This window comes from Nodosilinea sp. FACHB-131, assembly GCF_014695395.1.
GTDB lineage: Bacteria > Cyanobacteriota > Cyanobacteriia > Phormidesmidales > Phormidesmidaceae > Nodosilinea.
This window is the reverse complement of record NZ_JACJOF010000003.1, coordinates 1-57,671: the sequence shown is the minus strand read 5'-3', so window position 1 is coordinate 57,671 and position 57,671 is coordinate 1. Positions and strand designations below refer to the sequence as shown.

At 52.4% G+C, this 57,671-nt stretch carries 56 protein-coding genes, 1 pseudogene and 1 CRISPR repeat array (1 of these 58 running past the window's edge); of the genes and pseudogenes, 35 read left to right on the top strand and 22 right to left on the bottom strand.

Going from position 1 to position 57,671, the window contains the following annotated elements:
* The 14 genes from H6F75_RS00425 to H6F75_RS00355 all read right to left on the bottom strand — a co-directional run.
* On the bottom strand, positions 1–254 hold the 5' portion of the coding sequence (locus H6F75_RS00425) for an HNH endonuclease signature motif containing protein (protein ID WP_190748141.1). It extends 487 nt beyond the left edge of the window; 254 of the gene's 741 nt are visible here — the first part of the coding sequence; it begins with the start codon at positions 252–254; its stop codon lies beyond the left edge, outside the window.
* A gap of 91 nt (positions 255–345) precedes the next feature.
* A complete protein-coding gene (locus H6F75_RS00420; protein ID WP_190748139.1) occupies positions 346–1,155 on the bottom strand; it encodes a hypothetical protein in 810 nt (269 codons plus the stop codon).
* Positions 1,156–1,159: 4 nt separating this feature from the next.
* Entirely contained in the window at positions 1,160–1,360 is a 201-nt protein-coding gene (locus H6F75_RS00415) for a hypothetical protein (protein WP_190748137.1), read from the bottom strand.
* The gene (locus H6F75_RS00410) at positions 1,361–1,720 is read right to left on the bottom strand and encodes a hypothetical protein (protein ID WP_190748135.1); all 360 of its coding nucleotides are present in this window, start codon (positions 1,718–1,720) and stop codon (positions 1,361–1,363) included. It lies immediately after the preceding gene.
* A gap of 83 nt (positions 1,721–1,803) precedes the next feature.
* On the bottom strand, positions 1,804–2,337 hold the full coding sequence (locus H6F75_RS00405; RefSeq protein ID WP_190748133.1) for a hypothetical protein: 534 nt from the start codon (positions 2,335–2,337) through the stop codon (positions 1,804–1,806).
* Between the two features lie 29 nt (positions 2,338–2,366).
* Positions 2,367–3,047: a DUF4406 domain-containing protein gene (locus tag H6F75_RS00400; protein ID WP_190748131.1), complete on the bottom strand. Its 681-nt coding sequence runs from the start codon at positions 3,045–3,047 to the stop codon at positions 2,367–2,369.
* On the bottom strand, positions 3,041–3,778 hold the full coding sequence (locus tag H6F75_RS00395) for a hypothetical protein (protein WP_190748129.1): 738 nt from the start codon (positions 3,776–3,778) through the stop codon (positions 3,041–3,043). The genes H6F75_RS00400 and H6F75_RS00395 overlap by 7 nt, the downstream gene beginning before the upstream one ends.
* 93 nt (positions 3,779–3,871) lie before the next feature.
* Entirely contained in the window at positions 3,872–4,603 is a 732-nt protein-coding gene (thyX, locus tag H6F75_RS00390; protein ID WP_190748127.1) for an FAD-dependent thymidylate synthase, read from the bottom strand.
* Positions 4,603–5,871: a hypothetical protein gene (locus H6F75_RS00385; RefSeq protein WP_190748125.1), complete on the bottom strand. Its 1,269-nt coding sequence runs from the start codon at positions 5,869–5,871 to the stop codon at positions 4,603–4,605. The genes thyX and H6F75_RS00385 overlap by 1 nt, the downstream gene beginning before the upstream one ends.
* Positions 5,872–6,509: 638 nt before the next feature.
* Complete coding sequence (locus H6F75_RS00380) at positions 6,510–8,018, bottom strand: DNA-packaging protein (protein WP_190748123.1); 1,509 nt, start codon at positions 8,016–8,018, stop codon at positions 6,510–6,512.
* Positions 8,008–8,499 (bottom strand): hypothetical protein, encoded by a 492-nt coding sequence (locus H6F75_RS00375; RefSeq protein ID WP_190748121.1) that lies wholly within the window; start codon positions 8,497–8,499, stop codon positions 8,008–8,010. Before H6F75_RS00375 ends, H6F75_RS00380 begins: the two co-directional genes overlap by 11 nt.
* A gap of 7 nt (positions 8,500–8,506) precedes the next feature.
* Entirely contained in the window at positions 8,507–8,701 is a 195-nt protein-coding gene (locus H6F75_RS00370) for a hypothetical protein (protein ID WP_190748120.1), read from the bottom strand.
* Between the two features lie 350 nt (positions 8,702–9,051).
* Positions 9,052–10,281, bottom strand: a complete 1,230-nt coding sequence (locus tag H6F75_RS00365) for a radical SAM protein (RefSeq protein ID WP_190748118.1) — start codon at positions 10,279–10,281, stop codon at positions 9,052–9,054.
* 687 nt (positions 10,282–10,968) lie between these two features.
* Positions 10,969–11,613: a hypothetical protein gene (locus H6F75_RS00355; RefSeq protein WP_190748114.1), complete on the bottom strand. Its 645-nt coding sequence runs from the start codon at positions 11,611–11,613 to the stop codon at positions 10,969–10,971.
* 34 nt (positions 11,614–11,647) lie between these two features.
* On the opposite strand from H6F75_RS00355, the gene H6F75_RS00350 reads away from it, so the two are divergent.
* The gene (locus H6F75_RS00350; RefSeq protein WP_190748112.1) at positions 11,648–12,079 is read left to right on the top strand and encodes a hypothetical protein; all 432 of its coding nucleotides are present in this window, start codon (positions 11,648–11,650) and stop codon (positions 12,077–12,079) included.
* Between the two features lie 270 nt (positions 12,080–12,349).
* Here H6F75_RS00350 and H6F75_RS00345 read toward each other — a convergent pair whose 3' ends face one another.
* Positions 12,350–13,066, bottom strand: coding sequence for a hypothetical protein (locus H6F75_RS00345; RefSeq protein WP_190748110.1), 717 nt, complete (start codon positions 13,064–13,066; stop codon positions 12,350–12,352).
* A gap of 193 nt (positions 13,067–13,259) precedes the next feature.
* On the opposite strand from H6F75_RS00345, the gene H6F75_RS00340 reads away from it, so the two are divergent.
* From H6F75_RS00340 to H6F75_RS00260, 17 genes are all read left to right on the top strand, one after another.
* The gene (locus H6F75_RS00340) at positions 13,260–13,472 is read left to right on the top strand and encodes a hypothetical protein (RefSeq protein ID WP_190748108.1); all 213 of its coding nucleotides are present in this window, start codon (positions 13,260–13,262) and stop codon (positions 13,470–13,472) included.
* A gap of 93 nt (positions 13,473–13,565) precedes the next feature.
* Entirely contained in the window at positions 13,566–14,807 is a 1,242-nt protein-coding gene (locus tag H6F75_RS00335) for a DUF5895 domain-containing protein (RefSeq protein WP_190748106.1), read from the top strand.
* A gap of 180 nt (positions 14,808–14,987) precedes the next feature.
* Positions 14,988–16,757: an ATP-dependent RecD-like DNA helicase gene (locus H6F75_RS00330; RefSeq protein ID WP_190748104.1), complete on the top strand. Its 1,770-nt coding sequence runs from the start codon at positions 14,988–14,990 to the stop codon at positions 16,755–16,757.
* A 33-nt stretch (positions 16,758–16,790) separates the two neighbouring features.
* Positions 16,791–17,645, top strand: coding sequence for a hypothetical protein (locus tag H6F75_RS00325; protein WP_190748103.1), 855 nt, complete (start codon positions 16,791–16,793; stop codon positions 17,643–17,645).
* A gap of 2 nt (positions 17,646–17,647) precedes the next feature.
* Complete coding sequence (locus H6F75_RS00320; protein WP_190748101.1) at positions 17,648–19,852, top strand: hypothetical protein; 2,205 nt, start codon at positions 17,648–17,650, stop codon at positions 19,850–19,852.
* Between the two features lie 214 nt (positions 19,853–20,066).
* On the top strand, positions 20,067–20,570 hold the full coding sequence (locus tag H6F75_RS00315; protein WP_190748099.1) for a hypothetical protein: 504 nt from the start codon (positions 20,067–20,069) through the stop codon (positions 20,568–20,570).
* Positions 20,570–21,166 (top strand): hypothetical protein, encoded by a 597-nt coding sequence (locus tag H6F75_RS00310; RefSeq protein WP_190748097.1) that lies wholly within the window; start codon positions 20,570–20,572, stop codon positions 21,164–21,166. Before H6F75_RS00315 ends, H6F75_RS00310 begins: the two co-directional genes overlap by 1 nt.
* Positions 21,167–21,213: 47 nt before the next feature.
* A complete protein-coding gene (locus tag H6F75_RS00305; RefSeq protein WP_190748095.1) occupies positions 21,214–21,396 on the top strand; it encodes a hypothetical protein in 183 nt (60 codons plus the stop codon).
* Positions 21,397–21,398: 2 nt separating this feature from the next.
* Positions 21,399–21,755: a hypothetical protein gene (locus H6F75_RS00300; RefSeq protein ID WP_190748093.1), complete on the top strand. Its 357-nt coding sequence runs from the start codon at positions 21,399–21,401 to the stop codon at positions 21,753–21,755.
* Complete coding sequence (locus tag H6F75_RS00295; RefSeq protein ID WP_190748091.1) at positions 21,752–22,723, top strand: hypothetical protein; 972 nt, start codon at positions 21,752–21,754, stop codon at positions 22,721–22,723. The genes H6F75_RS00300 and H6F75_RS00295 overlap by 4 nt, the downstream gene beginning before the upstream one ends.
* Positions 22,724–22,734: 11 nt before the next feature.
* A complete protein-coding gene (locus tag H6F75_RS00290) occupies positions 22,735–23,091 on the top strand; it encodes a hypothetical protein (protein ID WP_190748089.1) in 357 nt (118 codons plus the stop codon).
* A gap of 41 nt (positions 23,092–23,132) precedes the next feature.
* Positions 23,133–23,399 (top strand): hypothetical protein, encoded by a 267-nt coding sequence (locus tag H6F75_RS00285; protein ID WP_190748087.1) that lies wholly within the window; start codon positions 23,133–23,135, stop codon positions 23,397–23,399.
* 5 nt (positions 23,400–23,404) lie between these two features.
* Positions 23,405–23,635, top strand: coding sequence for a hypothetical protein (locus H6F75_RS00280; protein ID WP_190748085.1), 231 nt, complete (start codon positions 23,405–23,407; stop codon positions 23,633–23,635).
* Positions 23,635–24,315 carry a hypothetical protein gene (locus H6F75_RS00275; protein ID WP_190748083.1) on the top strand — a complete coding sequence of 227 codons (681 nt, stop codon included), beginning with the start codon at positions 23,635–23,637 and terminating at the stop codon, positions 24,313–24,315. Before H6F75_RS00280 ends, H6F75_RS00275 begins: the two co-directional genes overlap by 1 nt.
* A complete protein-coding gene (locus H6F75_RS00270; RefSeq protein WP_190748081.1) occupies positions 24,312–24,605 on the top strand; it encodes a hypothetical protein in 294 nt (97 codons plus the stop codon). The genes H6F75_RS00275 and H6F75_RS00270 overlap by 4 nt, the downstream gene beginning before the upstream one ends.
* Complete coding sequence (locus tag H6F75_RS00265) at positions 24,602–25,810, top strand: phosphoadenosine phosphosulfate reductase family protein (RefSeq protein ID WP_190748079.1); 1,209 nt, start codon at positions 24,602–24,604, stop codon at positions 25,808–25,810. The genes H6F75_RS00270 and H6F75_RS00265 overlap by 4 nt, the downstream gene beginning before the upstream one ends.
* Positions 25,807–26,121: a hypothetical protein gene (locus tag H6F75_RS00260; protein ID WP_190748073.1), complete on the top strand. Its 315-nt coding sequence runs from the start codon at positions 25,807–25,809 to the stop codon at positions 26,119–26,121. The genes H6F75_RS00265 and H6F75_RS00260 overlap by 4 nt, the downstream gene beginning before the upstream one ends.
* A gap of 16 nt (positions 26,122–26,137) precedes the next feature.
* On the opposite strand, the gene H6F75_RS00255 is transcribed toward H6F75_RS00260, so the two are convergent.
* A complete protein-coding gene (locus H6F75_RS00255; RefSeq protein ID WP_190748071.1) occupies positions 26,138–26,350 on the bottom strand; it encodes a hypothetical protein in 213 nt (70 codons plus the stop codon).
* 64 nt (positions 26,351–26,414) lie between these two features.
* Here H6F75_RS00255 and H6F75_RS00250 point away from each other — a divergent pair, with 64 nt between their 5' ends.
* Complete coding sequence (locus H6F75_RS00250; protein WP_190748069.1) at positions 26,415–26,732, top strand: hypothetical protein; 318 nt, start codon at positions 26,415–26,417, stop codon at positions 26,730–26,732.
* Here H6F75_RS00250 and H6F75_RS00245 read toward each other — a convergent pair.
* From H6F75_RS00245 to H6F75_RS00230, 4 genes are all read right to left on the bottom strand, one after another.
* Positions 26,729–27,826, bottom strand: a complete 1,098-nt coding sequence (locus H6F75_RS00245; RefSeq protein WP_190748067.1) for a site-specific integrase — start codon at positions 27,824–27,826, stop codon at positions 26,729–26,731. The genes H6F75_RS00250 and H6F75_RS00245 overlap by 4 nt on opposite strands.
* A gap of 406 nt (positions 27,827–28,232) precedes the next feature.
* A CRISPR array of direct repeats spans positions 28,233–28,487; the repeat unit is 37 nt; unit sequence CTTTCAACCTCCCCTGTCTAGGGTGGTTGATTGTGAC.
* 527 nt (positions 28,488–29,014) lie between these two features.
* Positions 29,015–30,901: a type V CRISPR-associated protein Cas12k gene (gene cas12k / locus H6F75_RS00240; protein WP_190748065.1), complete on the bottom strand. Its 1,887-nt coding sequence runs from the start codon at positions 30,899–30,901 to the stop codon at positions 29,015–29,017.
* 121 nt (positions 30,902–31,022) lie between these two features.
* Positions 31,023–31,235: a helix-turn-helix transcriptional regulator gene (locus H6F75_RS00235; protein WP_190748064.1), complete on the bottom strand. Its 213-nt coding sequence runs from the start codon at positions 31,233–31,235 to the stop codon at positions 31,023–31,025.
* 38 nt (positions 31,236–31,273) lie between these two features.
* Positions 31,274–31,519 (bottom strand): hypothetical protein, encoded by a 246-nt coding sequence (locus H6F75_RS00230; protein WP_190748062.1) that lies wholly within the window; start codon positions 31,517–31,519, stop codon positions 31,274–31,276.
* Between the two features lie 116 nt (positions 31,520–31,635).
* Between H6F75_RS00230 and H6F75_RS00225 the strand changes: the two genes are divergently transcribed.
* From H6F75_RS00225 to H6F75_RS00190, 8 genes and pseudogenes are all read left to right on the top strand, one after another.
* Positions 31,636–31,869, top strand: coding sequence for a hypothetical protein (locus H6F75_RS00225; protein WP_190748060.1), 234 nt, complete (start codon positions 31,636–31,638; stop codon positions 31,867–31,869).
* A gap of 210 nt (positions 31,870–32,079) precedes the next feature.
* Positions 32,080–33,564: a restriction endonuclease gene (locus H6F75_RS00220; protein WP_199303687.1), complete on the top strand. Its 1,485-nt coding sequence runs from the start codon at positions 32,080–32,082 to the stop codon at positions 33,562–33,564.
* Positions 33,565–33,690: 126 nt separating this feature from the next.
* Positions 33,691–36,915, top strand: a complete 3,225-nt coding sequence (locus tag H6F75_RS00215) for a DUF499 domain-containing protein (RefSeq protein WP_190748058.1) — start codon at positions 33,691–33,693, stop codon at positions 36,913–36,915.
* Positions 36,916–36,954: 39 nt separating this feature from the next.
* On the top strand, positions 36,955–37,383 hold the full coding sequence (locus H6F75_RS00210; RefSeq protein ID WP_190748056.1) for a hypothetical protein: 429 nt from the start codon (positions 36,955–36,957) through the stop codon (positions 37,381–37,383).
* Positions 37,384–37,386: 3 nt separating this feature from the next.
* A pseudogene (locus tag H6F75_RS28690) lies at positions 37,387–37,770 on the top strand (hypothetical protein).
* An 8-nt stretch (positions 37,771–37,778) separates the two neighbouring features.
* The gene (locus tag H6F75_RS00200; protein ID WP_190748054.1) at positions 37,779–38,192 is read left to right on the top strand and encodes a hypothetical protein; all 414 of its coding nucleotides are present in this window, start codon (positions 37,779–37,781) and stop codon (positions 38,190–38,192) included.
* Positions 38,193–39,424: 1,232 nt separating this feature from the next.
* Positions 39,425–39,805, top strand: a complete 381-nt coding sequence (locus H6F75_RS28685; RefSeq protein WP_190748052.1) for a transposase — start codon at positions 39,425–39,427, stop codon at positions 39,803–39,805.
* 71 nt (positions 39,806–39,876) lie between these two features.
* On the top strand, positions 39,877–40,659 hold the full coding sequence (locus H6F75_RS00190; RefSeq protein ID WP_190748050.1) for a hypothetical protein: 783 nt from the start codon (positions 39,877–39,879) through the stop codon (positions 40,657–40,659).
* Positions 40,660–40,666: 7 nt separating this feature from the next.
* Here H6F75_RS00190 and H6F75_RS00185 read toward each other — a convergent pair whose 3' ends face one another.
* A complete protein-coding gene (locus tag H6F75_RS00185; RefSeq protein WP_190748048.1) occupies positions 40,667–40,936 on the bottom strand; it encodes a hypothetical protein in 270 nt (89 codons plus the stop codon).
* Positions 40,937–41,290: 354 nt separating this feature from the next.
* Between H6F75_RS00185 and H6F75_RS00180 the strand changes: the two genes are divergently transcribed.
* From H6F75_RS00180 to H6F75_RS00145, 8 genes are all read left to right on the top strand, one after another.
* Positions 41,291–44,131, top strand: a complete 2,841-nt coding sequence (locus tag H6F75_RS00180) for a DUF1156 domain-containing protein (RefSeq protein WP_190748046.1) — start codon at positions 41,291–41,293, stop codon at positions 44,129–44,131.
* A 102-nt stretch (positions 44,132–44,233) separates the two neighbouring features.
* Complete coding sequence (locus tag H6F75_RS00175; protein WP_190748044.1) at positions 44,234–45,937, top strand: NERD domain-containing protein/DEAD/DEAH box helicase; 1,704 nt, start codon at positions 44,234–44,236, stop codon at positions 45,935–45,937.
* Complete coding sequence (locus tag H6F75_RS00170) at positions 45,937–46,920, top strand: hypothetical protein (RefSeq protein WP_190748042.1); 984 nt, start codon at positions 45,937–45,939, stop codon at positions 46,918–46,920. Before H6F75_RS00175 ends, H6F75_RS00170 begins: the two co-directional genes overlap by 1 nt.
* The gene (locus H6F75_RS00165; RefSeq protein ID WP_190748040.1) at positions 46,920–48,581 is read left to right on the top strand and encodes a RecQ family ATP-dependent DNA helicase; all 1,662 of its coding nucleotides are present in this window, start codon (positions 46,920–46,922) and stop codon (positions 48,579–48,581) included. Before H6F75_RS00170 ends, H6F75_RS00165 begins: the two co-directional genes overlap by 1 nt.
* A gap of 30 nt (positions 48,582–48,611) precedes the next feature.
* Positions 48,612–51,770, top strand: a complete 3,159-nt coding sequence (locus H6F75_RS00160) for a helicase-related protein (protein ID WP_190748038.1) — start codon at positions 48,612–48,614, stop codon at positions 51,768–51,770.
* 240 nt (positions 51,771–52,010) lie between these two features.
* Positions 52,011–52,223, top strand: a complete 213-nt coding sequence (locus tag H6F75_RS00155) for a hypothetical protein (RefSeq protein ID WP_190748036.1) — start codon at positions 52,011–52,013, stop codon at positions 52,221–52,223.
* Positions 52,224–52,544: 321 nt separating this feature from the next.
* Positions 52,545–54,233, top strand: a complete 1,689-nt coding sequence (locus H6F75_RS00150) for a hypothetical protein (protein ID WP_190748034.1) — start codon at positions 52,545–52,547, stop codon at positions 54,231–54,233.
* Between the two features lie 169 nt (positions 54,234–54,402).
* Positions 54,403–57,429, top strand: a complete 3,027-nt coding sequence (locus H6F75_RS00145; protein ID WP_242019552.1) for an SNF2-related protein — start codon at positions 54,403–54,405, stop codon at positions 57,427–57,429.
* Positions 57,430–57,524: 95 nt separating this feature from the next.
* On the opposite strand, the gene H6F75_RS00140 is transcribed toward H6F75_RS00145, so the two are convergent.
* A partial coding sequence (locus tag H6F75_RS00140) for an IS1 family transposase (RefSeq protein WP_242019556.1) occupies positions 57,525–57,671 on the bottom strand: 147 nt, incomplete at its 5' end.

The window sequence follows — 57,671 nt, the reverse complement described above, 5'->3', positions numbered from 1 at the left end:
GCTTTGAGGCGATCGCGGTACCTCTGATTCCTGATCCGCCTGATTTCGCGATACTCTTCTGTATTTCTATCTGTATTTTTGTATTGAGCCCGAGCGCTTTCAATTGAGCAAAATAAGCAGCCTTTATCAGACGTTCTGCTGAGGGACTTCCCAGTGCCAGCCCATTCATGCCCTTGCTTGCACTGTTTTCTCATGTAGCGATACCTGCCCGACTCCAGGCCTTCGGCGATCGCTTCAGGTGTTAATCTATTCATATTGCTTCCTTCTTGCACAAGGGAGTAATTAAAAAGGGGAGGACTGCAATCCTCCCCTCTATTGTATCATTTCAAGCTCGATACACTGCGACTAACAGGCCCGTGCTTGACCTAACCAATAAATTTTGATGGGCTGGCACGTACTTCCGTCATATTGAATTCTCAGGTTGAGACTCAACTCTCCCGGCCCAATAGGCAAATTGCCTGACCCCCCAAAATCGATAGATGCTGACGGGATCTCCATTCGGAACAAGCGGAGATCCCGCATAATTCCAGTGAGATTAATCTCCAATTGATCAAGGCTATCCTCACCAATCTCCAACACCGACTGATTGGTCAATGGGAAGCTGTAGAAGACGTCACTACCGATCAAATCTTCGGTGAATTTGTAGGCCCCATCAGCACCCTGACTGAAGGACATCGTATCGGTTTCAGGGTTAATGGTCGCGTGGGCAACACGAGTCAGCGCCACAGGGATGCCGAGGCCATCAAGCGCCCACGCCTGCGACAGTGCTTGATCCGCCGTCATGCCGTTGCCTTCTTTACCCGACGCGGCCCCTACTTTAATATTGTTCGTCGCCGTGACTCGGATGCGCTTCTCTACCGCCACAGTCTTACCCACAGCCGTCTGTAACTTGCGGCCAAACCGCAACGCCGTAGCTGTAGGCGATCCACTGGGCAGCGTCATCGACAAGATGGGCCGCTGTGCCGAAATGAATGACGACTCGATCACTGTCTCGCCTAGCTCTGAAGTAGTTTCGTTCAACACTTCTTCGATGCCTAGGTCGAGCTCTGCGCCGGTCGGGGTTTCCAAGATGTAGGCCAGCTTGGGGCTCACGCTGGTATCGAACACCGCAATATTAGTAAGGCCTTTGAGCTTTCTATCTTGTAATGTAGCCATCTATTTATTCGGCCTCCTTAGTGGCGCGGCGGGATTTCTTCGTCTCACCCTCAAACTCGGACTGCACCAACTCCAGGTGCTTCGCATCGAGGTAAGGCTTTGCCGCAGAGGGCGCGATCGCAACCTCATCCCCCGGCGCAACCCGCATAGGGCCGATCGCAGACTCAATGGTCAAGGTGTCATCGCTCAAGTTTTTGTAAAGCATCTACGCTCCCGTGGTATCGCCATTGGCGGTATAGACAGCATTCATATCAATCCAAGGCGTACTCCCCAGGTCAACAATGCGATCGGCCTCAGCATCTGAAAACGGCGTGGTGACAGCAGCGGCGGTAAATGTGGCGATCGTGCTGCTAAAGTCGAGATATTGAATCGTGTCGCGCTGAAGGCTGCCGGAGGTTTCCCGAGTGATCTTGATGCGGCCCAATAGCGTCAGGTTACCGCTGATGGTGGCAGTGCGATCGCAGTAGGTGATATTGGGTGAAACTTCGTGGACGGCCACGGACTGCGAGCTGGCCTCAGTCGTGGTGCTGGTCACCACCCGTGCAATGTTGAAGGACTGCGCCATGCCGCTACCTGTAGGCTGTCATCCCTAGCGTATCGGCCACGGCGCGATCGGGCGGAACGATGGCCCAATTTGGGTACAGGAATTTATAGCCCCGCCTTCTCCCTGACATCCTGCGCCAGGTTCTTCGGCAGCTCCCCACCGGGCAACCCTTCCAAGATCGCGATCGCAGTCTCCGTCACTGCATCGGCCCCATCGCGATCGACCTTGCGCGCTAACACCTCCGCATCAGCCTCGCGGCCACACTCCCTCAGATAGCGCAGGGCCATGTCTAGGGGCGATTCGTCGTCGGGCACCTCGGTCAATACTGCCTCAAGCAAGGTCGCGCCCTCAGCGTCGCTCAGCTCATCCATGGGGGTGTGGGCCAGTTCGATCGCAGTAGGTGCATCCGTGTCGATGTACTCCCAATCTGGTGGATCGGTGACGGCGGGGACAGGTTGCAGCGAGTCTAGGGCGGCGCGGATGTCGGTGGCCCAGCGATCGCCGATGCCTTTGATCTCGTTGAGCTGTTCAACGGTGTACTCTTGCAGCTGCTCCAGCGTCTTGCCATGCTGCTGAAGAATGGCGTAGGCACGGGCATTGATGCGATCGAACAGAGGAGAGAGGTTGGGTTTGGTCATGGGTGGGTATAGGGTATAAAGTGCAGGGTTTAGCGGCCCCATTTGCCCATGCGGTACAGCAGGGCAATGACGGCATAATTTGCAGCGTCCATCAAAGTGTCATTGACGCTCTCATGCTTAGGGTCTTTGGGCGATGAATAGGTGCCGGGCTGTACCTGCAACTGAAACCCCATCAAGTTCATAAGCCGGGCGATTTTGTCCCACAGCCTCACGACGGTGCCGACCTCGCCAGTGCCCAAGATGTTGGCTGGCGAGTAGTCCATATTTTTGCTGAGGTGCAAACGATACATGCCCATCAACACCGACATAAACCCCTCAACCTGCTGCGGGCAATCACGCTCTACAGGGTGAGGGCATGGCATTAACGCAGGCAGCTGCCACCCAGAGATTTCATCGCCGTCGATACTGCCACCCATGAGGGTATAGCAAGCAATGCCCTGGGCCTCGCAGAATTCACGCTCGGCGATCGCCCCCTCCGATTGCTTCCAGTTCGGCAGAAATAGGCAAGCGTCACACCGCTGCAAAATCACCAAGTCGCCCTTGAGGTAGACCTCGTCAGCTAGGCCAGAATCTTCCTCAAAATTGGCGGTATTGAGGTGGGGGCAGATAGCGACATGTCCTGCTTGCCACACTGCAATTGCAGCTTTGCGAGCATTCTCAATGTTCTGCTTAACGTCGCCACGATATGGGCCAGCAATGTAGATCAGCATGTTTCAATCCTCTTTTCTGTTTTCTTCCTTCGCCCTTGGTGCCCTAGCAGTGCGCGATCGCGCCTAGGCATCGCAGGGGTAGTCATTGCAGATTGAAAATCCCAGCCATTAGCTACACGAATTTTGATTGTGTTTTTGCACACTACGGCACGACTATCTCGCCCCCACTCTTCCAGCACTTTTGACTCACCAAAGGCTTCGTATCTTTTGCTGGATCTTCTGTTGTGGGCCTGCTCTTTTGCGGTTGACCACTTGCAATTATCAGGGCTGTAGCCTTCGTCGTTGTTCTTTCTGTCTATGGAAAGTTCAGGGGAATAACCAGATGCGATCGCCCAAAAGTAGAAAGCATCAAAGCTGTGCAGCCACTCATCGCAAACGGTGATGCCCCTGCCGCCGTAGTCTTTGTAAAACAATTGTCGGGGGTCATAGCATCGAGCGATCATGCCCACCCGAATCTTCCAAAGTCTTCTGTAATCTGGGCCTGCTGGGGCTAGTGACTTGCTTGGCCTCAGCTTGCCAGTGCTTGCGATCGCTTCCTTGGATGCGCAACCACAACTATTGGTGCCGCCGCCGTGCCTTAAATTTACTCCCATGACGATGCTGGTATTGCCACAGTCACACTCGCAAAGCCAATAAGAGCGCCTGTTTTCAACTTTGACAAACTCTTTGACCAACAGCCGACCAAACTTCATGCCTCGTCGGTCTTTGACAAGAGGTGGTAAATTATTCATGTGACCTACCGAAACTAGGTTGCCATTCCGGGGGTGTTGCAAGCACTGCCCGGTACACCTATTTTACCATTCCGAGCCTGAAACAGCGGCATGCTACGGAGCCAATCTTGCCCGGCCATATCGATGTTCTTTGTACCACTGGCCAATTTGCGGTACGAACTCAATCACGCGTTCCATGGCCATGCCCGCCCACGACTGGATTTCTATTTGACTGTCATTTTTTGACCGTTGATCCAAGATATGGAACACTGATTGCAGATCGCCCGCGATCGCAAAGTTCTGGCGGAAGTTGTAGGGCAGTTGATCGCGGGCGTGTTCCTCGGCCCAGCCCTTCTCTAGTCGGTAGGCATAGCGCTCGCAGGCTTTGAGACAAGCGAATCGGTCATAGGCCAGTTCTTCGGCTGTGTATTCGTAGCGATGCCCCTGCCTGTCCTGGTAGGTTCCTAGGGGCCGGAAGTAAAACACTTGGTCTACGGGCAGTCCACCAAGGGCAACTCTCACAAACCGCTGCCCCGTGTACCGACCTGACTGCACCAGGTGCGCCGAGTCCTGATGCCGGGTCAGTTGGGCCATGACCGAGTGAGGGAACCCGCCACAGTGCAGCGCTAGGTAGCCATAACGCAGCACCGAAAAGTGAGGACTGTGCTCAGACTTGAGGGCATGGCGTAGGATCGCCCCCTCGGGATCTTTGGGCAGTGGGTCGTCAGGGCTAAACCCCTCAGTGACACAAGTGTGCTGCCCGTACCAAATACCCGCTGGGGCATTAGCGCTGCTGGCATTGCGATCGATCTCGACACGGAAGTGTGGGTCTTGAATCAGCTGCATTAATCCCAATACCTCACTGGTTTACTCATCGCCGTCACCAACTGCTCAGCCTTCGGAATCCCGGCCAGCTCGCGGTGCCGGTTCACAAAAGCCTCATCGCTCGCGCTATACATGCCCGACGCAAAGGACTGGGTCAGCGCGTTCATCAGCTCAATGCGATCGTGCGCTTCCTCGTCTGGCGGCATCCATTCGCCGTAGCTCTCCTGCTCCCCAAAGTTCCACTCGATCAGCGGGCGGATCACCTTCTCTAGCAGTTCCTCTTGGATCTGCTGCGCCATGCTATCCAGCATCATCACCATCACATCAACCTGAGTCTCGGCCAGGCCCGCATTGCCCAAACCCTGCACGCCATTCTCAAGGACGCTGTAGGGCACCATGAACGCCTGCATGAGGGTGCGATCGAGGTAGTCGAGCAGCTGCATGAAGAACGCGCCATCGGTTTGATGGTTCAGTGCCCTGATGTCACTGCCCAGGCCCGCCGTAATCACCCCGCCATTGGTGTTGAGCGCTTGCAATTCTCGCTTTAGTTTGTCAGGGGCTGGCACCGAGATAATTTGCTGCGTTGCCGAATCTCGCAATGGCACGCCGCGATCGTCGTACAAGGGCACCTGTGAGTTGTGATCAGCCAGGCCCACAATGATCGGCGTGGCCTGCCGCTGCCCTGCGATCAGTGCCTCATTAATGACAATCTTCCATGCCCTGTGCGCCGAGATCGCCAGACGGCAATCGGCCACGCCATAAAAAGGGCGATCGGTCAGGGCTGCCACATGCCTTCTGTTGACCACATGCACGATGCGATCGTACGGAATCGTGAACTCTGGCCCCGTGGTGGGGAAATATTTGGCCCCCTCAATTTTCCCCAGCCTCCCTTCAAATTTGTGATACTTCGGTGGAATCAGCATCAGCGACTCGATCCACCATTTGCCGTCTACGGGCTCTCGCAGTGCAAACTCACTGGCGCTCCACCCGATCGGCTTGGCGGTCGCCATCTCGGCGTATGAGATTTTCATGCCGCCATCCATCTGAGCAAACTGCTCTTGGATGTGATCATCGATCGCCTGGTCAGGGTGCTTATACTCACCCATTCGTTGCAGCAGGTTCAAGACGCTCACCTCGACGCCTGCCCCAGCCCTGGGGTTGGTCGTGATCATGTCCACAAAATCAGTGATCACGTTGCCGCGATCGTCGGGCGGCGCGACCTCCTGCAATAACTCTTGGGCGAATGCTTCAACGGCAGCCGCTAATTTCCCTGCAACTGGATCGGCCATGGGCTCTCGCGATCGTTCCGTCTATTGTATGACACTGCCTCATGCTTGGAATGGGTGCAGGGGGTGCAGGGGGTGCGACCCTCGAAACGCTAAAAAAAGTGAGTGTGTGCACTCCATTTTTTTCGACTGCGATCATACGAAAAAAATCAAGTTTTGACCCCTGCACCCCTCGCACCCCCTGCACCCTTGACGAAGGAATCAGCGGTTGAGCGATCGAGGGGTGCGATCGCGCTGTCTTGGTTAACAGGGCAAGCAAGTTAATTAAACCCGTCAACTAAACTCAATTTGTCAACTAAACCCCTGAGCCAGGTCGACGGCGAGTTAGATAGAGGCAAAGTGCGGCCACAGAACTTTGTCTCTAGGGTGCAGTGCGATCGCATCACCGGGTGCAGGGGGTGCGAGGGGTGCAGGGCAAAAAAGCTCAAAAAAAGTGTGTGATCGCATTCCATTTTTTGGAGTGCGATCACACGAAAAAAATCACATTTCGACCCCTGCACTCCCCGCACCCCCTGCACCCTTGCTCGGTTGGGCGGTGCGTGGGGGCGCAATAAAAAAGGCTCAAAGCCTTGGTGTAGAAAGCTTTAAGCCCTTTTTCTGTAACAGTTAAAGGTTAAATAGTATTGATATATAGGGAACCCCTAAAAAGTACTAGCGTAGGGGTGCGGCGTGGCGATCGGTGCCGTGGCGATCTGCTGAGGGGCATTGCCCATCAGGTAGATACAGACCCACACCAAGGCGTCCAAGCGGTTGGGCGAGGGCATCCCCGGCTGCCAGGTGCACATCTCGCGCTCTAGCTCAGGGAAGTGGCCCACATGGTGCACACGCCCTTCCTCGTAGGCCTGATGCACTGGCTCGGCGCGCACTAGCTTGCCCCGCGAGGCCGACACCTCCACGACGGCTACCCGCTGATCGGCATTGTGGAACAGCGTCTTGACCATATCGCCGCCATAGTTGCGCTCAGCGACGATCGCATTGGCCTGCATGCGGTGGTATCGGCTGATGCCTTGCTGCACCCATTGGTTCGTAGTGCCCGCCATCGAGTCGTCGGACATAATGTAGATGTGTCCTGCATCATCTCGGCCAGCGGTGACTAGCCCTGCCTCAGTGCCCAGGCTGCCGCTGGGGTCAACGCCGATCGCAATTAGCGTGAGGCGCGGTGGTGCAGATTCAACGCGGTAAGGGTCGATATCGCGATCGCGGTTCCAGAGTCCACCATCAGGCGCATCCTCGTGCTGCGACTCCGATAGGAATACCTGTAAGCCCCATTCATTGATCTGCTTCTCTGCGACCTCTAGGCTTTGCCCCTGGGGCCAGGTCGCAGTGCCGTCGATAATGCGATAGCGTGGGCCGTCGCCTGTTGTGATGCGCTCGACTTCGAGATCGCGCACGGCAGGTTCCTGAGTGACCGTAGCCCCTAGGAGAATCTCGGCACGACCGTCGGCGACCTGGGCGATCGCGCTGTCTTTGTGGATGCGGTTTTGGATAAATAGCACCGTAGCGTCGGCACTGCCAGCGGCGAACACGGCAGAAGTGACGGTCTTTAGCTTTTTGGTGACCGCCTGCGGGCTATCGTGGGTTTCGTCGATGTCGTCGAGGATGATTAAGTCAGGGCGGAACTCTCCCAGGCGCGCCCCCCGCACCCGGCTGTTGAGGCCTACGCCCACGACGCCGAACCCATTGATTGTTTGTAGCTTCTGGGCCGTCCAGTTCACCGACGCGCTGTAGGCATTGACCGCGCGAGGAATGCCCATCTGCTCCAGCAGAGCCGCGATCGCCTGTACGTGCAGGTCCGCCTGATCCTGCGTGCCACAGACATACAGCGCAAACCTGCGGGTGAGGGTGCAGGCGAGGTAGGCACAAGCCATCTCTGCGATCGTACTTTTGGCACCGCCCCGGCCCCATATCTCGACGCGAGGTTTGGCAGGTTGCCCTGGCTGTAGTGAGGCCAGCCATTCCCATACGGCATTGTGGCGATCGCCTGTGGGAATGAGGGAGGACTTTGGCAGCGATCGAGCGAGGAATGCGGCGGGGTGTTCCCCTGGCTCTGGGGTGAGGCAGTCAGGCAATGGGCGGCTGCGATCGGTGTTGCCCTGACGACGTCTGCGCTCTAGTTCTGCGGCGGCCCTGAGCCGTAGGCTATACGTCACCCTTGAGTATCCTTTCGAGTGCTTTATCGCTAAGGCCTGATAGGTCGATCTCTTGGTGCTGTGTGGCGAGGCCAGCGGCCATGCGGCGGGTGTCTAGGCCTATGCGCAACAGGGTAGCTATGTCGCGGGCGGGCATCTTTTTAATGAGTTCGGGGTTCTCTTCAAATTGCTTTAGCCACTTGCCTGCAACGCCTTCCAATGCTCGCCCGATTTTGTCGTGCTGAGTCACCATGGCGGCGATATCTACCAGCTGATTGACTTTTTCAGCAGCTGCGATCGCGGCAGGGTCACTAGATACCACAGTATGTTTGCGCAACCTAAACTCGTCGCGCTGCTTTGTCCACGACTCAAGCGCAGAACGCTTTTTAAGGGTTATTAGGGCTGGTGCATTAGGTATCCTAGACAACGCTTCATGCGTCACCGAGTCATCCCCTGTGACGTATTTATGCCGCCAGTAACTCCAGTCGATGCGAGCTGCCATCTATGCCCTAACTACCTAGCCCAATAAAGCGATTGCGACCGCCAAGCCTGCTGGCCTGCGATCCGGCTACTGCGATCCGGCGCTGGGCCAACTCTGCGCGATCGATCCGTCTTACTGGCGTCAAAGTTCTTTGCCTTGTCGGAGCATTTCCGCTGCCGCCGAATTTGCCGCCAGCCTTCGATCGCACCGCAGATGAAGCCATTTCATGAACCCTTAAAGATGCTGTTGACAGTTGAATAGGTGCCCAAAACGTTAACGTCTACGACGAGTTACATAGCCACCGCTAGCCGCCACTGCTGTCGCCGCTTTTGTTGGCCCAGAAGCCCCACGGTATGACCTGCTGCGTTCTGCAATCATCGTGGCATTACGGCTTAGATTCACAAAGCCGCCGCTAAGATCGCGACGATTATTGATACTTTCTCGAATCGCAGCCTTTCGACTATTTTTGTCAGCAGATGAAACACTGACCTTTCTTGTTCCTCCACCAGTCCCGCCGCCGCCACTGCCTCCAAACTTTCTCCCAACCTTCGATCGCACCGCAGATGAAGCCATTTATAAATCCTCTACAACAGTTGTCAGTTCCGTGGACGATTCGCCGCCCATCCATACAAGGATTGGTTGCCCGGCTTCATCGACCCACGTTTCACCTTGAGGTGTTACGGCATAACGAAAACCTAGGGTACTGCCGGGGCTGAACGGTATGCGGGTATCTCCAAATGATAATCCAAGCAAGTCGGCATAGGTCATTTTGTGATCCCATTTCCGCCCAGACTCCTGAGCCAGTGCCTTACACAGGCTATAGTTCTGGCTACAGATATAGTGCCCAAGTTGCATGATGCCTTCGGGTAGTTCGCCCTCCCAGAATGCTAAGTAATCCGAGAATGTAATGGTGTCACCTGTTTTAAGCTCGTCATGGCACCAATTTATAAACTCTTGCTGCGTGGGGAATGTCTTTTCGTAACAGGCGAAGAACACGTCCCAGTAGTTCGATCGCCGACACTGCCCGTCTACAAATGGCTCTAGGCCAATCTCCTGCGCCCATTCCGCCATCTGATCAGCGTAGTGATAATCGACTAGCTCGACTTTCTTTTTAGAACATCGCTTGATCAGCTCAGGCCCGATCGCATCCTTGCCTCGCGGTGGCATATTGCGCAGTTGGTTGGTGTTGAAGTGCAGCTCCTGGCACCACACGCCCCAGACGCCTGCATCGTAGAGCCGTTGCAGGAAGGCGCGATCGTCGTTGAACCACTCGGGCACGCAGGGGTTAATGCCGACGCAGACGAAGTGGCCACGGCTGATGAGTAGATCGATTAGCTCAAAGCGCTCGTCAATGCTGGGGGCACCAGGTGCGATCTGCTTGGCCAATTCGTTTTGATCAGTTTCGATCGTGATGTACCATACCGTGGGGGCTTTGAGTATGTCGAGCGTTTCGTTAATGCCTCGCCCCCCTTTGGTTTGGAACGATAACGGTAGGCCCAGCTCGCACATCATCTCAAGCACCGGCAGAGATTGACGGTAGTTAGATGCGGCGAATGGGTCTACCCGGTTGCTAACGAGGGTTGGGTAACCCTGCTGCAATAGTTTTGCCTCTAGAGTGCTGCGGCTGCGATAGTTTTGCAGCAGGTTGACCGTAGCCCCAATGTCAGACCGTCGGTTGGGCTTGGAGAGGTTCGCAAAACAATAGTGGCAGTTGTGGCTGCACCAGTTAAAACTCAACTCTAGCGGCACCGGAGACGCAAAAAAGCCGCCATAGAATGGCACAAACGTATCACCATTTTGCATCAAATCTCGCTCCACATAAGTTCCAAAGCGCGGTCATATCTCGCATCCACTAGTTATCTGGAATCCCCAAATCTTTCAGTCGTCGTTCAAGCGACCTCAACCGCGTTTGAGCCGCAGCGAAGCCCCTCGCAGTGCCCCCAGCGTCGGGGTGAGCTTTGGCTACAATCTGGCGGCGCGATCGATTAAATTCGGCTTTTGTCTTAGGTACTGCACCGACTCCAGCTACACGAGAGATGGATCTAGCCTCATGAAATATCTTGAGATGATCAGTGAGTAACGCATTTGTTCTCTTCCCTGCTTCCTCGTTGCGTTGCCGACTCCAAGAACGTTTTGGTTCTAGTGACTGAGCAGGGAAATCACTTTTCATGATTGACTTAAGGACAGCAGTGCGCGTTGCTTCTACGCCGTTCTTTGATGCATACGCCTTAACGAATCCGTCAACATCAGCATCCGAAGGCCTAATGCTAGCAAATCGATTTTCTGTAAAGGATGAATTATCTGCTGTGTTTTTGCCGTCCTTACCACTATTTTGGGCACTTCTAGTTGCGCCGCCTCCGCCTGCGCCAAACCTTGTTCCCAATTTTTGCCGCACCGCGCCAGAGGCCATTCGCTATACCTTACGGTTTGCTCAATTCTATCCAAGATATAGCGTTCCAAGCCCGGAATTCAATTGATGTATCTGCCAGCCTAGATCTCACCTCGCATAAGTTTCAAAAATGCTGTCTTATCCGACTGCGTGCCGGCGACTTCCTTCATCACCTGCCACTCTTTCAACTCCGACGAGGACAGCACGATCGCCAGAGGTGTGCCGCCCTCCCCAATCGACGGGGTCTCTTTGTCCGGGTCATCGGTGAAGCGGCTGGTAGTGGTGTCTAGCTCATCGATCAGATCGGCTAGCACTTCCTCAGCAAACCAATCGCCTAAATCAACATCCTGCGAGATGTCATCGAGGTTGACTGACTCCCAAGAAAGGTTCTTTTCGGCCACACGATTCGCTAAAATCCCTGCCTTTACTGCCCTAGGGTCTTGAGCGTTGGGAATATCCACCCGCCGTATGTAGATAGGCTTTGTGCCATCGGAGTCATATACCACCGCATCCTCGGGCAATACCTTAGACACCACCTCTTGGCGAGCGCTGCCGTCAAACACCTCACCATCAGCGGCAACACTGATCGCGCCAAACCAGCCAACCTCTTCGATCGATGACTCAAGCATCGCCATACCTTCATCGGTGTGCCCGTTGGCATTCCGGGCCTGGGTGCGAAAATCTTTGCTTTTGGCGGGCTTCATGTTGGCCATGGGGCGATCGCAACTACCCCGAAATGCTAACATTCCTAGAGTGATACGATACAACCGCCCCAATGTAATGTCTCGCAAAATTGCCGCACCGCCGACATGCCATCCTGATCGCCCCTACCATGCCAAAGGTCTGTGCAGCAAATGCTATAAATCGCAGTGGGGTAAGGGCAAACGGCGGGCACCTTCCCCTACCAATGCCACATGCCACCCCGATCGCCCTCACTATGCCAAAGGCTTGTGCAGCCAGTGCTACGACGCGCAATGGGCCAAGGCCAAGGGCAAAGCACCCAGAGACCGCTATCGAGCCAAGCTGCGGCTGCTCTGCCAGGTTGCCGGCACCAACCCCCGCCGCACGACCTTGGCTGATCTACTGAGTAATCAGGAACACTTGCGGCAATTAAACGTCGCGCATAAAGCAGGTGACCCTAAGATGGCGCAGGCGTGGCCAATGCTTAGCATTCCGCAGAAATCCGCGATAAACTACGGCAAAGTTTTATAAATCTGGTGAATCTGCCATCCAGCCTTATCCGTACTGAGTATGGTGAGCTATTAGTTTTTTTACGTGCGACCGTCACTATGCCCCCTCTTCACACTGATTTCAGCGATCACGTTTTAGAGCTGTGGTTGCAGGCTCAGCCCCCTGGCCTGCAACGTCACATCCAGATGGAATCAACGCCTACACTAAAAGGCCAGGTGTTGACCCTCAGTTTTGAGAATCAGCACCTGGCCAATGTAGTGCGCGATCGCGCTTTCGAAATAGTAAGTCCGCCTAGCCTGCCGGATTTACGGGTTGAACTGGCAGTAGTGCCGACTCAATGCACCCACCCCAGTCAACTAGGGTCTCAACCGTCATCCCCGTGAAGTCGGCGGCGGCCCGACATTCTTCGCAGTTCATTAAATGCCCTTCCAATATTGCAGCGGCGCGATCGGGCTCAACGCCTAGTTTGATCGCTAGCCCCTCCACGTCGAGCTTAGTCAGCTGCATTTTGCCCAGCAATAGCGACGTAACGGTGTTGGGCTCAGGCTGCGGTGCGGGCGGTTCTTCCGCGTCGTGCGATCGCTCCTGCTGCACCAACTCCCCCAGGCGGCCAACTGACCTCGCTGCGAGTTCTACCAATTCGTCTGCCTTGAGCAGCTCGTAAGGCACCGCATCAACGCCGTGCCATACGGGGTACTGAGCAGTGGGGATATCATCGCTTTTCTTTATATCGCCCTCAAGCCATTCACGGGCAAGCCGCCTTGCCTCGTCATGGTTGGCGCTGAAATTTTTTAGAAGTCCGATCCGCGTCAGGGTGCGATCGTCAACCGGCTCAAATATTTCTTCTCGCCGCCACCGCGAGATCATTCCAGATGCAATCCCTTTGAGGCCATGACGTTCCAGGCGAGTCGCAGTTTCACGGGCAAAGGCGTTTAACCCTTGACATCGATCAACGCCCTCGTCGGCCCACTGCTTCAACCTCGCTACATATTCCCGATCTACTGCCATACGACACCCAAGATGGAACCGAACCCTCCTAAAATATCAGGCTTTTTATCGTATCGCACGAATTTTAATGAGTATTCTTGCCGCAATCAGCCAAATTAAGGTCGATACACTATTGACTCGATCGCGGAATAGAGGCTAATATCTACGTATTGAAGATTTGCAGTGATTTTTGATTTACACAGGAGGTTGAGTTGTGGCAAGGGCGTATTCAGAGCACCGCCAAAAGGTCGAAAGCATTCTAGCTGAGGCTGATAAAGCTGGACTGCTGCGCTATATCTCCCCGGCCGAGCTGCTTCAGGATGTGAAAGCAATGCCTGGTGGCGAGTGCGTGGGGCATCACAACGTTTCTTACTGGACACGACAATTCAAAAAGCAGTGTATTTCTTCGCAGACTAGCGCGGCGTAATTTTGCGCCCATAGTGTTCCGCGATCGATATAGTGGGCAGACCTGGAACCCACTCAAAAAGCTAGGTAGTACACTTCGTTTGGAAATTCTCTAATGTTTAACTTCGGTTCTTTGGCAGTTCAAGACGACGATCTCTTTGACCAGTTTCAGGACGATCTAGAAGAGTCGGGTTCATTACCCTACGTTCAGATCATCAACGCTGGCGGCAAGAATGCCAAGCTACTAGACAAAAATCCTTTAGGGTTCGGGATTGCGATCAGCGCCGACAATGCCCAAGCGGTAGGCTTTCGTCCCGACGTTAACTGGACCGAGGGCGAGGACATCCCCATTCACCCTCAGTCAACTGCAACGATCGAGCATGGCTGGGTTGCCCAAAAGATCAACTTGGTTGTGCTGCACTCTAGCCAAATTGAGGTGCAAGAGAAGGTTAACGATCGCTGGCGTTTTCTCGGCGTGGCCTGGGAGAGCAATAGCCGTACCAAGTGGGGGCAGTTGTTTGAGGATAGTAAAGACGACAAAGACTGCCCCTATCGCCAAGTTAAGCGGTTTTTGCTGATGTTTCTGGGCGAAGATGGCCAACCTTTGCACGATCGCCCGTTGCAGCTGACGGCCAAGGGTGCGTTCCGGGTGTCGCTGAACAGTGAAGTGCAGGCGTTTCAAAAAGAGTTAGGGGCAGCTTACCGCGAAGCTTCACGGGTTGCTGGGAAGAAAGCCTCAGGCGCTGCATTCAGCAAAAGCGCTGCGGCGTACATCGCCATGCCAATGACCGTTGGTTATCACATCCCCAAGGATGCCGATAAATCAGCATTCACCTGTATTGTTGCCCGCCATCAGCCTGTGAATGGGGCCGACAAAACTGGCAAGACGGCCACGCTGGATCAGAACGATCGCAAGGTGCAGGTGACGGGTGGCCGCTGGTCAGATTACATGATCCCTAAGACCAGTGAACTAGGCCAAGTCATTCGCGACCTGTTCTTAGAGTTTGAGGCATTCCCTGCTCCTAACCGAGGCATGGGTGCTGCTGACTCTGACACGCTGCCCAATGGCGACGTGGCCTACAACGGCGCAGGCTTCATCGATGCTGCCACGCTGAACCTGAACACAGACGGCAGCGCGACGGCCCTGTTCATGACCGAGAAAGGCAGCGTTCCCCTGATTATCCCCGCCGAGCACATCGGCGCGATCGACCATACCAACCTGAAGGTGCAGGGCGTCATCCCCACTGATGGTGGCCCTGTGACGGTAACAGCATGGGAAGGCGAATCAGTAGCGCAGGCGGTGGCTGTTGAGCCCGTTGCTGAGCAACAGTCGCTAGTTGCTGCGGGCGACTGGTAATCAAAGGGTAAACACAAAAATGGGGCGGTGGATAAGTCCGCCCCATTTATTCAGTCAGGAATAGTCATCAGGCACAACGCTTACTCAGAAACTCAGGAAACGATGCCAAGCAAAATAATGCTTACAAAAGATTATACACATATCGCCCAAACAACGGTAGACGATCAGCACAACCGTATCGTGGTTGCATTGAACACCGCGATCACCCAGGGTTGGATCGACTGGCATCCGTGGGGCGAGGAACAAATCGGGCGGATTAATTCTAATGAAGAGATCCAGGCCATGATCGAGCTACACCCCCACCGCGCCAAGCTAAAGAAGCTGGGCATCACCTACCCCATCAAAGCCGAATACCAAGACCGGCTACAGGTGGAGGTGCAGGGGCGCGATCGCTGGACGGTGCGCAACCTGACGAAGCGCAGTGAGTACACCGTGACCCGCCACGGGCTGCGGCTGAATTGCGAATGCGACACCTTTGGCAATGGGTTCTGCAAGCACCGCGATCAGGTTGAGTCGTGGATTGATGCTAATGAGGTAGCACCTGTGACTGACGAGCCCAAGGAGTTTCCCAAGGAAACGATCGCGCTTTGGCACCACGTCAACCAGGTGCTACCAGTAGAGACAGGGTCGCTAGCCAGCCCCGGCATTGACCGCGGCTTTACATTCCCCGCCGATTTCACCCCCAGCGACGAGCAGCGCGCCGCCCTACAGGCCCTAGGCGATTGGTACTACAGCGAAGACCCATTATTCAGGCTCACCGGTTACGCTGGCACGGGCAAGACCACCACGATTCAAGCCTTTGTCCGCCACCTCAGGGCGATGCCCATTCCCCCAAAGCTTGCAGTTTCAGCGCCTTTCAACAAGGCAAAGAAGGTGCAGGAGCGCATGATGGCGAAGTGGGGTTTAACGGGCATCCCCGCTTTCACCTGCGCTCAGTTGTTCGGTGTACGTGGCAAGGAAGTTGCAGGCGAGGAGGTGTTCGAGCGCGACCTCGACGCCTACCAGCACTATCAGGACTATCGCATCATCATCATCGACGAGGTCAGCACGATCAGCGAGAACCTATGGGAGTTCCTGCTAGACGCGATCCACGATGGCGGGTTGTTCGGTTCTCGGTTCGTGTTGATGGGCGATGCCGCGCAGCTGCCCCCCGTAGGTGAAGCGGAGTCAATGGCATTCCGTCACCCCTGCCCCAGTGCCGAGCTTACCCAAGTGCAGCGGTACGACGGCCCGATCGCAGTGCTCGCTGACCAGGTGCGACAAACTCTAGACGCACCTGCCTACCCTGAGATCATCCACGAGGTGGGAGAGGGAAATAAGGGCATTTACGTCAGCACCGAAAAGGAGTGGATGGGCACGATCGCGGCGGCATTCACCTCGCAGGCGTACCTTGACGATCCAGACACCTGCCGCATTCTGGCCTACACCAACGCCAGAGTAAACATGCTCAACGTGGCGGTGCGCAATGCCCTGGGCTACCGCGAGCCATGGGTGGTGGGCGAGCGCATCATCGCCTTAGCGCCTTACATGCCGGGTGGCAGTGGTCAACCAATTATGAATACTTCGGATGAAGCCACCGTCACGGGTTTGTTTGAGGGTAGTGTATCGGGATGGGAATGCTACTACCTCAGGCTTGATACGGGTGAGACGGTGCCTGTGCCCAAGAACTCTGCCAAGTATCAGGCTGAACTGGCTGCCCGCCATAAGGCCAAAGACTGGAGCAAGTATTGGGCACTGAAGCGCCTCTTTGCCCAGATCGCCTACAGCTATGCCCTCACGGCCCACCGCAGCCAGGGCAGCACGTTTAAGTACGTGTTCGTTGATGTGCAGAACCTGAAGCGGTGCAAAGCCCGCAACCGACTGCACAACGGCGGCACCGTTTACGAACGAAACCAACTGTTCTACGTGGCGCTGACCCGTGCCTCTCACCGCCTTTTCATTTTTCAGTAAACAGTAAACCTTAGCGCTACAGGATTTTGACTCATGGTTGCTACGTTCACCGCAGTTGCATCCACAACCAAGCTCGCCGATGCCCATTACAACCATTTACTTGATGAAGGCTTTACGCCAGAGCAAATTGCCATCTGTGAGGGATGGGGCGTTAGATCCCTCTCTCCCTCCGAATCAAAGCTGATGAAGCTTGGCAATCACTCAGGGCTTTACTTTCCGTTCTCTCAAGGCTACGGCCAAATACGCCTCGACAAACCTGTAGACGAAAACGGCCAAACCAAAAAGTACCTCGGCCCATGGGGCACCGCCACCGCCGCATGGGTTCGCCCCAATGTCAGGCTGAGCGATTGTGAAGTCGGCACCGAGGGCTGGAAAGATGCGGCAATGCCGACACTGTTAGGAGTGACCACTGCGGCATTTGTCGGCGTTGATTCTATCCCTTACTCAGTGCCTCGCGACTGCAAAATGACAATCGTTTTTGACTCTGACGGGTGGAGGAAACACACTGTCATGACCGCATTGATCAGTGCCGCAATCTGGACTCAAGGATCGATCGCACTATTCCCTACGATGCCCGATTACCCAACGGGTGGGGCCTGTGAATTTTTCAAGATCCACGGCGATCGCACTGATGTTTCAAAGGTCGCTGCATACCGTCAGGTGTTGAAGAGTGCCATGAGCCCCAGCGAATTTTTAGAAGCATGGCTAGACAAGGTTAATGGGTTTGACCTCGCCGGAATGTTCGGCGGCAAAAGTCATGAACAGAACTATGCCGACTCAATCAAGGCCGCCTACGAGTCGGTGCACAAGCTCAACCAGGCCAATGCTTGGGTGAAGGTTATGCAGGCCAAGGTCGATGCTCACCGCAAACAATATGGGTTGGTTTAGCTATGCCAGAAGCAGCATTCACGTCAAACCGTTGGAAAGTCAGCGACGCAGGGCTTGAAGGGATTCTGGAATCCATCACTCGTAAAGCAAAGGGCTTGCCCAAACATAGGCTGGCCAAGATTGAGACGATGGCCAAGGTCAGCGTCGATCAAAAGATCGCCGAGTTTGAGAAAGACCAGCAACAGGAAGATATCGCCGCCAAAAGCTACGCATGCCAGGCAGGCAGCACAGCAGAAGTTGAGTTGTTTCGCCTGTGCTTTGAGCAAAAGCAGGTGCAGGTGCTGAAGTCGCACTTCAGGGAATACGACCCCAGCTTGGGCTATTGGAGACGGATTGACGATGACGAAATTAGGCATTCGATCATCCAAGAAGCTGAGAAAGCCTACTGGGTGGACGGCAAAGGCAAGCGCAAAGGCACCTTGGCCCATATCAAGAACGTCAATAACGCCATGGCATGGGCGGCGGGCAAGCTCTACAAAAAAACTGACACCACTTTTAACCGCGATCTGCTCGCATTCCAAAACGGCACCGTATCGACCAAGACCGGCAAGCTGAGCCCCCACGACCCCGGCAACCTGCTAACGGCCTCAGTGCCCCACAACTACATCGAAGGGGCCGAATGCCCTGAGCCGATGCGCCGCTACATCGAATCGAGTTTCGATGGCGACTATAACTACATCCGCGCCTGCATTGCGCTAATGCTAGACATGACCGCGCCCCACCGGTTTTTGCATTTGCAAGGGTCGAGCGGTTCAGGCAAAGGCTTATTTATTCGCTTGATTCAAAGCATTTTCAGCAGTGAGTCAACGCAAGCGGCCAACAGCTTTTCCATTTTCAAAGACCCCGACAAGGTGCGCCAATTCATTAGTGGTCGCCGGGTTGTTGCTATCTCAGACATTAACGAATTTATAGATAGTGGATTGGCCACATTCTACGACTCGGTTGAATGCAGCCCTGTAGCCGCCCGCAACCTGCACAGCAGTAAAGCCGACAACGAGGTGAACTACACCCGTTACATCGTGGCCAGCGCCAAAGGGCTGCTGATGGCTTCGAGTTCAAGCGGTGGATTCGAGCGCCGAGTGGTGCCAGTGCTTACGCAGCCAATCCCAAATGAGCAGCGATCGGAGCAATTCGAGAACGAACTCATGGAGTCGGTGCCCGATGTGGTGTCCTGGGCGCTGTCGATGGATAGGGAACTGCGCGACAAAATCCTGAAAAACCCCAAACGCTACAACGAACGTGCCGCTCAATATTTCAACGACATTGCCGCCAGCACCAGTAGCGTGTGGGCTTTTGCCAACGAATGCTTAGAACCCGCCGACATTCACGGGCCACGGCAGCCAGTGCAGGTGGGTTGGCTCTACAGCTGCTACAAGGCCTACTGCGCAGCGGCCAACGTCAGGGCTCATGCTCTGAACAATTGGAAAGCTGAGATGAAAAGCATATTGACCCAGAACATAGTCGATCGTCGCCACATCGGAGGTGAGATGGTGCCGATCGAATGGGTGTGGATCAATATCCGTCACGGGCTTTTTGAGAGCAATAGCGGCATTCCTGAGTGCATCGTTTCCAAGCTGGGCGAAGGTGGCGTTGAGTTGTTCAGGGCCTGGGCCACCCAGTATGGTCACCTATACCCCTACGACGCACGGACATTGCCAGAGCAATTGGCGCAACTTGAGGCGGCTGTCCAGGGCGTGCAGGACGTACAAGACCAAAAAGCCGAGGAATTTTCAAACAAAGAAAATGAAGGCGATCAACAAAAAGAAGAATTGAATCGTGACTATTTAGGTGCCGTACCTCCTGCACGCCCTGAATCAACGGCTGAAACCCTAACAAATGGGGGCCAAGAGTCCTTAGTAGCAGTCGATCGATCGCGCTCCGTGCAGGACCAAGGTGCTGAACCGGTACTGAACCGCCCTGCACCACCAGACCAGGGATGCCGCGATGCCACCGGCGCTGTGACCCATGCGTGGATTACCCCAGGGAAGCCCGATTGGTGGCAGGAGTTCGAGCAGCGATTGATCGAGGCGACCACCTTTGATCAGTTGCAGCATGCGAAGTCGAAGACCTCAGCGAGCAGGCGATCGCAGGTGATGAACGGCTGGGAGAGTGATGGCCGATATACCTGGCTCAAAGCCAAGGCAGAGCGATTGCAGCGTGAGGCGGCGGGGCAGACCCAAGGCGCGATCGGGGAGGTGACGGCGTGAGTATTCCTAAAGCCTCATCCACTCTTGCCATCTTGAACAGGATGCGCACCCTTAACGGACTGCCCTCGTATGAATCGCATGAAGACGCCATTGCCGACGCAGAGCGCAGACTTAAAGATCAACGCTGGGCCACCGACCCCTTAGGGCTAATGCCTTGGTTATTGCCAGACAAATATCGTTGGCAAATCGCAGATGCACTTGAAGCATTGGCGAAGTGGATAGCGCCGGGGAGTTGGTAATGTTCTTCCCCAACTCCCCCCACCTACCGACTCTGGGCGATCGCGTGTGCTACCGCGCCGACTTCCACCCTCGCCCGTACACCGTGACCTTTTCCACGCACGATCGCTACGGCAACCTATGGCTATCGCTAGAGGGCGTAGACGAACCGGCGCGGGTGGAGGAATTGGCATGGTATCCCCAAAAGGGCGATCGCGTTGAGTTGCGGTTCAGTACCTACGTCAACTGGCTCCAGGCGCGATTCACCGAGTGCATGGAGCAGGGCCAGCGCGATCGGTTGGAGGCGGTGAAGGCGGCGATGAAGAAGTCGCAGCACTACCGCACGGGCGATCTAGTGCAGGTAGACGGGCCGTGGGTAAAGATTCGGTTTGGCGCGGCGGGCGATGAGGTCGTGCCGATTAGCTGCATCGCGGTTACGGAAAGAAAACAAGTTGAAGCACAGCAAATAAGTATTTTTGACGCCATGAGAGAAGCAGCTTAATGACCCACCTAATTGGCCTCATTGACCCACCCACCACAAAGCTCAAGCCCTTCACCCGCGACGAACTGATCGCAGGGCAGCAGCACATCGACGAACTGAGCAAAGACTATGGTTTCAAACCCGGCGCGATCAAATGCCGCAGCACCCAGAGCTACACCCGCGCCCTCACGATCGCATGTATCCGCGCCCTGAACCGTCGCGCCAAGATTGAAACAGTGTTTCCCGCCAGTGAGACCTACAACGCCGCCACGGGCCGCAGCGGTGACATCCTAGGCATTGTCGATGCGATCGTGCTGGAGGTATCCCCGCCGCGCAACAGATGGGTGCAGGCCTGCGGCAAAGACTGGCAACCGCATATTCGCAAGATGTGCGACTACGATCACATCAACCGCTGCCGGCAGGTTCTCGCCAACCCTACCCACACCCTAGAGCTATGGGGCTGGGCTCAGTACGATCGCACCAAGGCAGACGGCAGCGCTAGTAAGCAAAAATTCTGGATGCCCCGCGTGCAGATCATCACCATGGATTTTTTGCTAGGTGCTGCCCCGCCTGCGATCGTCCCTTTTTTTGAAGCTTCTGTATCGAGGGCAGAATAACGCGGTACGTGCGTGATACGATACGGATAAGTTATTGAGGAATAGTTATGGATGATTTTGAAAGATTAGAGAACAAATACAACCCTGAGCACGATATCCCCGATGGCGTGGTAGTTTCATGGGCTGACTATGAGTTAGTTCAGATTTGCCGAGAGCAAGAGCTGCAAATTTCTCAGCTCAAGGTGCAAGTCAGTTTGTTGACATCCCGACTAGATGAAGCAGGGCTCTAGCCATGACCATCTACACACTACACATCACCAAGCCCGATCGCCCCGGCCGCGGCGTTACCGTATTCTTTGCCGCCGAGGCCGAGCACGATCGCACCGCACTGGCCAATGCCTTGATCGCAGTGAACCGACTGGCTCATGCCCTAGACGGCGTAGCCGACACCCTTGTGATGGGGCCGCAGCAGGTGAGCGACGACACGGTGCAGGTGATTGGGCAATTACATGCGGTCGAGGGTGCGATCGACCCGCTGATGGTGAGCGACACCGACTACCAAGATGCTTATCTGGAGAAGCGGATCGCGATCGTGGGGTTCGGTGGGCTGAGCGATGACGAGCAAGCACTACTAGAGGTTGCAGAATGACTAACCGCCCTCGCCTTCTATCGCCCTACCCTGGGGCCAAGAACCCCGATCGCTACCCGGTGCATGATGGCGGCGACTACGATGCCTGGATCGCACCTTTTGCTGGCAGCGGTGAGCAGGAGGCCTACGTCGCCCGCATCGATAATGCCCTCCCCGTGATCGCCGCTGATGCAGACCCATTGGTGCGATCGGTGTGGGAGTGCTGGGGTGATGCTGACCTTAGGCAAGAAACGAAGGAATTATTGTGGCAGTGGCGGCAGTGGATTCTGGCTGACCCTGAAACTAGCTTTGCAGATTTAGCCAAACTATCCGCTTGGTATGTAGCTACTCCCGATGTCAATCGCAGCATTGCCCACATTGCCGCCGTGTCGATCGTGCTGCGCCGCCTCACCTTTGGCGGTGTGATTCGGCTCAACGGCCAGGGCCAGCTCAACGTGGGGCTATCGCAAGACAAGCTGCGCAGCTTCCGCAAGGGGTGGCAATTCACATGGCCCCAATCCCCGGCAGCGCTGACGGTGTTCGACGACTACGCCAAGGCCTGCGACGTACCGCCGTGGGTGGAAAGCGCGATCGCGATCGTCGATCCGCCCTACTGCTCGGGCACCACAGACGCCTATGCCCACGCCGATGGGCACTTGTCGATCGCGCTGGATTGCGTTGAGCGATTGATGGCGAACCCCTGCGTAGCGAGGATCGTTTGCTTCAATTATTGGGGCGAATTTGCTGCGGGTGCTGTATCGGGCACGGAATACCCGATCGTCGCCGCGATGGAGCGTATAGGGCAGCGGTACGGGCGCGAGGTGTCGTTTACCCACCTTGGCACCTTGGCGACGATGAACAAAGGGCCAGGCAAGACGGCGGTGCATCGCCTTGAGGGTGTGTGGGAGATTGGCGGGCGCAGACTGTACGGCGATCGGGCCGTGCCGGTGCCTGCAATGGAACGAGTAGAGCAATTTACTTTTATTTAGGGATTAAGACCATGAGCACTTGGGCAATATCGCAGTTTGAACACGATGAATATTACGGTGAATTTGCCACCAAAGAGGACGCGATCGCTGAAGGCAATGCAGCAGGCTACGAAGGGTTTTGGGTAGGCCAACGTCGAGAACCTAGCCCATTGTCCGACGGCGTATTTGCTGCGGATTTGATCGAATCAGCACTTGAGACCCTTGAAGACGAGTGGGGCTTAGAATGCGCAAGTTTTGAGCCCACGGCAGCGCAACTAAAAACCTTGGAGGAAGAGGTTCGGATAGTAGTCGATCGATGGTTTGACCAGTACAACCTGCATCCTAAGTGGTTCATCGTAGATAACCCCGAAGCGATCCCACCCTTTTGATTTTTTTCATTCACTCATCACTTTTACTTAGGGATAAGACCATGCCCAGAGCAATGACAGGGAAGCGACGGTTGGAGATTTTGAACGAATTGGCCGAGGCTGAGCACGGGCTATCAATGTATGACGTTGTGAATAAGTGCCATCGGTTCTATGCCCCCGAAATTATGGCCCTAGGCGATCTGGTGACGCGTGAGCCGGGCAGGGCTGGGGTGTACCACATCACCGACGAAGGGCGATCGTACCTCGCCGTGATGCAGCCGTCGCAGGTCAAGGGCGCGAAGAAAGCACAACAGCAGGTGGCGGCATGATACGGATGGCAATAAGAAACTGGTTATCTTTCCTGGCCGAAGATGATTGCTACGACGATAGCCGATGGTGCTTTTGGACTGCCCTAGGCATTGGTGCATCAGAGAACGTGGCTGTGGTCGGGGACACCGTGTGTAAGCGAATTGACCCCATTGGCATTGAGTACGACGAGATCCCGCCCGAGGCCGCACTGAGCTTTCTTAGGCTTGAAAATTATTCCGAAGAGGATTGCTACTAATGGCTGAAACTGAAATGGTTGCCACTAAGTATGCTGGTGCTGATTGGATGTTGGGCCGTGAAAGCTCGCCCAAAGCTAGCAAGCTAGGCATCAAGGTGATGAATATTTTGGGCCAAGTATACCAAGGTATTTATCACACTGATGATTATGTTTTAAGCCCAAAGATTCGTTGGGATAGTCCGTTCGCTGTTGCCGTGACGGTGTACGGGGCCATGGCTACGTTTGACGCACCACAGCTCACCTTGCTAGCGATGTGTTGTCAAAAAGCAGAGGTTTCGGTCGTCATTGATGGTTCATTTAAGGGCTACACAAAACTTGTGTTTGCTCACAATCCAGGCGGCTCCGAAGTGCCCTCATTTTTGAACTTAGACGAATCAAGCAGCCTAGAACTTAGGCTGGCTCAATGCACTCACATCAAGAAAAAACTATGTGACATTGAACGCGGCGCAGTTTACTCCACAGAACCACTTGGCTGGCATAGTTTTTTGGCATTAGTCGAGATTGCGCACAGGCTTTCAACTCGATTCCAAGTAGTAGGTCGATCGCCTCGAAGCCTAGAGGTGATGGTCACACAGCGAAAGCCCACCGGGTTTTCCTATGAGCGCCACCCCTCATGGGTTAGGCACAAGCAAATCTTGGCCCAGTACGTGAACGTTGACTACTCTGAGGTGGCGGCATGACCACCCTAGACCCGCATTACAAACTCAACTGCGACCTGTACCGCCGACAGCTTCTGCAATGCGGTGCGAGCGAGGAATGGGCCAACACGCAGGCTGCGATCTTGGCGCAGTGCTACGAGTCGAAGCAGACGGCAGAACGATCGCACGTTGACTACGAGGCGCGGCTGCTGCGGGCTAGGGAACTGGCCAAGATCGAACGGCAATGGGCTAGACGTGCGATCGCGCTGACGGCAGTGGGGTGCTTGGGTATCGGGGCTGCGATCGGGCTGGCTGTGGGGGTGGTGTTGTGAATAAGAAAAAACATAAACAGCTCAACATCTTTAAGCACACCAAAGAAGGCAAAAAAATGCTGGGCACATTAGCCGAGGCTCAGCAGCTTACCGTCCAATCCCTGCAAGCTTACGGCAGCGATCGCAGCACATGGGTGGTGGGCTTTAGTGGAGGCAAAGACAGCACAGCCACTGTGACGTTTATGGACTGGGCCATCAGCAAAGGGCTGGTGCAGCGCCCCGAGAATTTGATCTTGGTTTACTCTGACACGCTGATGGAACTGCCCAGCTTGGAGGACTCAGCTCACCGGCTCATGGCCTACTTGCAAGGTCGGGGCTGGCAAATCAGGCGCAGTGTGCCAGCGTTAGAGACAAAGCCCAAAAAAGTTGAGCGGTTTTTTGTGACCATGCTAGGGCGTGGCTATCCACCCCCGCACAACAAATTTCGCTGGTGCACTACCCGAATGAAGACCGCCAAGATTGACCAGATTTATCAGTCAATTGCGGTTGAGTACGGCGAAGATTTTCTCGGCATTGACGGCATTCGCAAGGGCGAGAGTGCCGCTAGAGACAGCCTGATCCTGGCTTCATGCAGTACCGACGATGGCGAATGTGGGCAGGGGTGGTTCCATAACACAGCGCACGGGGCTAAGCTTTCCCCCATCCTGCATTGGCGCGTTTGCCAGGTCTGGGATTGGATTATTGAGGCTTGCTTTGAGCACGGCTACCCAATCGACGGGGTGATCCAAACCTATGGGGTAGACATCACCGACGATGGTATTGAGGAACCCCTAAGCGCTCGCACCGGTTGCATTGGCTGCCCACTGGTTACAACTGGCGATCAAAAGCGCCCTAGACCTGACAAAGCACTGGCAACCGTGGTAGGGCAGGAGGCATGGTCGCATCTGGCCCCGTTCCAGCGGCTCAGCGAAATTTATTGGCGGCTGCGGTGGGATGACTCCTTCAGGCACCATAAAACCAATGGGCAGAAGGGGTGTTTAACTCTGGCGGCTAGGGAATGGGCATTGGGGGAAATCTTGGCGGTGCAGGCAGAGGCAGCGCGCCTAGCCCTTGAGCTGGGCCGCAAGCCCTACACGCTGATCGCAGAGGAAGAGGTGGCACTGATTCGGCAGATGATTGCTGATCGCACGTTCCCAGACCCTAGCCGCTATGGAGCCCATGAGTTCACCCTCCATAATTCAAGCCTTAAAGGAGATGGAAAATGAATGTATCCACGGTTCTTATGAAAACAGTTCTGGAGAAAGGGTTGGTTGAATTTGATATTCCGTACTTAACCCGAAAGGTTTCGACATGGCGGTTTAATATCACTAGCCCAGTAGAAGTTTTCGTTAAGCCTGTTTTCAGGGTTGAGAATGTTGGCTGTGACTCAACCATTTACGCTGAATTACTTGTGATTGATGAGTTTGCAGAAAGCAAGGCAAAAGATCTGGCACAGTACTTAATGGCTGACTGCTATATTGACGAGTGTTTGATTGTTACTGACGGCACGGCGAAAAGGTTGTGTCGGGGGGAGTAGTGCTTATCACCGTCACCTACTGCCCCAACTCCACCTCCAACCCTTCAATGAGTACCTTCCTGACCAAGTAAGCATAGGCTTGCCGCCGCCCCTCTGCATCCCCCGCCGCCCATGCAGCAGAGAGCATAGGCGGCGGCTTTTCGATCGGCATCCTCCATCGCGGCCCAGACAGTGCGATCGCGCGGGCATTGTATCGATCGCGGCATGATGTGGCCGTATCGCGTGACATGGCGTGGTGTTTCGTGTTATACCGAGAGAGAATCACGGCGATACAGCGCAATAAGATACACATTATGGAATCTACTCAGGCTTTACTTGTCGAGGCTATGGCTGCCCAACAAGAACTGGTAAGCGCGATCACGGCGCTAGTCAATCAGGAAGTTAGCACCCGCAACGAGCCCTGGGTACCTGTAGAAGATTTGGTCACAGCCCTGGGCTCAGCTTTCAGCGTTCGGAAGATTGATGGCGATCGCAGGGCTGGGTACTTCAAATATGGCCGGGACTACATCAACACTAGCCAGGGCACTCGGCCAACCTATGCTTTTAGAGTCGGTGCTGTGCGGCAGGTTTATCAGACTCCACCTGAAAAGAGAAAGGTTTATCAGGCTTAGGGTCTTCTCAGACTTCGCTCCCATGCCGCTTGCATAGATGTCCGATTCAGAAACTGATGGTAGACGCGAGTGTGGACGGAGAGATCATGGCCCATCATCTTTGCCGCGATCGCAGGGTCAAGACCCATTACCGCAGTTCTGCCCGCCCAAGCATGGCGAAGGTCGTAGGGTAAGAACGGCATTTGACGACGCTTAAACCATTGGGACACTCGCAGCCCATAATCTGAATTGCGTTTAGCCGTCAGTGCTGGTACTTTGGCTGATTTTAGATCGAACCTTTCCCACCATTCAGGCAGGTATGGCCACACTTCGCGCCACCCTGTTTTGCCGTCTGTCACGATGCAAACCCCTGGGGGCTCTCTCAACGCCTTCAGATCAACGTAGAAAACCTCATGGTCGCGCAGTCCATAGGTAGCCATCAGCGCTATCAGGTCGCGCCATGGGCCCGGCTCTACCGACTCAATCGCAGCTACAATTTTCTCATCGGTTGGCAAATCCCTAGGATTGACCGCAGCCGGACTGTAGCGGCCCCGATACCTAACCAGGTTGACTTCGATGCCTGCCACTTCAGCTAGGCGACCATAGGCGCTACAGGCTCGTTGGCGGCTGCGACTGTCGGGCTCATAGGTTTCGACCGTCTGAATCAACAACTCCGCAGTCAATGCCCGATGTGGGGGCAGTCGGCGGTAGGGTATTAAATAATCCTTATCCCAAGTTGTTTCACTCTTTGGCCCACGCTTGCGCCTGGCAAAATATTGACGCTCCATTTCAACGATCCAGTCGGCCACAGTTTTACCCGTAGACACCTGAGTCGAAGTAACCCAGTCCCCCCAAGAGAATCGACCCATCGCTTTGTCGGAGCTAAGGCGCATGGCATCAGCCTCAGCCCGAACCACGCCGGGCGGGTTAAAGTAAACTCCTAGGGGTATCCGTTGCTGGTAATCCTGGGTCTTTTCAGAGCCGGGACGCGGAGGCAAAGTCGATCGCAGGTAAAGTGACCCGCCGACAGCATTGATCGATACGCCTGCCTTTGCCGCCTTCAGACGGGCATTTGCATCTGCCAGCAATTCCTTTGGGGTTTTCTTGCCTGCCATCGCTGCCTAAATCCTGCCTAAATATCAACGTTAATAGTCCACCATTCAGAACTATTAAGTATCTAGACTAAGGCAAAACCCTACAAAAATCGTTAGAGCGTGGTCAGGATGTAGGCACAGTAAAGCATTGTTAGCGGCTTGTGATTCCACCATTCGTGGGTTCGAGCCCCATCATCCGCCCTTTTTGTACAGTGACACTTTATTTGTCATCAGTGACACATTGCTGTCATGGGTGACAAACTAGTGTCATCGAGACACATTGCTGTCGTTGAAGCGGCAGTGACAAAATAAGTGTCGTTTACTCCCTCGTAGCGGTGGCTAAATGTCGATTCATGCAAGAATCACAATCCACTGCCTTCTTTCAACTCGCTACAGTTTTGTCTGAACCGATGTGTCTAAATCTCATCTTTCAACCTTCCTTGTCCAGGGTGGTTGATTGTGACGATCACCGAGGCGCACCAGCTCAAAAACCCCGCAATCTTTCAACCTCCCCTGTCTAGGGTGGTTGATTGTGACGTAGCCATCAATCGCCTCTGGATTCAAGAGCTTGTGCTTTCAACCTCCCCTGTCTAGGGTGGTTGATTGTGACAACAGATAAGGCGGCCAACGCGGATTTATGGGCTGCTTTCAACCTCCCCTGTCTAGGGTGGTTGATTGTGACCGCAGGCTCCTCAAAAGCTTTTAGATTAAGGCTTTCAGAAGTCATTTGCGCGGATCGGCTCATCCATCCCGACTGCACTGGTTAATTAGTGGAGCTTTTAACCTCTACAAAGACCTGGAATGCCTATTTGATAAGCATTTCAGCCTTTACGCGGATCGCTCAGGATAATTGCACCCTGAGGAAGCCCCTCAAACCCAGTATTGGAGCGAGTTCCCCCTTGCTCGGGGGTGATTCGGTAGCCGCTACAGCAGTACATCCGCACCCCTATTGCTGGGAGCGCACCTACGCCATAATTGAGGTTACTAGCACATCAATTACGACTTAATCTCTTCGGAGAAGCCTTGGCTTCTCGTCCGACAGCATCAGGGCGAGTAGCTACCAGGGCCAGAAAGCACGGCTGTCTTCCAACAGCCAAACTAACCCTTATTTCACACGACTCAGAGGCCAAAGCATGAGTCGCGGCGCTATTGAGCTATTCAGTTTTCCAGGTTCAAAGCTTTTGGCCTATTGTAGTACAGGCTTTAGTTCTAAGATACTACTGTCTGTCTGGACTCATAGGCTGCGATCGCAACTGCCTTGGCCATCTCGCTAGCATTCTGCTGCCAGGGCTGTTTAATGGCTTCTACGACAAGCCTGTTCTGAGCGGCTTTGCTCTCGATTTGAGCCAGTAGTCTGCCGTAGCTCCACTTGTGGATGCTGCTTTTATACTGCTTGGCATAGCGTTTCTGGCCTTCTACTGAACCTGGAGCCTTTTGCTCGGCTTTCGCCTGAATTTCGGCCTGTAGAATCTCGCGAACGTTATCGAGCTTAGGAATTGCGATGCTGCCCGCCCCATATTGCTGTGCTATCGCTACCACAGCCTTCGCGAGGAGACGGTCTACATATTCCCCGAGATTAGAAGTGCCAAACTGATTGCTTTTACCCTGACGCTGAGCTTTGTGGCGACTATGAGATTGTTTACCTTGTTCTCGCCGTTGCCGGAGAAACAGCGCATAGTTTTTGCCAAGAAGTTGTTTGAGACTGCGGTAAGCCAGTACCTCCTGGGTCTTAGCGTTCCAAACAGCTACAGTCAGAGGGTTATCCCAGCCCATGCTGAGGCCAGCGATGATATGGGATTGGCCTGGGGATCGTGGTTGATTAGGTCGGTCAAAGGGGCTATTGAGCCGCTCTAGAGTAGAGGTGAGTCGCTTGGCGTAGCTTTGCTGGGTATCAGATAAGCTGCCCTTCTCACTCAGTTGGGTGAGCACCTTGGCGGTATCTGCGGCTTTCTCCTGGCGCACTTCCTCCGTGCCCTCGGCGCTCCAGAGGCGAACATCAACAGCGCAGAAGAGGGTGAGGTAGTGGGTATCCCAGGGGTGGCCCTTGCGATCGCTTTCTTGCCAGCAGATGCGGGCGGAACGCAGAGCAAAGAGGGCGCTGGAGTGCTGGTTTTTGCAGGCTCGTTTGGTTGTTTGATCTTCTAGAAAGCGCTGAAACCAAGGAAGCTGCCGTTGATCGCAGTAAATCTGGAAGGTATGCTCGCTGAGCCCGTTAAAGCGGACACAGAGGCGGCCCGTTTCGTTCCGAGACCAGACCAGGTCTGTGTTGGTTTCAAACAGGATGGGGAATGGGATGGTGCGAGGTTGGGCCAGCAGTTTGTCTTGCCACTGCTTATGCTCGCAGTTGTCCTTGGGGACAGTGGTGGTGGCGGTTAGCAGGGTTGAAATCCAGGCTTGCCTGGTCAGGTCGCAGCCTTTGGGGATGCGGGCTTCGAGTTGGTCTTGAAGGCGTTGTACCTGAATTTCGGCTTTGCGACGGCGATGGGCAAACTTTTCGAGATCTTCAGGTTTGTCTGGAAGTTGGCTGCCGTTTTTGAGTAAGTAAGCAGTGGCACAGCGGATTAGGGCCTGTTTGGCACCATCGTACTTTTTGAAAAGTTGCGCCCTGATTAAGTCTTTTGATTTGCCTTGGCTGCCCTGGGTCTTATCCGTCTCAACAGCTTTTTCGATCTGAGCCAGAATTTGAGCGGCTTTTTTCTGGACAGTGTCTAAATCTTGGCTGCACATCTCGGTTAGTTCCTCATCACTTTTGAGGATGGTGAGCCACATTTGCTTGCCAGATATTTGGCGCTGGAGACGACTCTGGAGTGTAAACCAGGACTTGAAAATGTAATTGACGGCTTTCTCAGCAGATGCGTAAAACCGGGCAGGCTGACCAGAGAAGGGAGCCTCGGTCTTCAAACTTTTACAAAGCTGGGTGACGACATTGGTGGGGTGTCTACCCTTGAGCCGCCAGGTCTCAAAGTCGTCGTGGGTGACGACGGCCTCAATGAGAGCGTTGATTAAGGGAGTGTTTTTCTCTGCGGCCAGCATCCAAAGATGTTGCCGGGTTGTGGGTGAAGCGACAAGGCGGCATTGGATTGTTTTTTGAGCCATGAGCTTTCGCCGCTACGGATAGTGCAAATGTATCATTTGCTGCCCGCTAGTTCAACCCCTGATTGGCCATTGAAGTAACCCGCTATGCCTACCTGATTGCCAGGCAGCACCGGAAGGAGAGCTAGGGTTCATCGGGCTCGTAAACGATGAACTCTCCCGGTTGCCAGCCGTAGGCCCGGCATATTTTCTCGATCACATCGCCAGTGGGGATGTAGCCAGGGTCATCACACAACCGATAGGCGGTTGCTCGACTGAGCCCGGTGTCTTGCCAAAAGCGATACCGGGTGATGCCTTGCTGGTCAATTAGGCCTTTGATGAGGTTCTTTGCTCCCATCCCATCATATTGCCAGCATTCCCATATTGCGCCTATGTCTAAAAAATGAGAATAATAGGGTTGAAAGCCACCGCATCAGCTTGGTCGGCAAGAGCGGTGGCTGACCCCTTACATGGAGCTAAAACCATGATGACAGACATATCCGTTACCAGACGGCTTACCGGACGGCGAAAGCCTGTGCTGGCGAAGCCGCTGAGGCGTTTTACTCGGTTTATTGGGCAGACAGCTTTGATGCTGAACGCTTGGAGTCGAGGCTGGCTGAAATGATCGCCTTCTTTATCCAAAATGCTCGGAGTCTCTCGGAGCCGCACCCGCATCCTGAGGAGTTAGGGCAGGGCGATGAAGGGGGTGTCTCTCCGGCGTTACCACTGGCCAGCACTGAAGTGGGGAGAAAGTAGGTATGTCTTCAGAATCCTCGAATCCGCCGCTGTCTGGTTTGCCCGATCGCACCCCGTCCAATCATCTTCGGTTGCTGACCATTGGCAACCCTGATGTGGTGAACTCCTGTGTGATGTCGCTGTTCCGGCTGGGCTATGCTCGCCCGGAGGAGTGGTCAAGGCTACTGCCGGGGGCTATGCCTGGTGAAGTGATGCGAATCTTGACGAAGCGAGTAACACTCTCGGATCAGGATTGAGAGCGTTTCATAAAGACTGATTGAACCCGGTAGAGCCTACCGGGTTTTCTTTTCCCCCAGATCAGCATGGCTACGTCTGTTTATTTTTAGCTTCGCAAGGCGTCTCAAGGTGCTTTGGGCTAGATTCCTGTTTTTGGAATGGCGCGGTTAGATTAAGGGAATATTTAAGCTACCAACAAGCTAAATCTGCCCTTATCCCTTCTAAGGACAATGACATTGGGCATTCCAACCAACATGCCAAGTCCTAGCCTGTCATTTGCTGATGCAACCATTGCGGTACTGACCGCAGAGGGCAAGCCGCTGCATTATAAGGAGATCACTCAGCGAGCCCTGACTCAGGGGCTAATTCAGACAGATGGCAAAACCCCTGAAGCGACGCTGAATGCCATTTTGGCAGTAGACATTAAGCAAAAGGGCCAGACTAGCCGATTTGCTCGGGTGAAGCCTGGTGTGTTTGGTCTTAGAGAATGGGGACTGACGGGCATTAATGGACAGATTGGCAATGCCTTGGAGTCGGAAGATGATCGACGGGTTAGGGTGCCTCACTTTCCACTCTATTCAGAAGTTAGGTTAGTGCTACCGATTTGGCACGGGCGGTTGCGATCGCAAATCACCGGCCTCCGCTCCACCATTTCTTCCCTGTGGGGCAGCCCTCAATCCCCTGTGGACTGGACAAATCCTGATGTTTGGATTCCGGAGCGGTTGCAGGCGCAAGACCGCGAACTGGCTGAGGCAATTTGGCGGAAAACTAATAAGTGTGTGAATCCACGCCATGTATATGGACACTGGTTGTTGGCATGTACCTATAGCTTGCTGACTGAGGCTGATGATGGCCGGATGCTGTTAACTGATGTTGGCCAAAACTTTATTGGCTACCCACTAGGCGATACGGTTACGTCTATTGATGAGCAGGAAGGAGTTCTCAAGATTCTGACTATTGCAGCTGAGAAGGGCACAGGGCGAAGGGGAGACTTTGTGCCAGAGTGGGCCGACTATCTCAATCGCTATTCTCGGTTTGGGACAGATAGCACCATTAAAGATACGCTGACCCGTCGCTTGCAGAATATTTTGGATAGAGGGTTGCTGGACAAGGCTGGAACTACATACAGCATCACCGATGAAGGTTTGAGCTATTTGGGCAAAACCGGAGGGGCAGAAGACACGGGTATCGTTGGAGAAGTCCAAGAAATTCTGGAACTAGTGAAGCGGCAAAAGGCTGGAGTCCGAGCCAGTATGCAGGAGGTCTTAGAAACAATGGATCCCTATGCTTTTGAGCATCTAATCAAGCAGCTCTTAGAGGCAATGAACTATCAGAAGGTGATGGTCACCTCACCCTCAAACGATAAAGGGGTCGATGTGGTGGCTGATATTGAGTTGGGCATTACTTCTGTACGAGAGGTTGTGCAGGCGAAGCGTCAGAAAACCAATGTTCAGCGTCCAGTACTGGATGCTCTGCGAGGTTCGTTGTATCGGTTCCAAGCGGTACGAGGCACCATTATCACGACTGGAGATTTTTCGAAGGGTACAGTGCAGGTGGCGTTTGAGCCAGGTGCTCCTCCCATCACTTTGATTAATGGAGAAAAACTAATTGACTTGTTAATTGAATACGGTTTAGGAGTCCGAAACCGCACGATTGAACTGTTAGAGCTGGATGCGGATGCCTTTGTGCAAGTACTTAATGAAGATGCTACTTAATTTTCTACCCGCAGATCATCTGACTGATTTCATAAGCAATCCTTAGAAGTAATAAGTAGGGTTTCACCCTACCCCGCATCTTTAACTTCTCTAATTTTTAAACATAACGCTTAAAGAGAACGTTCTATGCTGTCATCCGTCTTCGATACCTGTGTCCCGAGAGACGAGATTCGTGCCGGTGACCTCTCCCTTGACCTGTTCGCAGCCAAGCTCAGGCCCGTGGTGGAGGGGAAGGCTCCTCAGATTTACCAGCAGCCTGCGGTTTTTCTGGCCAATACGTTTCCAACCGATGGCTTGAAAACCCTGATTACCGAGGTCTTTGGGCGGCTGACCGGGCGGTTGATCGGCTCCCCGGTCATCCGGCTAGAGACCAGTTTTGGGGGCGGCAAAACCCACGATGAGATTGCTCTGTGGCATATGGCCAAGCGGGGGCGACAGATCGATGGACTCAACCGCTTTATGGACGATATTTCGCTGATTCCAGATCGCCCTATCCAGGTAGCGGCGGTGGATGGACGGGATTTAGACCCAGAGGCGGGGGTGTACCATCCAGACACGGGCATCACCACCTACACCCTGTGGGGCGAAATTGCTTACCAAATCGGTGGCATTGACGGCTACCAACTGCTGCGGGGCGCAGATGAAAACCGCATTAGCCCTGGCACGTCGGTGCTCGATCGCCTGATTGGCAAAGAACCAACGCTGATCATTCTGGATGAGATTGCTCGCCATCTGCGGGCTGCCAAGGCCAAAATCATTGGGCAGAGCAATCTAGCTGAGCAGGTGGTGGCCTTTTTGTTTTCGCTGATGGATCAGGCGGCCTCCTGCAACAACCTAGTCTTCGTCTATTCCCTGGCCTCAGAGTCCGACACATTTGCCAAGGAAACGGCGGAGATTCAGCAGGAGCTAATTCGGGCCTCGGCTCGGCAGGAGCGGGTACTCAGCCCCAGTACGGATATCGAGGTCTACAACATTGTGCGCCAGCGGCTGTTTGCCAGTATCAGCGCCGAGGCGGCGGAGAAAGCAGCTGAGGAATACCTACAGGCATTTCGGGCTAGCCGAGTAAACCTGCCTGACGGCTGTAAAGATGCGACCTACGCTAGAGCGATCGCCAACAGCTACCCCTTCCACCCCGAACTGTTTAACCTGCTGACTAAAAAGATTGCCTCTATTCCGGAGTTTCAGCGCACGCGGGGAGCCCTACGCCTATTCGCCCGGCTGGTGCGCTATCTATGGCAGCACCCAGATAGTCGCATGCCGATGATTCACCCCCACCACCTGCCGGTGGGGCTAGAGGAAGAGATCACTAGCGACCTGACCTCACGCCTCCAGCGGCCCCTGATGCGCATGCCGATTGGAGCTGATATTTACAACCCTACGGGTCGCGAAGCCCACGCTCAGCTGCAGGACCAGGAATGGATCAGTGCGGGCAAGCCGCCGTTTTCTACCTGGATCGGGCGCACGATTTTTCTGCACTCCCTCACCCAGGGCATTTCGTCGGGCATTCGGCGCACTGAGCTGAATCTGTCGCTGCTGACCCCAGGGGTAGACATTAGCTTTGTCGACCGCGCCCTAGAACGGCTGAGCGGTGTGGCGTGGTATCTCGATGTAGACCCCATTACTTCCGTAGCGCGGTTCAAAGAAGAACCTTCGATTAACAAGATCATTGCTGAGGAGAAAGAGCAGGTCGGCGTCACCGAGGCGAAGGAGGAACTTCGCATCCGGCGCGACACTATCTTTGCCACCAAGTTTTTTCAGCTGGTGGCTGGCCCTGAGGGTGCGCACCATGTGGACGATGACCCCAATACCATTGCCCTGTGCATCATCGACTTCAACGAGGCGAAGATCGGCAGCTCCACCGACGGCCCGCCAGCGCTGATTGAGCAAATTTTTAACAACACGGGCGAGTCAGGCAAGTTTCGCACCTTCCGCAACCGGCTGCTGTTTTTGCTGGCCAACGAGCAGGAGCTAGACCGAGCGATCGACATCACCCGCGAGTTTAAGGCGGTACGGGCCATTCTGCGCAGCCAAAACCGCATGGATGACCTCTCCCAGAGCCAGCAGGATCAGATCAAACAAAAGGAAGGGGAGTTAGATTTAGCGGTACGAGTGGCCTTGACCAACGCCTACCGCCACCTGTTCTATCCGGCCAATGACTCGGTGAAAGCAGGCAAGGGGTTGATGCACTACCCTTTGCCTGCCCAGGATGCCAGCACCGTCAAGGGCAACCGCAACCAGCAGGATGTGGTGCTCAAGGCGCTGAAGGACTGTGGCAAGGTGCGCGGCGAAGATGCCGCCGCCTATGCCCCTGCCTACCTGCTGCAGAAGGTGTGGCCCACGGGGCTCGACCACTGGACCACGCGCCAACTGCGAGAGCAGTTTGCTAAGGACTTGGCCCTGAACATGCTGCTGGATGCGGAGGTGTCCAAGCTGCGGGACACGATCCGTAAGGGCTTAAGCGAAGGCCAGTGGGATCTCAAGGTGGGAGAGCATCTCTACATCAAAACCGATGGGGCGGCGGTGGGGACACCTACCACCATCGAGTTTTCTGACCGGGCAGAGCTTTATCGGCGAGGGCTGCTGAAGCCTCCCGAGCCGAAGGTGGTGGAGTTGAGTGCCCAGCTGTTAGCCGGAGGCGGCGAGCGGACGGTGCAGGTGCGCTGGCGAGCCAAAGAGGCGTTGAAGGTCAGCCTGTACCAGGATGGCAGTTTGGTGGGTGACCAGTTTTTGCCCTCAGATGAGTACCAGGGGCAGATAGCCAAGACGACTCAGTTTAAGGTGGTGGCTGACTACGGTACTGGAGAAATGGGCGAGACGGTAGAGACGGTAGTGCTGTACCCAGCGGGGGGTACCAAGTCGACTAATGGCGGCGAAGGGGGTGGGGGGTATGGAACCCTGCCGTTGTTAGAGAAACCTACTGAAAAGGACTTTGAGGGTAGCCCCAACAAGATATTCAACGACTTGGCGGATTGGCTGAGGGATTATCAGCCGCAGGCGATCGCCGCCCTAGACTTTTCAGTGAGCGACGTAACGGATTACCGCAAGATGGGCACGACTCTGCCTCTGCTAGCCCGCTACCCAGTGGAGATTCAGCAGTTTGTGACGGTGCAAACGGGGCAACAGTTTGTGCGGCTAGAGTACCAGGGAGATGTACGCGGGTTCCAGAGCTTCTTTAGCACGCTGAATGGCATGCTGAACCTGCCGGAGACCCAGGCCAGCCTGACGCTGACGGTGAGCCTAAAGCCGGAGAATCCTCTGCCCCCTAATGGGGCAGAAATAAAGGGGCTCCAGCAGGCATTGGGCCGTAACCCGGTTGAGCGGATGAGTCTAAGAGTCAGAGTAGAATACTAGACTTGACGTCTCTTCCCGGTTTGTGGGATTCACGACACCATGCAAGAGTTCCAGCTTCGAGTTGTACCCCTGAGCAACAATGACTTTGCCCTGGAGCTGTACCAATGTGCCTACAAAAAGGCGGGGGAGAAGAAGCGCCCAGCGGCCAAGCGGGTGGGGCGGTTGAAGGGTAAGCCGCTGGTGCAGGCTCGGCAGGCGATTTACCAAGCGCTAAAGGCGAATAACTATGACCCCAAGACGCTGGGCTACAAGCGGCAGGCCCCCTACGTGCTGAGCGAGGCCTCGGGGGTGAATTTGGCGCTGCTATTCCAGGCGTTGCAGCCGTTGTCGAAGCCGGAGCGGATTGCCAACGTGACAGAGGGCATTGCGGCGATGAGTAATGAGGAGGCGCATTACTGGTTTGGCAAGGTGAGTAATGGTAAAAAGCGACCAGCTCTAAAGGCGATGCGGGTACTCTTGGGAGATTAGTTGATGCAACTTTCTGATCTCAGCTCAGAGTGCTTGGCTTTCATCAAGACCGTTCGATGGGATCGCGTTATTGAGAAGCACGAGGGGCCGGAGAAATGGGTCTCTGTTCTGGAGTGGTATGACCCAGAATTTATGATGATTGAGGGGCGGGCTGTTTAGCTGCCTGTTGAGCGATCGCACCATGACAACATCACTATTCTCCGCACTATCTGGAGCGCGGACGGTAACTCCCTGACGCTATTTTTGAAGGACACTACTTACGGCGATGACTGGTTTATGAGTGGGTATATGGCGGTGTGCGATCGCCTCCTCAATCAAGACTTCTACCTGGCTATTCTGTACCATGAGTGGTTCATCATTGAACCGTCCCCAGTATTGAAAGGCTAATATTTTCGATGGGTAATTTAGATCGGCAGCTTAATCAGGCTATTAAAGATGGCGACGTTAGCACAGTTCAAACAGCCCTGAAACAAGGTGCGTGCGTTGAAAGAGCAGGTGATCAGCCCTTTTCTCCGCTTTACAATGCCGTCATCAGTTTCTGCGGTGAGATGGAGCAGCTGCAAATTATCCAGATTCTGCTAGATCAGGGGGCCGATCCAAATCGCATCGTAGCTACCCATTCAAACTTGGTGATGGCAATCCGCAGATGCCAACTGGGTATCGTCGAGCTTTTACTCAGGTATGGAGCTAGTACGTCTCACCAGCATAATCCATCAATCGATGGCAGTTTATTGGATTTGGCTCACCATTTAGGACGTTCAGAAATCGTTGAACTTTTATCGAACTGGATAAATCAAGAACCCAACTAGCCCGATTAGAAATAACGGATTTAGGTGATCCAGGGCGACATTACCCGCCAAGATGTAAGCCTGCCATAGCTACGAGGACAACCGCGAGGCCATACAAGAAAAACGTTTCAGATGGGTGCTAAGATTCTTGGCTGCAACCACCTTGCCACAAGAGGGGCAAACACGCTTTACCCCTGATTTACTAGGCTTCTGCGAGACACCCGAATCTCGCGCAAACTGCTTTGCCAAGCGTGCCACTTCCTGATGATGGTAACGTTCGAGGTGAGAAATGAAACTGCAATTTAACACATGTTTTTCGCAAAATTGACAGTCTATGGTGCGAGAGACTGCTTTGTCAGCACGATCTTCAGTGCTGTTAGGCTGAATAAGATTGGCTGTGATGTTGATACAGCCATAGACTGTTAACGAGTAGAGGTGCCCATAATCGCGCTTTAGGTCTGCTTTAGTAATTCCCATGGCCCTTGAAACTCGTGCCTCTGATATATCGAATAGCAGGCTCCTACTCTCGGTTTTACAGAGGCTATGCAAGATACCCAATAGAATCACTAACTTCTGCTGATCTTGCTTACTGCGGCTACGGAACAGTGCCAGTGCTTGGCGACGTTGCTTGGCATTTTGCCAGTAGCGCTGCCAGCACCCATGTACCTGCCACGGGTAGCCTAGGATATCGAAGTATACGCAGTCTCCATTGCCGTTCGTGTGGTAGTAAACGTGATCACGACACCATTGGCAGCGCGTTAGGTAAGTTTCGGCTTTAGACAAATCGATCTGAACACTGGTATTACTGCTGGTCTGACGACTACCGCAATGGTGCCTACCGCCTTCAAAATTCCATGGCTGCCAATTACCGGGTGAGAGCTCAGAGATGAGTATTGGCTGACTACAGCTACGGCAGAGGCGAGGATAAGCGACCATAGAGCAACCTTTCCCTGTGATGGTGGAAGCTATCTGTGGATAGTCTTTATTCCTTAAAAGCACAGGGCGTATAAATTTTGAATAAGCACCTGCTAAGCAGGTGTGAATTTTCTAAGTGAATTCAATACAAGCCTGAAAGTAGGAATCTGTGACAGGCGGAACCCACTCATAAACATAGAGCAAGCAATCATACGGATTGGGCAACGACGAACCTGAAAGGTGAAGTAGAAATGACATCTACCCTGTAGGGTTATGAACTTGTGAGATTAACGCACTCTCTGTTTGACAGTAAGGCTCAGGGTATTTGACCTTACCGTATGAATTTGAGCCGTTGGGAGTGCATCGAGCTGCTAGAACAAATCAGATGGCGAGGGGAGCCGCTGTGCCCATACTGTGGTTCTAAAAGGGCTTCGCCGATAGAAAAGGGGCTGCGGCACCACTGTAATGACTGTTTTACGTCATATAGCGTTACGGTTGGGACGGTATTCCATCAGACTCATGTAGATTTACAGAAGTGGTTTAGGACGATTTTGCTTGTTCAGGCGTCTTCAGGTAGCATTAGTGTGCGAAAACTGGCGCAAGAGATAGGGGTAAGCAAGAATACTGCGACCGAGATGCTCAAGCGCCTGCGGAAAGCAACCCTTCAGGATCACAGGCTACTGGAGGCAATTGCTAAGGAAGTCGGTGATCTACAGTAACGGCTAAACGGAAGATGGAAAGAGTCAGCAGGGTTCCTCCACAGTCTTCACTTAATTACACTCTAATTTTTGTGCTGATCAGCACATTAGCGTTTTTTGGTTTTGCCTTACCTTACCTGATGTTGCTCAATGCTGAAGGAAAGCTTCTCGAAGGAATTGGTCTTCTCCTAAGCGGGGCTAGTTTCTTCTTGCCCCTCGCCTTTCAAATACATGACAAGAAGCAAGCTGAACTAGAGAAAAGTGAGAAGACGGGTGACGAAATCGGCTTGCAGCTCATGAACAATGTAATAACTTTAGCTTTGGCTAATCAAGAGGCCATACTCAGGCAAAGTAACCAACTTGGCATACACCAGAGGCTGAGGGCTACCGAACTTGGTCCTGCTTTCATAAATGACTCCATTCCGCCTATCTTGGCTGATAGAGCCGATCGGTTACTGAGTCAAAGCTACGGAATTGCTGAGCAGATTGACTTTCGTCGAGGTATTGCACAGCATTTGGAGCAGCATGAGGAAGATCTGAAAGCTCTTGCTGTGGAAGCTGCTGACGATGTACTCGATCAGCTGAGCGAAGCTCGCCTTAAGGCTTTAGCGTTATATGACTTAGACGCCCGAAACCCCTTTATTGGCGACATTTTTAAGTATTTGAGGGTTTGGCTAAAGAGTAGTATCGAATACGATATGTCCATGCCCGAAGACCGCATCACTCAAAACGCATTGGACAGAAAGCTCTATTTGGATGTTATCAAGCATATTCGTGATCACAAAATAGAGGCTTTTGGCTTAGCCGACGAAGCTCAGAAAAAGGTCGTCAGAAAATACCTCACCATACTAGTTGAGAGATTAGATGCAGCTTAAAGTAAAGCTACCTTTTTCTGTATTGGCCAAAATCTTCCTGAGCAACTTCCTGTTCTACCCGAGCTAGTTCTGCTTCATAATTAGCAACCGCCAACTTTTGGCTGTCTTCAAGTGCAGAGACCAGCGTTTCTACAGACTGTTTAGCTTGGTTGGCCTGGGCCGTAAGGCGAGGTTCATCCATGGTTACTTTGTTCTCAACAACTTTCAACAGTGCTAAAGCCTTACGAGCAAGGCTTTGGGCTGTTCCTTCCTGACTTGGAACTGGCTGAAATCCCATGGCTGACCCCAGTGGAGAAAATATGCTGAGCTAAGACGTATGTAAATCTGCCTCCAGACCAAGAAGCTAGGGGCAAAACTACTTTATCTAGGCGCATGCTAACCATCCCAGCTTTCGTGGTCTACACCACAAAGTGGGACAGCAGGGAAATACAGCTAGGAGTTCGTAGGAAAAATGCGGAACGGCTTTCAGCTTAGTACACGTGAACTATATTGACAAGGCTGTATATCATTTTGTTGAGTTGTCATTTGTGAAAGCTCTTGAACCTTTGCTGAAGGGGCATTTTGCAAGTGAAGGTGTAACTATACTGAAAAGCCAAGCCCGCTGCTGACGCCTCGCCCCTAAACAAGCTGTATGACTAAACCTACTCGCCCTGCTGTGTTCATCGAGAAGATTTTTCCGGTGACGCTGCTGAATAGGCAGGTGTATTACGAGCATGGGGGCAACCCATTTAAGGGGCTGCATCGATGGTATTCGCGGAAGCCGCTGTCGTTTAGTCGGGCGAGTGTGTTGGGCTCGCTGCTGCCGGATTCGGTGACGATGGAGGAGTTTGAGTATCTGCTGGGGCTAAACCGTCGGGTGGATGGGCACTCGGATAGCACGACGAAGCTGTATAAGACGCCGCCCAGCCCGGAGCGGATTAAGCAGGTGCATGACCTATGTGAGCAGACCTGGGGCACGCGCACGCCGACGGTGCTGGATGCGTTTGCGGGGGGTGGCAGCATTCCGTTTGAGGCGGTGCGGTATGGGCTGAATGTGCTGGCGAGCGATCTGAACCCGGTGGCGGTGGTGACGATGAAGGCGGCGATGGAGTACCCGCTAAAGTTTGGGCCAGATTTGCAGCATGAGATTGATAAGTGGGTGAAGTGGGTTGGCGATGAGGCGGAGAAGCGGTTAGCGGAGTTTTTTCCGTCGCAGGAGGGGGAGACGGTTCAGAACTATTTGTGGGCGCATACGGTGGTGTGCCCGAGTTGTGAGTCGGTGGTGCCGTTGAGCCCGAATTGGTGGTTGAGTAAGACGAGTAACTATGCCGGGGCAGGGCAGGCCAGAAAAGTTACGAGTGATTGGTACGCGGTGAAGCCAATTCCAAATCTGGCAGAAAAGCGAGTAGATTTTGAGCTGGTGAAGGGGCGAAAGGGAAAGGGGACGACGATTCAGACACCTGAAGGAGATTTTGATCCGAATGATTACAACACAATTAGTCGCGGCGTTGGGAAATGTTTGAATTGTAGAAGTGTCCTTGAAGACGACGTCATCAAAAAACAGGCTAGGCAATCAGGGTTAAATCACCAAGCTTACGCAGTGGCCTTCAGAAGGCTTAAAGGTAGCCTTGATTTTAGAATACCTAATGAAACTGATTTACAAAGCATTGATAAAGCTCAAAAACATCTACAGATTCATCAATCTAAATGGGAGGCAGAAATACTGCCAGCCCAAGAAATTCCTTCTAATACTCATCGTGGGCCGGACATGTATCTATATGGGATACATCATTGGCGTGATTTATTTAATCCCAGGCAGCTCTTAACTTTAGTTACATATGCTTCAGCTATTCGGGATCTAAAGTCAAAACTCTACAATCAGTATGAGGCAGATATAGTTGAGGCGATCGCAACCTATCTCGCATTAGTATTTGACCGTTGTGCTGATACAAACTGTCGGATGTCTCTATGGGACTCGTCAAGAGCAGGATTTAAGAGAGCTTCAACACAACATTCTCTTAACTTGGCATGGAACTACCCTGAAACAGCAGGAACAGGATTACTATGGCGATTGTGCGCGGACGTTTTTGCTTCTGACTATCATTCTCTGTGCTCATATTGTGGAATCGAATCTAATTCAATTGGCCTTTTAAGTGGCGAAAGCCACGATCCAAAATCGATTCATATCTCTTCTGCTTCAGCCGATAATCTCATTCATCTTCCTGATTGTTCTGTAGATTCTATAGTCACCGATCCTCCTTACTATGATGCAGTCCGGTATGGGGAAATATCAGACTTTTTTTATGTGTGGCAGCGGACAAATTTGTCAGACATATTCCCAGATATTTTTATTGCTGAACTGACGGATAAAGATAGAGAGGCTATTTCTAATCCCGGACGTTTCCGTGACATGGGTGAAAGCCCAGAAAAACTCGCCAACCGCGACTACGAAGCCAAAATGGCCCTCGCCTTTGCCGAATACTTCCGCGTCCTCCGCGACGACGGCGTCATGACCGTCCAGTTCAACCACAAAGACTCCGGTGCCTGGGACGTGCTCGCCAAATCCCTTATCGACGCAGGCTTTGAAATCACCGCCAGTTGGGCCGTCAGCACCGAGAACCCGCAAAACCTGCACCAGGCCCAGAAAAACTCCGTCTCCAGCACCGTCCTCCTCGTCTGCCGCAAGCGCGACCCCAATGCCGGTTCCGCCTGGTGGGATGACCTGCGCCCCGAACTCGCCAACCTCGTCGAGCAACGCGCCCCCGAATTTGAAGCCAACGACATCGGCGGCATCGACCTCTACCTCAGCGCCTTTGGCCCCGCCCTCAACGTTTTTAGCCGCGCCTGGCCCGTGCTCGACAGCTCCGGCGTCGAAATGCGCCCCGAGGTCGCCTTTGGGGAAGCTCGTAAGGCGATCGCCAACTACCGCTTTCGCAAACTGCTCGAAACCGACACGGCCGGGTTCGACCCCCTCACCCAGTGGTACATCCTCGCCTGGGATGCCTTCCGCGCCCGCGAGTTCCCCTTCGATGAAGCGCGACAGCTCGCCCTCGCCGTCGGTGGCTTCAACGTCAGCGACCTCGCTAAAACCCACAAGCTGATCGACTCCGCCAGCGGCACCTGCAAACTGCTCACCCCCCAGCAGCGACTCAAAAAACGCGCCTTCTCCACCAACCCCGATGAGTTCACCGCCGCCGCCCTGGTCGATGGCCTCCACGCCATCATCGCCCTCTACCTCGAAGAACAAAGCATCGATCCCGTCCGCCGCTTCCTCAAAACCACCGGCCTGCTCAGCAACGACCTCTTCATGCGCGCCTGGGAAGTGGCCCTTAAGGCAATCCCCCACATCGGTGACGAACGCAAACGCATGGTGGAAGAGAAATCCCTAGCCGACCTGCGGCTGGCCATGGATGAGATTCAGGCCAAGGTGCTCTACGTGCAGCCAGAGCTAGCGTTTGAAGGGGGGCAACAATCGCTGAATCTAGGTTTTTAATTTCTCAAGGAATATTATTGCTGTCCTATAACGAGAAAATGTTGGTACATCAATGGTTTGGGGCATTTATAAGGTAATACAGGGTACGCAAGCATATTTCCTATGGCTGTAATGGTTCCAGAAGCCCCTGCTGATTTCAACAACAGCCAGGGTGAGCTAGACGTTTTCAACGCCCTCAGGCGGCTAGATGACAGATGCTACGTCTTCCATTCCCTAAGGTGGCTTAGCAATCCCAAATATGGTCGGAAGAAGCCCCAGGGAGAAGCCGATTTTGCGATCTTTGACCCCCAGCGTGGGCTGCTCATTATTGAGGTCAAGTCTGGACTAATCCGATTTGAGGCTGGTAGCTGGTATCAGACTAATCGGGCAACAGGGGTCGAAAAGCTCATGAAAGACCCAGAGCAACAGGCCTCTAGTACGAAATTTGAGCTCCTGCCGCTCTTCAAAAACTCACTCTCACACACTGAAAATTGCCTAATAGGCACTGCTGTATGGTTTCCGTCAGGGACTTTTACCAAACAGGCCCTACCGCTTAACCTACATACAGATATTGTTCTAGATGAGGAGTCACTTAACTCTCCAGAGGTAGCCATCTCGACAGCCTTTGATTACTGGGGACAGAAATTTGGCCACCATCTGTCTCAGCGAGGTCAGGAGAGGGTTCTTAGCATTTTGGCTCCTACCTTCAAGGTCATTCCCTCACTCAAAGCTGGCTTTGACAAGCGGGCTCAGCAATTCATTCAGATGACTCGTCAGCAGGCCAGCATCATCGATTTTCTAGATGAGCAAGAAGTTGCGGTCATTAGCGGTGCGGCTGGCACAGGTAAGACCGTTGTAGCCCTGGAAAAAGCTCGTAGGCTCTCAGAGTTTAGTGAAAGCGTCCTATTCCTCTGTTACAATAGCGCCCTCCGAAACTTCCTAAAACAAGAGCATGATCTACCGGGTGTAGATTTTCATACATTCCATAGTGTTGCCAGAAAATTTGTTGGTGATGCTCCAACTTTTAGCTTGATGGCTGACAAGTTTTTGGAATATCTCTCCAACTTCACGGAGTTTTGGCCTTATCAGCATCTCATTATTGATGAGGGGCAAGATTTCTCAGACGAGTGGCTAGAGTGGCTAACAGAACGAACCGAAGGTTGCAAGTATATCTTCTACGACAAAAAGCAGCTTATTTATCGAGATACTCTTCCTAACTGGGTTGCAAACGCCGATTGTCGCTTGGTATTGACCAAAAATTGTCGAAACACTCTACAAATTTCAAGAACAGCCTACCGCTTTGCCAACCTTTCTCCTGGTAAACCCGGTGAATTGATTAAAGGATCACCCACTAAACTTCATGATTGCAATAGTCCAGCAGAGGTCGCTAAGCGCATTAAGCAAATTATTGGAGAATTATTAAGCCAAGATGCCGTGAAACCAGAGGAAATCGCCATTCTCACGATGACTACTACGGAAAATTCCCTGCTTTCGCATTTGGGATCTATCCAATCTGTTCCATTAGTCAAGTCTCTTGAAAAAGGTAAAATCTGCTTTACGACAGTTCGCAAATTCAAAGGTTTAGAAGCCCGAGTTATCTTTATCGTGGATCTTTGCCTTTCAGAGTTAGCCGCCCTAGACTTCCTACAAAGACTATATGTAGGGTGCTCGAGAGCTAAGGATGAACTTCATCTTTTTTTAGAAGGTTGCACAGATGAAAATATTAAAATTTCCTTAGAAGCAATTCAGCCAGGAACGAAGCTTCTTTCCAACAAGAAAAATATCGGGAAACTATTAAATGCCGAATGGCATAAGGAATGTTCATAATGTATCGCTCAGAAGCAATCGACAAAGCCCGAGAGTTTGAACTTATTCACAGGTCAGAACATATAGTCAAGGTGGAAGAGCTAATTGACAAGAACTTCAATAGCTATTTCGAAATGGTTTTAAGGACAGCAAAAGATGCCACAACTCCTGATGATTTGGCCGCAGCGTGGAATAAAACTGAAGCTACCCCAGACAAAGGCAAAGCTATTCGGGCATTATTCTCCAAGCGTATCGAAGAGTACAGAAAAGAATCTGAAAAGTACTGCAATGCGTTTGACGAAGAAAATCTTGAAGGGTTTATGTTCGATGAAAATGCTTTCAAGGGATATTTGACCAGAGAATGTCCGGTTATTACACATTCTTTTTATGCTAAAGCTGAAGAATTAAAAGAATGGCAAATTGCCTATGCTACTTCGTCCTCTGTTGAGTTGCTAGAAATATTCAACAATCTCATTCAGTTTAGCAATGATTATGCGGCCTCATTTAACGAATCCGAGTATTCTCAGTATCAAAGAGCAGAAGAGTTTGGCTTTGATAAGATAGAAGATGAAAACTATGGAATTGTAGGCGTCATTGGCATGGGCATCAAGGCAATTACTATTTATCATCTCTTTCCAAATATCTTCCCAAAAAGAGGAAAGCTGGATTTGTTTGGGATGTATTTTCTAACTGATCGATCTCATTTCCGTTTGCCGACTAAAACCTCCGAGTTCATAATGGTAAATGATAAAGCTAATGGGAAAGAGGGAGTTTATAAAGTCGATCAAAACTATTGGTATCCTTACGGATTATTTACAGCATATGCTATGAAGCTCTATTGCAAAATTGCTTCGTACTGTGAAAAGCAAGGAGCGCCTCTTAACCCACACTATCGATATGTCTACGTCAACACATTCCTTGAGGGAATTTCCCGTCATCACAAAGAAGATATACAAACGCTGACAAGAAGTAGTAATCCACAGTACCCAGCAAGTTATTTCTAATGTGCAAAAAACAAGAAATTCTTGAGAAATATTTTCCTGGCTATGAATTTAGGGATATTCAAGCTCAAGCTATAGACAAAGTTATTGCCAGCCAGAGCACAATGTGCCTGATGCCAACAGGGGGAGGTAAATCTCTCATTTTCCAAGTGGCTGGGCTGACATTGAACAAAATTACCATTGTAATCTCACCGCTTATCGCATTGATGGATCAGCAGGTAGACAGGCTCGTCAAGGAACAAGGAATTGACGCGATATGCTTAAGTGGTAAAGGTAATCAAGACCTGTATAACCTCCTGCGAGATATTGATTTTTCAGAAGGTGGAAAATTTATCTTTATGTCACCCGAGAAAGCTGCGTTCGATGGCTACATCGAATATCTGCTGAAGCAAAATCGTGACTATGTTGGGCTCATTGTTTTGGATGAAGCTCATTGTGTCTCCCAGTGGGGACATAGCTTTCGTCCAGCATATAAAGTAGTGCCTCAGTTCCTTGATCGCGCCTTTGGTTCCTTCGGCTGGCCTAAAGTTATAGCCTTGACCGCAACTCTCAACCCTCGTGATCGCGAAGAAATCTGTAGAGATTTTCGTATTGATCCTAAAGATATTATTGAAAGTCCTTCCTTGCTTCGCGACAACCTACAGCTTACCGTTGAAACGCTTGCAGATGAAGCGGCCAAGAAAATTCGGCTCAAAGAAATTTTACAGAATTACAGACTAAATCAAGAGGGAAATCCCAACAAAATTATCGTCTATACCCATCGTAAATCAGGCAAATATGGCACGAGAGCATTTGCTCAGGAATATCAGGAAGAAGGGTGGAACTGCGATTATTTTGATGCTGACTTGCCTGACAACCGTAAGGACGAGGTATTGAAGTCGTTTGAAACAGGACAAACGGATATCATTTTTTCGACAAATGCTTTTGGTATGGGTATCGATATTCCCGACATCCGAGTCGTTATTCACTATCTCATTCCCGAGTCGATTGAACAGTATTACCAGGAGGTTGGCCGGGCTGGACGAGATGGATATCCTGCTTTTGGGCATCTGCTGTACTCAGAGAAAAATATTAGTGTTCGCCAGGATATGCTCAAATCTAGCTTCCCAAAACTTGAAGAAATTCAGAATGCTTGCCTGTCCTCGCCATTAGCTATACAGGGTGGAAAACCTATCAGTTCACTTTCACCATTACTGGATTTCCCTGAAAAATCATCTCTCATGATGATCTTCTATGAGCTAATTGAACGTGGATTTATCAAGGTTTTAGTTAAAGGAATTCGTAGGATCGCCTGCTTTACGCCCTATCAAAATTCTGATTTTTCCGAATTCACCCAATTTGAGCAAGCATCTAAGCCAGGGCTGATGCTTCAAATTGTTCACAAAATGGGACAGTCCCTAACTTCAGTTACGGACAAATTGTACGAAGCTTTTACGCAACGTCAGACCAGATTAACCAGTGCTCCCGAGAAGGTGGTTTTCTACGAGTATCCTAATAAACCTAGTGAGAAAGAGATTGAGGAAATTGCTAAAAGTTTTGATGAAAAGAGACAAGCAAAGCTAGAAGCCTTTCAACAGTTAGTTGCCTTGGTGGAAGCGAACTCAGACCCGACAGCGGCGATTTGTAAACACCTTGGTATCCAGATGGAGTCCAGGGATTCGTAGCATTGTGATTACTTAAACTTCAGTGAAACCATGTCGCAGCCTCTGAAGACCTACAACTGGAAAATCAGCTACGCCAGCGACACTAGCAATCCCGTCGCCGACTTCTACATCCCCGCCCTCGAACGCTCCACCCAGTACGATCGCAAATCTGGCTTCTTCAACAGCGCCATCCTCAGCCAGGTCGCCGGGGGACTGGGGGCCTTCCTCCAAAACGAGGGCCGCATTCGCCTGATCATGAGCTGCCACCTCAGCAAAACCGACCTCCAAGCCATCCAGCAGGGCTACACCCTCCGCGATGCCGTCGCCGCCCGTCTCGACGCCAACCTCACCCCACCCACCAACTTTGCCCAGCTCAAACGCCTCGAAATCCTCAGCTGGCTAATTCAGAGCGATCGCCTCGACATCCGCATCGCCATTCCCCTGCGCCACGACGGGCAACCCCTCGACCCCGACGAGGCCATCAACACCCACTATATCTACCACGAGAAAGTCTGCCTCTTCACTGACGCCGACGGCAACCAGATCGCCACCACCGGCTCCAACAACGAATCCAGCGGTGGCTGGAACTTCAACGTCGAATCGTTCCACGTCTTCTGCTCCTGGGAGGGCGATCGCGACCTAGCCCGTGTACAGGAAGAAACACTGCGCTTCGAGCAGCACTGGCACAACCAAATCTCCAGCGTGCGTGTGTTTGAGGTGCCCGAAGCCGTCAAGCGCAAGCTGATCCGCTACGCCCCACCCCAAAAGCCAGTTTGGACAACCGACGACGAATTCAACCAGCGCCCCCTCACCCGACAGGAGCGCGAGCAGTTAGACATACCTAACCCAGAGCCCGTTCAGGAAGAAGAGCCAGAGGCCCAGATCGATGAGGCCGCCCTGGAGAAAGAACGGGAGATGTTTCGAGCGATCGCCAACATTTACCAAGACCCCGGCTGCCTCAGCGCCTGCCTCAGCTCCATCCCCATCCAACCCTGGCCCCACCAGATCAAAATCCTCAAACGTGCCGCCGCCGAGTTCCCCCGCAGCTTCCTAATCGCTGATGAAGTGGGCCTGGGCAAAACCATCGAGACCGGGCTAATCCTCCGCTACCTGCTGGTATCCCAAAAGGTCAAGCGCGTCCTGGTGCTGGCCCCCGCCAGCGTCCAACCCCAGTGGCACGAAGAACTGCGCGAAAAGTTCAACCTCCACTTCTGGAGCTACACCCAGGGCGAGTTCAAAGATTCCTACGGCCACACCACCCAACCCACCGGCAACCCCTGGAATAGCCAAAACCTGATCCTCGCCTCTAGCCACCTAGTACGCCGCCGCGAGCGGATGCAAGAACTGCTCGATGCCGAACCCTGGGATCTAGTCATTCTTGATGAGGCTCACCATGCCCGCCGTAAGTCGCCCCAGGCCCGCAAAGATACCCCCAACCGCCTGCTGCAACTGCTGGAGCAACTGCGCGACAAAACCAAAGCGCTGATTTTGCTCTCGGCTACACCGATGCAAATTGACCCCATCGAAGTCTTTGACCTACTGCATGTGCTGGGGTTAGAGGGCCATTGGGCCTACGGCGATACCTTCTGCGACTACTTTGCGTCGCTAGACAGCAAGCCCGACCGCCACCTGCTGAATTTTTGGCAAACGATGTCTGCCGACTACTTTGCCCGTGGCGGCCAGCCCTGCCCCCGGCTCCAGCAGCACCTCAGTCAGCAAGACCGGATGCTGGCCAGCCGAGTGGAAGATGCTTGGCGGGGGCGGCTGAAAATAACCATCAACGATCGCCTCTTCCTGCAAGATGAGGCCTTTCTCGCTGCCTCCCTGCAATTCCTGTTGACCAACACTCCGCTCAAAGACATGATGTTCCGCCATACGCGGGACACCCTGCGGGAGTACTACCGCCTCGGCCTGCTGGAAAAAGACGTGCCCCGCCGCGAGGTGTGCGACAACGCCATTACCCTCGAACCCACTCGCGAAGCCGACCTCTACCGCCAGGTGAGCGACTACGTGCGCCACTTCTACCGTCTGGCCCAAAAAGAACAGCGCAAAGCCCTGGGCTTCTTGATGACCCTCTACCGCAAGCGGTTGACCAGCTCCTTCTATGCCATTCAGCAATCGCTTCAGCGGCGGCTCGGTTCCCTCCTCACCCAGCAGGGCAGCAGCCTCACCGCCGATGATCTGGCTGACCTCGACGATGCCGACGATGCGGTGATCGAAGGGCTGGAGGGCTACATGGAGCCCGTAGACCCCCGAGAGATCGAGCACCTAGAAGCCCTGCTGCGGCAGTTTGAGAACACTGGGGAAGACACCAAGCTGGCTCACTTCATCGCCACCCTGCGGCAGGAGCTGGTGAACCGGGAAAGCGCGATCGCCTTTACCCAGTACACCGACACCATGGACTTTCTGCGGGAGCAATTGCGGGAACTCTACGGCAACCAGGTGGCCTGCTACTCGGGGCGCGGCGGTGAACTGTGGCGCGAGGACCAGTGGGCGATCGTGCCAAAAGAACTCATCAAAACCCGGTTCCGCGATGGCGAAATCAAGATTCTGCTCTGTACCGAATCTGCCAGCGAGGGCCTAAACCTGCAAACCTGCGGGGTGCTATTTAACTACGACCTGCCCTGGAACCCTATGCGGGTGGAGCAGCGCATTGGCCGCATAGACCGGATTGGCCAGCGTTACCCCACCGTCACCATCCACAACTTCTGCTACGACGGTACGGTGGAAGCGAAGGTGTATAAGAAATTGCGCGATCGCATTGGGGCCTTTGAATCTGTAGTCGGCACCCTCCAGCCCATTCTGGCCCAGGTGCCCACCTTCATCGAACGGGCCACTATGAGCGTCGATGCCGAAGAAGAAGACGTGCTGCTCTCGGAGTTTGACAAGGTCCTATCGACTCCGCCCCAGCAGCCAGCCCTTGATGACATGGTAAAACGCGATGTAGAGGCTGACCTGCAAGAGATTCAGCGATCACTGCCTCCTACCGCCATTACTCCGGAGGTTGTAGAGGCAACGTTCACCCAGTCCACCCTCCTCAATGCAAAAGGGATTCACTTTACCCAGGCCGATCAAGGCGTGTGGCAACTGGGTTACCAGGGGCAAACCTACCGAGTAACTTTCCAGCCAAAGGTATTTGAGGAAACACCCTCTCTACAACTACTGCTCTGGGGAGACCCCCTATTTGAAGAAATGCTAAAAGTAGGGTAAGAGCTGCCACAGAAAGCCCCAGAAACCCGCTAGAGGTTTTTAACAGTTACCTCAGTGTGATGGAGACGATTGATCAAGACCCAACCAATAGCCAGACACCATACCGCCGAGGAGTACCTTGATCGCTATCTCGATGAGGGGAATCTCTGGGAACAAAAGGATGCCCCCTTTCTCAGACAGCCCCTGGTCGATCTTGCGCGCTCACTTGGTGTTGCCCTTCAACGATAAGAATCTTGGGCGATGGTGAAGCGCCGGGCGCTGGCCGCAAGCGTTGGCTCTGAGGCGTGTAACCATACATTTCGCGCGAGCGGCATTACGAACTTCTTACGCAACGACGGTAGCCGCAATGATTTCCAGAAGATCGCGGCGCATGAGGATATTCGCACGATCGCGCTATATGACCGGCGAGCAGACAAGATCTCGCTCAATGAGATTGAACGGATTCGGCTGTAGCAAATAAGTCCGCAACTAATACTCTTGGTCACAGTTCTGTAACCTAGCAGCACCATAAACTCGAATGATGAATATAGTTTTGTTCATTAAAGGCAAGACGTAAAAAGGGAATGCTAGATCCGGAACTTGAATTCCTATGTTGTTAAATAAAATACCTCTTGTAAACGTCAAGCCCGATACCTTGGGTCATCTACAAGGAATGTAACGTCTTGTTCTGTATTTGGAGGCAATTTCAGTGGACCCTGCAACTCCAACTGCGTTTTTAGTCTCTTTTCTGTCCTGACTGACTATGCACAACAGTTTCATTTGGGCAAGGTGGTTATGAATTTCTGGAATTTTATAAGCAGTTTATTCGATCTATCACGCAGCGCATCATCATCTTCAACATCAAGCAAAAGCAAACAATCAAAGTCCGCAGCATCGAAATCAAAAACTGCTGACTCTCAGCAGTCGTCCTCTACTACAGCACCGCCAGCAACACCTGTAGAAACATTTGCCAAAGCAAAGGTAAAATCGCCTACTACTCGAACTGATCCCATAGCTTCTTCCATACCTAACATTGAGATAGGTGCTTACTCCACATTCTCACCTGTCAGCATAGACGATGCTGGAATTTGTTTGCGCTGCACACCAGAAATACCCAATGGTGATGATGCCGACTTATTTATTGATCTCGGTATTGATTTTGGCACTCGATACACTAAAGTTTGCTTCCGCAATAGTGATTCTAATCAGACGAGCATAGTTACTTTTGACAATGGGTCAGTTAACTTAGAACAAGCTCTAGTTTCCAGCCAAATCGCAATTTTAGATCGAGGGGAAATTCTTACTGGGCTGACCTCCAATGAGTGGGAAGCCAGCCAATGGCCGATCACCACTACCATAGGCTTCATTAAAATGCGGCTAGCCTACTTAGACCTACCTCAAGATAATCCCCACTGGCCACCATCTGTAGATGCGCTCGATAGTTCAGAAACTATTGAGAACCTCTCAGCTTATTTTCTTGGTCGCTTGATTGCCCGCAGTCGAAACTGGATTCAGACAACCCAGCCCGACCTTTTCAAAAAGCGGAAAGTAGGCTGGGTGTTAAAAGTCGGTGCCCCAGTAGAGTACTGGCATGGGCCTGCGATTGATCGCTTTGAGCGTGTGCTCAAGTTGGCCTGGGCTCTGAGCTTTACGCCTATGGTGCGGGGTGGCGATATGGTGACTCTACCCCAACTGAACCAGTGCATGAACCATGTGAGAGTATGGGTTGAGCAACATCCCGATTTAGACTGTTTTGCTAAGCCAGAGATTGCCGCAGCCGTGTGGGCACATATTCGGGCAGTGGGATCTCGGGAAGGTTTCTTTGTCTTCTCTGATGTGGGCGAAGGTACAACTGAAGGTGCTTCCTTTCGGTTCTATCGAGACAATGGAGAAGATAGGATTTCCTTCTACTCTGGTTTTGTTCGGTCATTAGGGGTTGCTACCTTATCGCAACAGCTACAGGATGAGCTAGCACTTGATTCGAAAGCTGTTCGAGATGCTTTATTATCTTGGAATCTTAGTTCCGACAATGCTAATCAGAAAAATATCCTGAAGAGTCAGACTCGTAAATATTTTCAGCGAATTGTTGCGAGTGTCATCGTCACAGGCTTTAATCGCTATCGCTCAGCATGCCCTCATCTTTGGAAAAGTGAAATCGGTTCTATCCTGAAAGTTTTTTTGGGTGGTGGCGGCAGTCAAATTAGCTTCTTTAGACATGGGGTTGAGTCAACATATACCGATTTTGGTCATCAGCGAAGCATCCCAGATCTACCTCCATATAAAACTGACAATGTCCCTGAGCCCGAAGATCTTGACTTGCAAAATTTAGACACCTCAGCATTTAATCGATTTTCAATTGCTTATGGGCTTAGTATTGCAGAAGGGCAGTTTCCCGAGTTCGATTTTCCTGACGATACTGATTTTCCAAAGCCGCCGCCTCGGCCAGAGCTGAACAATCACTCAGACATGAAAGATTTTTGTTAGAAATTCCGATCTTCTATAGTTTTTGAGTCCGGCTATCAGTACCATTTTTATCAATATTATGAGTGAATCATCTTGGAATCATGAACAATCAGGACAATCTGTTCGGCTGAAGAGTAACCCTAGCAAGCAAGGAGTGACGACTGGAAATTCGCGGAAGGCGGGAAGTCGAATGATGGTTCAGATAGAATTTTCTTCTTCCGAACGCACCTATTACCCAAAGTCTTTGCTAGAACCTTGTGGCAACCAAAATGAAAATGATTTTCAAAGCCTAATTTGTCAAGGTCGCTTTGGGGGGCCTGAAGACTTACGACGAATTCTAACTCTGGAAAAAATCAAGGGTCAGCTTACAAATGTTTTTTATAGCATGGAGACTAGTCAAACAGAATTTTATGCCCATCAGTTCAAGCCTATTCTTAAGTTCCTCAACTCAAGCCAGGGACGTTTACTCATTGCAGATGAGGTAGGTTTGGGCAAAACCATTGAGTCAATGTACATCTGGAAAGAACTCCAAGTAAGGGAAGAGGCCCGACGGCTATTGATCATTTGCCCGGCTATGCTGCGCCAAAAGTGGCAAGATGATCTCCACCAGCGCTTCAATATTCAAGCGGATATCGTCGATACTAAAAGCTTACTAGCTCGGCTAGAACGCGGAGTATCTCAACCCTTTGTCTACATAATTAGTTTAGAAGGCACTCGCCAAGGACTGGGGGGGGGCTCTGACTGGGATAACCCTGAAAATAACTCTCCTAATTTCCAACTTGCTCGGCTCCTTGATCAGAATCCTGCTAGCGAAACTCTAGGCTTATTTGATCTAGTGATTGTAGACGAAGCTCATTACTTAAGAAATCCCACAACTGCTAGCCACCGTTTAGGTCGCCTTCTTCGAGATGCTTCTCGGCACTTTGTACTTTTGACTGCCACGCCAATTCAAACTAAAAGCCAAGATTTGTTCAATTTATTGCGATTGGTTGATCAAGACACCTTCTACAATGAGTTTGTGTATAACGCTCTCTCAGAAGCAAATCGTCCTATTTTTCGCGCAATCCGCCATCTTTGGACAACTCCCACTAATATTTCAGCAGCACAACAAGAGGTGGCAACAGCACTACAATCGCACTACTTTTCTGATAACTCTATACTCCACGATATTCATAAATGCCTTAGTTCAGAACTGCTAGAAGATAGTGCTCGTATTGAGCTTGGCTATAAACTAGAAAAAATCTCTCTCTTGGGTCAATATATATCTCGCAGCCGAAAAACAGACGTTTTACCTAATCGAGTGATTCGTAAGGCCAGGACATTAGGGGTAGAGTTTTCTGATTTAGAGTGGGATTTTTACCAAACTGTATCTCAACAGATTCGCCGCCAGTGCAGAGGGAAAAAAGGCGCGGCTCTCTTCAAGCTTATTACTCGTCAACGTCAGATGGCGAGTTGTATGGTAGCCGCTTTTAGAGGCTGGCGTAAAAGTGGAGTGCTAGAGGAATTAGCTAATGTTGATGAGGAATGCCTTTGGGAAGATCTGGGGATAGGAATAGCTGATTGGAATGATGCAGATGATGCAATAAATACCCCAGTAGATCTCAATTTAACTGATGATGACCTAGAAGAGCTAGCTCGAAACGACAGTAAGTATAAAGAGCTAATTAAGTTCTTGAGAGAGGTTCGTCAAGAGGATCCCTCAGCAAAGTTCGTAATTTTTGCTTATTTTAGAGGGACGCTGCATTATCTCCTAGAGCGGCTCTTGCAGGATGGAATTGAGAGCTGCGCCATTATGGGTGGTATGGGCGATGCCAAGTGGGACACAGTTAACCGCTTCCGCGATCCTAATGGTCCTTTAGTATTGCTTTCTTCTGAAGTTGGTAGTGAAGGGATTGACCTTCAGCACTGCCGCTACATTATCAACTACGACCTACCCTGGAACCCAATGCGAGTAGAGCAACGCATTGGCCGTTTAGATCGACTCGGACAACAGGCCAACAGCATTGTAATTGCTAACTTCAGTCTTCGCGGTACGGTTGAAGAACGGATTCTAAAGCGTCTCTATGAACGCATTGATATTTTTAGACAAAGCATTGGTGAACTCGAAGAAATTCTCGGCCCTATGACGGAGAAGTTGCTAGTCGACTTCTTTCAGCAAGAGCTTACTCAGCAGGAAATGGATAAACGTATTCAGCAAACTATTGATGCTATCTTAAATCAGCGTAAAATTCATGATGACTTAACAGATAATGCTGTTAATTTTTTGGCTTTCTCAGATCATATTATTCAGTCTATTCAAGACAGTAAAGATAAGGGTCGATGGCTACAACCTCAAGAACTAGAAACCTTTGTGGCGGACTACTTTCAACGCTACTATCCCGGCACTACTATTCACCGTCGTTCGCAAGGTGAAAACTTATTTGATATTGCCCTGTCTAGTGAAGCTCGAATTGAGTTTAAAACTTTCTTGCATGGTAACCAGAGCGCTACACCTACCCGCCTTCAAAGCCACCAGGTGACCTGCTTTTTTGATCCCAAGTTGTCCAGTGCTATGGGTAGAGGCTACGAGTTGCTGGAACCTACCCACTCACTTATTCGGTGGATTCGCCATCGCTACGAATCTGAGCAGGATAAATTCTATCCCGTCTCAGCTCTTCGTCTAGAGGCTACGCAAGCTCAACTACCTCCAGGGCTGTACACCTTTGTTGCCCAACGTTGGGTCTTCACTGGACTGAAAACGGAAAGCCGTATTGCCTATCGTCTGGCTCGCTATAGCGATAGTGAAGTTTTCTCAGAAACAGTGTCAGAACGAGTGGTGATGCAGGCGGTACAAAAGGGACAGCCTCAGGTGAACGTTGGCAACTTAATTGAGGACTTAAATCAAGTAGTGATTAATCTACAAGCTTGTAAAGCGGCTTTGGAAGAGGCTTTCTGGCGAGAGGCTGATGACTTTGCAACCGATAACACTAACCGTTGTGATGTACAGCTACAAAGTGCGGAATCCTTTGCGGCCCGAAAAACTCAGGATTTAGAGGAACGCATTGAGCGTTTACGAACTACCGCCGATCCTAGCGGGTTAAGAATTATCCCCGCTTTAGAAGGTCAGCTGAGGAGAGTACGGGAAAACTTTGAGGTGCAGCGCCAGTTAATTGATCAAAGACGAAGCACTAGCTTTCAGCCTAATGCCTTAGCCCAAGGTGTCATCTTCTTAATTTGACGAGCGCTATCAAAGTGGATGCTGCACAATCTTGCACGGTGGCTTGGCTCGACTCCAACCTCGGTGCCCATGTCCCTATGCCTGGGCCGGTAGTACTAGAGAGGTAATGATGCGTTGTAGTGGTGAATAAAATTCCACAGCAAGCCAATGTGATTGCGCAGACTTTTAGAGAAGGCTAAGCTGCGTCTGACAAAGCGTGAAACCCGCTGTCTGAGAGTATTGTTGAATCGCTCAATGTAACT

Bases quoted from the DNA above. Each gene is read 5' to 3' on its own strand.
- H6F75_RS00420 (WP_190748139.1), bottom strand. From the start codon at position 1,155: ATGGCTACATTACAAGATAGAAAGCTCAAAGGCCTTACTAATATTGCG.
- H6F75_RS00415 (WP_190748137.1), bottom strand. From the start codon at position 1,360: ATGCTTTACAAAAACTTGAGCGATGACACCTTGACCATTGAGTCTGCG.
- H6F75_RS00410 (WP_190748135.1), bottom strand. From the start codon at position 1,720: ATGGCGCAGTCCTTCAACATTGCACGGGTGGTGACCAGCACCACGACT.
- H6F75_RS00405 (WP_190748133.1), bottom strand. From the start codon at position 2,337: ATGACCAAACCCAACCTCTCTCCTCTGTTCGATCGCATCAATGCCCGT.
- H6F75_RS00400 (WP_190748131.1), bottom strand. From the start codon at position 3,047: ATGCTGATCTACATTGCTGGCCCATATCGTGGCGACGTTAAGCAGAAC.
- H6F75_RS00395 (WP_190748129.1), bottom strand. From the start codon at position 3,778: ATGAATAATTTACCACCTCTTGTCAAAGACCGACGAGGCATGAAGTTT.
- thyX (WP_190748127.1), bottom strand. From the start codon at position 4,603: ATGCAGCTGATTCAAGACCCACACTTCCGTGTCGAGATCGATCGCAAT.
- H6F75_RS00385 (WP_190748125.1), bottom strand. From the start codon at position 5,871: ATGGCCGATCCAGTTGCAGGGAAATTAGCGGCTGCCGTTGAAGCATTC.
- H6F75_RS00375 (WP_190748121.1), bottom strand. From the start codon at position 8,499: ATGGCAGCTCGCATCGACTGGAGTTACTGGCGGCATAAATACGTCACA.
- H6F75_RS00370 (WP_190748120.1), bottom strand. From the start codon at position 8,701: ATGGCTTCATCTGCGGTGCGATCGAAGGCTGGCGGCAAATTCGGCGGC.
- H6F75_RS00365 (WP_190748118.1), bottom strand. From the start codon at position 10,281: ATGCAAAATGGTGATACGTTTGTGCCATTCTATGGCGGCTTTTTTGCG.
- H6F75_RS00355 (WP_190748114.1), bottom strand. From the start codon at position 11,613: ATGTTAGCATTTCGGGGTAGTTGCGATCGCCCCATGGCCAACATGAAG.
- H6F75_RS00350 (WP_190748112.1), top strand. From the start codon at position 11,648: ATGTCTCGCAAAATTGCCGCACCGCCGACATGCCATCCTGATCGCCCC.
- H6F75_RS00345 (WP_190748110.1), bottom strand. From the start codon at position 13,066: ATGGCAGTAGATCGGGAATATGTAGCGAGGTTGAAGCAGTGGGCCGAC.
- H6F75_RS00335 (WP_190748106.1), top strand. From the start codon at position 13,566: ATGTTTAACTTCGGTTCTTTGGCAGTTCAAGACGACGATCTCTTTGAC.
- H6F75_RS00325 (WP_190748103.1), top strand. From the start codon at position 16,791: ATGGTTGCTACGTTCACCGCAGTTGCATCCACAACCAAGCTCGCCGAT.
- H6F75_RS00320 (WP_190748101.1), top strand. From the start codon at position 17,648: ATGCCAGAAGCAGCATTCACGTCAAACCGTTGGAAAGTCAGCGACGCA.
- H6F75_RS00310 (WP_190748097.1), top strand. From the start codon at position 20,570: ATGACCCACCTAATTGGCCTCATTGACCCACCCACCACAAAGCTCAAG.
- H6F75_RS00305 (WP_190748095.1), top strand. From the start codon at position 21,214: ATGGATGATTTTGAAAGATTAGAGAACAAATACAACCCTGAGCACGAT.
- H6F75_RS00300 (WP_190748093.1), top strand. From the start codon at position 21,399: ATGACCATCTACACACTACACATCACCAAGCCCGATCGCCCCGGCCGC.
- H6F75_RS00295 (WP_190748091.1), top strand. From the start codon at position 21,752: ATGACTAACCGCCCTCGCCTTCTATCGCCCTACCCTGGGGCCAAGAAC.
- H6F75_RS00290 (WP_190748089.1), top strand. From the start codon at position 22,735: ATGAGCACTTGGGCAATATCGCAGTTTGAACACGATGAATATTACGGT.
- H6F75_RS00285 (WP_190748087.1), top strand. From the start codon at position 23,133: ATGCCCAGAGCAATGACAGGGAAGCGACGGTTGGAGATTTTGAACGAA.
- H6F75_RS00280 (WP_190748085.1), top strand. From the start codon at position 23,405: ATGGCAATAAGAAACTGGTTATCTTTCCTGGCCGAAGATGATTGCTAC.
- H6F75_RS00275 (WP_190748083.1), top strand. From the start codon at position 23,635: ATGGCTGAAACTGAAATGGTTGCCACTAAGTATGCTGGTGCTGATTGG.
- H6F75_RS00270 (WP_190748081.1), top strand. From the start codon at position 24,312: ATGACCACCCTAGACCCGCATTACAAACTCAACTGCGACCTGTACCGC.
- H6F75_RS00260 (WP_190748073.1), top strand. From the start codon at position 25,807: ATGAATGTATCCACGGTTCTTATGAAAACAGTTCTGGAGAAAGGGTTG.
- H6F75_RS00255 (WP_190748071.1), bottom strand. From the start codon at position 26,350: ATGTCACGCGATACGGCCACATCATGCCGCGATCGATACAATGCCCGC.
- H6F75_RS00250 (WP_190748069.1), top strand. From the start codon at position 26,415: ATGGAATCTACTCAGGCTTTACTTGTCGAGGCTATGGCTGCCCAACAA.
- H6F75_RS00245 (WP_190748067.1), bottom strand. From the start codon at position 27,826: ATGGCAGGCAAGAAAACCCCAAAGGAATTGCTGGCAGATGCAAATGCC.
- cas12k (WP_190748065.1), bottom strand. From the start codon at position 30,901: ATGGCTCAAAAAACAATCCAATGCCGCCTTGTCGCTTCACCCACAACC.
- H6F75_RS00235 (WP_190748064.1), bottom strand. From the start codon at position 31,235: ATGGGAGCAAAGAACCTCATCAAAGGCCTAATTGACCAGCAAGGCATC.
- H6F75_RS00225 (WP_190748060.1), top strand. From the start codon at position 31,636: ATGTCTTCAGAATCCTCGAATCCGCCGCTGTCTGGTTTGCCCGATCGC.
- H6F75_RS00220 (WP_199303687.1), top strand. From the start codon at position 32,080: ATGACATTGGGCATTCCAACCAACATGCCAAGTCCTAGCCTGTCATTT.
- H6F75_RS00215 (WP_190748058.1), top strand. From the start codon at position 33,691: ATGCTGTCATCCGTCTTCGATACCTGTGTCCCGAGAGACGAGATTCGT.
- H6F75_RS00210 (WP_190748056.1), top strand. From the start codon at position 36,955: ATGCAAGAGTTCCAGCTTCGAGTTGTACCCCTGAGCAACAATGACTTT.
- H6F75_RS00200 (WP_190748054.1), top strand. From the start codon at position 37,779: ATGGGTAATTTAGATCGGCAGCTTAATCAGGCTATTAAAGATGGCGAC.
- H6F75_RS28685 (WP_190748052.1), top strand. From the start codon at position 39,425: ATGAATTTGAGCCGTTGGGAGTGCATCGAGCTGCTAGAACAAATCAGA.
- H6F75_RS00185 (WP_190748048.1), bottom strand. From the start codon at position 40,936: ATGGGATTTCAGCCAGTTCCAAGTCAGGAAGGAACAGCCCAAAGCCTT.
- H6F75_RS00180 (WP_190748046.1), top strand. From the start codon at position 41,291: ATGACTAAACCTACTCGCCCTGCTGTGTTCATCGAGAAGATTTTTCCG.
- H6F75_RS00175 (WP_190748044.1), top strand. From the start codon at position 44,234: ATGGCTGTAATGGTTCCAGAAGCCCCTGCTGATTTCAACAACAGCCAG.
- H6F75_RS00170 (WP_190748042.1), top strand. From the start codon at position 45,937: ATGTATCGCTCAGAAGCAATCGACAAAGCCCGAGAGTTTGAACTTATT.
- H6F75_RS00165 (WP_190748040.1), top strand. From the start codon at position 46,920: ATGTGCAAAAAACAAGAAATTCTTGAGAAATATTTTCCTGGCTATGAA.
- H6F75_RS00160 (WP_190748038.1), top strand. From the start codon at position 48,612: ATGTCGCAGCCTCTGAAGACCTACAACTGGAAAATCAGCTACGCCAGC.
- H6F75_RS00155 (WP_190748036.1), top strand. From the start codon at position 52,011: ATGGTGAAGCGCCGGGCGCTGGCCGCAAGCGTTGGCTCTGAGGCGTGT.
- H6F75_RS00150 (WP_190748034.1), top strand. From the start codon at position 52,545: ATGAATTTCTGGAATTTTATAAGCAGTTTATTCGATCTATCACGCAGC.
- H6F75_RS00145 (WP_242019552.1), top strand. From the start codon at position 54,403: ATGATGGTTCAGATAGAATTTTCTTCTTCCGAACGCACCTATTACCCA.